Origin of the sequence: Dyadobacter pollutisoli, from assembly GCF_026625565.1 — a bacterium.
GTDB lineage: Bacteria > Bacteroidota > Bacteroidia > Cytophagales > Spirosomataceae > Dyadobacter > Dyadobacter pollutisoli.
This window is the reverse complement of sequence record NZ_CP112998.1, coordinates 6,227,844-6,285,514: the sequence shown is the minus strand read 5'-3', so window position 1 is coordinate 6,285,514 and position 57,671 is coordinate 6,227,844. Positions and strand designations below refer to the sequence as shown.

The following is a 57,671-nucleotide window of genomic DNA, read 5'->3' as shown; positions in this document are numbered from 1 at the left end:
ATAAGGACAAATTTAAAAAAGGAGAAAATATTGTAGTCACTGTTTTCGGTGGCGGCTACTCTTACGGAGCGATGCTGATCACAGTCTGACAATATTTTTTTGCTATACAAAAAGAAAGGCTTCCGGTTCTGCAATCGGAAGCCTTTCTTTTTGAAACTAAACTTGTCTTAATTTACTTCCGGCTCAGCAAACATCGCTGGCTTCCAGACATTGTTGTCAGGGTCGATATCCGGCAGGTTGTGCTCGGGATCAATCGTTACCGACCGGATTGGCTGCTGCGTAGCCGCTTTGAATGTCCAGCTGCCGCCTCTCTGCCAGATTTCTACGGGCAGTTCAACACGGGTCTTTTTACCGCTTATTTCTTCGATATCTATTTTCGCAGGCATCGCCCACTGATCCAGGTTCTCAATGGTAATGAAAGAACCTTTCTGCGGGTTTTGCTCTACGTAGCTAACCTCTTTTACACTTTGGTCCAATTTGTAATTTTCAAAAAACCATCCTTTCCAGAACCAGCCCAGGTCTTCTCCTGCAGCATCTTCCATTGTCCTGAAAAAATCATAAGGTGTAGGGTGCTTGAAAGCCCAGCGTTGTACGTACAAGTGGAAGGCATAGTCGAACCGATCTTTGCCCAGAACCTGCTCACGGAGCATTTTAAGTCCTAGTGCCGGCTTATAGTAAGCTTCCCAGCCCAGGTTGACGGCCTGTACCACATCAGGGATCGTCAGGATCGGGTCAGCTTTGGGGCGGAAGATCATCGGCGCCAGACGGTGCATATCATTCATTTGGGTTGTTTTGTACTCCCCATTATTGAAATTATCCCCGGACAGGAAATTGATGAATGTATTGAACCCCTCGTCCATCCAGGCATATTTGCGCTCGTTATTTCCCACGATCATTGGAAACCAGTTGTGACCGAATTCGTGATCGGTAACTCCCCACAAATCCTCCTTGCGGCTTTTGCTGCTGCAAAAAACGATACCAGGGTACTCCATTCCACCTACTATACCTGCTACATTGGTCGCAACCGGGTACGTAAACTCATGTACATAATTGGAATAAAACTCAATGCAGCCCTTCACATATTCCGTCGAACGTCCCCAGCCATCAAGCCCACCATCCTCGGCCGGATAGGCAGATTGGGCAAGAGCTGTTTTTCCCTTAGGCAAATTCATACGTGCTGCGTCCCAAACAAACGCTTTGGAAGTAGCCCAGGCGATATCGCGCGCCTGAACACAACGGAAGCGCCAGGTTAATGTACCTGACTGCTTAGGTCTTGTCGCAGGGTTGGTCACTTCTTCGGCTGTACGGATCATGACAGTCTGGTCGCTTTTAGCAGCGTCTGCCAGCCTTTTTCTCTGTTCCGCAGTCAGTACCTCGTTCGGGTTCAACAATTCTCCTGACCCTACTACAATGTGGTCCCAGGGAACAGTTACATTATAATCAAAGTCTCCATATTCGAGGTAAAACTCTCCTGCGCCTAGGTAAGGAAGCAAATTCCATCCTTCTATATCATCAAAAACGGCAACTCGCGGATACCATTGCGCCATTTCGTAAACGATACCGTTCTTGGTTTCAAGCGTTCCCATCCGGTCCGAGCCGTATTCAGGGATTTTAAAAGTATACCCAATCTTGATCTTGATAATGTCGCCGTTGGCTTTCACGGGTGTGGCCAGGCGGATCTGCATGCGGGTATCCGTGATCTTATAACTTGCCTCTACAAACTTGTCTTTGCCTTGCTGAATGGTAACCGTTTTGATCGAGTCTCCACCATTGAATCCTGTATTTCCGAAGCGGCCGCCTGTAACCGGTGTCGTCCGGCCTCCTCTTGAATTGTCATTGAATGCATTCTGGTCCAATTGCAACCAGATAAATTCCAGTGTTTCCGGGCTGTTGTTTTTGTAGGTAATCTCCACGTCGCCGCTTACCGTCCCTTTCTCCTCTTCCAGCGCCACATTGATTTTGTAATCCGCACGATTCTGCCAGTACTTAGGACCCGGCGCCCCGCTTCCCGTCCTATATTCACCACCTGGCTGAAAATTAAACAAAGGGTGGAAAAGCACATGCGCGTCGTACTTCACCCTGTCAGCCTCCTGCGCAACAGTGTTGAAAAACCCCAGGCTACTCATAGCTAACAGGCCCAGGCGAAATATTGAAATTTTCATTCGAATGATTAAATATTGAAATATAGGATTGTAAACGAGCAATATACACCTTTTCGCCTTTTTTAGAATAAAAAGTTTCATTTTTACGGATCAGAAACGACATTCAAATCATGACTTTCAACCAGCCAAAAACGTGATGCGCCAACGACTTTCCGTTGCGGAATACACCCGGGGAATTCTCGCAGGAGACCGCACGCTGCTGGGCCGTGCTATAACCGTTATCGAGAGCAAATTGGCCGAAGACAAAGTCCTGGCGACAGAAATCCTACAAAGCATCCTGCCCATGACGGGCAAGGCATTGCGCATTGGGATTACAGGCGTTCCGGGGGTTGGAAAAAGCACTTTTATCGAAACATTCGGGCAATATCTTACATCATCAGGCAAGCGCGTGGCAGTGCTAGCCATAGACCCGAGCAGCAAAAAATCAGGCGGCAGCATTCTTGGCGATAAAACCCGAATGGAAAACCTCGCGCACAGTCCGCACGCATTTATCCGCCCGTCGGCCACAGGGCTGTCCCTCGGAGGCGTGGCGCGTAGTACCCGCGAGACCATCCTTTTGTGCGAAGCGGCCGGGTACGACATTATATTGGTCGAGACCGTGGGTGTGGGGCAATCGGAGACATTGGTGAAGGGAATGACTGATTTTTTTCTGCTACTGATGCTTGCCGGTGCGGGCGACGAACTACAGGGAATCAAAAGGGGTATCATGGAAATGGTGGACTCCATTGCCATTAACAAAGCCGACGGAACAAACCAGCAAGCGGCGGCACTCGCCGTGAATGAGTACCAGAATGCATTGCACCACTTGCCAGGGTCATCCTCCGGATTTGTTCCCAAAGTAATTGCCTGCTCCGCGCTGGAAGGCTCAGGTATTGATGCGATCTGGCAAATGATCCAAGAATATGAAGTACTGACCAGGGAGAACGGCTTTTTTGCAAAAAACAGGCAGTTTCAGAACCTCGACTGGCTGCATGACCACATCAGACAGAACCTGGAAGATCAGTTTTACGGTAATGCGAAGGTCAAGGCTAAGCTGTCAGCGAGTGAAGAAGAGGTGCGTGAAGGACAGGTACTTCCAGCCACGGCTGCGCAGCAATTGATCAATCTGTTTCTCGGAAAGCACTGAGTAACCGCTTTACATTAAATTTTACCTCTAAATCACAAATATTTTCTGTAAAAGCATTTTTCAGCTATGTTTGAACGTTAAAAAAGCAACGTATATAAACTGGTCAAACTATTACTCCCTGTTATGAAAATCACCTATGCCCTTAGCAAGCTCACATTTCTTGCATTCCTGTTGATGGCAGTAGCCATTGTGGCCTGTAAAGATGACAAAGATCCTGATCCGCAACCTGTGGATACCAATCCAATTGTAGGCACATGGCAGGTAACAGCCATCACACCTGAAACTCCCGGGACAACGATTCCAGCATTGCAGTTTATCACCACGTTGGCACCTTGCATTTATGAATTGAAACTTACATTTAATGCAAACAACAGCATTACAACTGCCGATTGCCCGGCCGCGGTCACCGCTATGGGTGCATATGTTCCGGTGGGAAGTGATGCGAAATGGAAAGTAGTTGGCGACAAGTTGACGCTAGCGACAGCTGCCACCAGCCAGGAATTCAAGATCACACAAACTGCCACTAACCTGACGGTTGTTGTGAATACCCAGACAGATGCTACCAAGCCAGCTGTAAACGCCCTTTTGCAATTCAAAAAAGTTTAAAGCTCCCCACGATAGGCAAAACAGCCGGCCCTGAAAAGAGCTGGCTGTTTTGCTTAACCACTGGTATGGTCACAAATAATGACCCATTTGCCTTTTATTTTCTTCCAGAGCAATGTATAATGTCCTTCCAGATCTCCTTTTTCAGGTCTCGTCAAATGGAATTTCCCGACCAAAAAAGCGACGCCCGGCCCAGGAAATGAGAAATTAATATAGGTAAATTTTAGCTTTCCCATGGTGGCAAGATCAGGGTAACGTTTGAGATAACCCTGGTAAGTCGCATCATAGCCGTAGGTAACCCCGGTTTTACCGACAAACATCAATGAGTCGGACTCCCAGTAACCATTCATGAAAGATTTAATGTTGCCTTGGTTCCAATCCGAGGCCTGCCGGTTCAATGTTGCCAGAATTTCCTTCTTGTCTTTATCCGTCTGCGCCTGGGCCATGCCGGTGATTGCTATCAGAAAGATCGCGAAAAGCCAGTTTCTCATATTTTTTATGGATTTTTGTAAAATGATTGCTGAGTCCCTAATATACGTTAAACAACGATCGGAACAGCCATTATTTCACATTTTAGAAACGTCAGAAAATAAGAGGCATGAGTAAGTTCAGTGATTTTTTCAATAAGCTTGACCGGCAGAAATACCCTTTTATTGATGGCCTTTACTATCTGTTCATTATTGTCTTCTTGCTCATTCTGTTTTTATTCTTTGCCTGACCAGTGAATCAACCCTACTTGTTTATATTAAATCCCAACTCGGGTACTTCGATCGGCAAAAGGACAGAGGTATTGCAAAACACGATCAATGCCTTTGCTAAAAAATACCAAAGCACCGCGAAGATCCTTTTTACAGAAGAAAGAGCCCATGCTACGGAATTGGTTAAAGAAAATCTACAAACCGAAGACTGGAAAGCGATCGTAGCGGTAGGTGGCGATGGTACTGTGAATGAAGTAGCACAGCCACTGGTGGGTTTACAAATGCCTATCGGGATCGTACCACTCGGATCGGGTAACGGGCTGGCACGTCACCTGGGCCTTCCCCTCACATTGGAAGCCGCATTGAAACGGTTGTTCGAGGGTAAAGCCATCACGATCGACAGTGCGCAGGTCAATGATATTCCATTTTTTTGCACTGCGGGTATGGGGTTTGATGCTTATGTGGGCCATTTGTTCAGCCAGCAGCAAGAACGGGGACTGTCAACTTATATCAATGTGTCATTTCGCTCATATTGGAGCTATAAGCCGCAGACGTTCCGCCTCAATGGTGTAGATACACATGCTTTTTCGCTTTCTTTTGCCAATGCAGGCCAGTTTGGCAACAATGCGTGGGTTGCGCCACAGGCCAACTTGCAAGACGGAATGCTGGATGTGTGCACGATAAAGCCATTTCCTAAATGGTATGGTACATCGCTGGCGTATCAGCTTTTCACCAAACAACTCAAACCGTCGCGTTTTATCGATTATCAAAATCTGCGGGAAGCCGTGGTTGAAACTGACGTTCCGCCTATGATCCATTACGATGGGGAGCCTTTTCAGATGAATACGACCCGGATCGAGGTCAAAATCAATCCTGCGAGTTTACGTGTGATCGTTTAACAAAACATAAAAGTCTTATGTCCAAAAAGAACCGCTCAGGGGTAATTTATTCCACCAACCCTGATTTTGAATATAATGATTCGGAAGACGAACCAGAAACTTTATCTCCGGCACAGCAAGACCTGCGGATATGGCTCGACCGCAAAGGCGGTGGGAAGGTCATTACTGTTATCAAAGGTTTTATAGGCAGCCAGGCTGACCTGGAAGCTTTGGGAAAACAGTTAAAAGCACTTTGCGGAAGTGGAGGAACAGTGAAAGATCAGGAAGTACAGATCCAGGGAGATCACCGCGATAAGGTGATCAACTGGCTTTCGTCAAAAAACTATAAAGCAAAAAAAGCCGGAGGATAATCCCCGGCTTATAAAATCTTGTTTGTATCCAGCTCCGTAGGATCCGGAAGCGGTTTGGCAGGCGTCTGAGGCAATGGCGACGTCAGGCGGCCACTGTCCAAAACCTCTACATTGGTCACAAAATATTTGGTATCCCCATTCCAGGGCAGTGTAAAAAATTTCTCTTCATAAGTCAGTGACACGCGGTGCCCGTTTTTAATGGCCTCTTCTAGCTTGGCGATTGCATCTTTGTTTTTTCCGCTTACCGAAAAGATCCATTCAGAAGAGCTCATCGTGCCGTCCCCTTCATAGAGACCGCCCATTCGAAGCTCACCCTCATAAGTTTTGAATATGTAACCTTTGTTGCTGAGCTTGGTGATGAAACCTCCTCTTTTACCTTCGCTGTAATAGCCAAAAGTGAGGTAGTACAAAATTCCGAATACGATGGCCAGAAATATGGCAAATATGACCCATTTACGCATAACAGTAATTTTCAGTGTTTATGATAGAAGCGAACTTCGTGAAAGCGTTTGATTTTTCCTAGTTATTATTTCGCACGGATCGCTATCACCGGATCCATTCGCGCAGCCAGCATTGCCGGGATAATTCCTGAGAGAACGCCAATGATACTGGAAACCCCCAGCCCCAGCAGTATGTTAGCCGGTGTCAGCAGAATTTCCAATGAACCCATTTTTACAAAAGACAACAAGTATACCAGGAAAATCCCGACGCCCCCGCCTACCAGGCTCAGCATGATCGCTTCAAACAGGAACTGGAACAATATTGAGTAATTTTTCGCGCCCAGGGATTTCTGAATACCGATCAGGTTAGTCCGTTCTTTGACCGAAACAAACATGATATTGGCGATTCCAAAGCCTCCGACCAGAATTGAAAAGCTGCCGATCACCCAGCCGGCAATGGTAAGCACGGCAAAAAGCCCTGAAATGGCATCCGCTGCGGCCTCGGGCCGGTTCAAAGAAAAGTTGGCGCCCTCCCGCGGCTTAATACCCCGTTTGGTCCGCATCAGACCTGTGATTTCCGCCTCAACTTCCTTCATTCCTTCGTCTTCCGGGAAGCCTTTTACCACAATATCCGCATTCCTTCGGCCTGACTGGAACATTTTGGAGAATGCGGAAAAAGGGATGATGCATTTCTTGTCGGGACTTCCACCAAAGTCGACAAGGCTCTCCCCTTTTTTCACCTGCACGCCAACAATCGTAAATTTATTTCCTGCGAGCTTGAATGTTTTTCCAACCGGTTCCTGGCCCGGAAACAATGCAGCTGCAATGTCGGCCCCGACTACGGCAACATTCCGGGCATTATTGGTTTCGAGTGGGATGAAGTACCGCCCGGTTTGGATTGGAATTTCTGATATGAGATTATATTCGTAAGAAACGCCCTGAATCAGCGCATTGATGCTGTTTGAGCCATTTTTGAGCACGGTACCTCCTTTAAAATCCATGATGGCCACCGCACTGGCGCTTTCGAGGTTTTCGTACAGGTATTTATATTCGGCGTAAGTAGGCTCAGGCCACTGGAAATATTTCCACCATTCATATTCGCCACCGAAGCCCCAGGGCCACTTTTGAACATAAATGACTTTGTCGCCAATAAAACTCAAACTCTCCCGGATACTGCGTTCGAGCGAATCGACAATGGTAAAAACCGCTACGATCGCGAAGATCCCCACCGTCACGCCGAGCAGCGAAAGAATGGTGCGGGTAATGTTGGATTTCAAAGCTTGCCAGGCAAACCTGAAACTTTCTAATACTTGACGTAAAAATTTCATAGCTACTTCTTCGACAAATTTTGTTTAATCCGTTCGATGCAAAAGTTACCGGTTAAGTCTCTGGCATTGAAATAAATTGGTATAAAAGGTAAGAAAAACGGTTGGATTTGATAAATTACAACACTAACATTAACACTCCTAAGATGAATTTACGCTCCGCACTGCTGTTTACAGTCAGCATTTTACCCGGGCTCGCACTGGCGCAAAACCCGGTAAAGGAATCCACCGGCTTCTACCAGTTTCTCTCCGACGACCCCAATCAGAAGCCATTTTATAGCGACAGGCCCGGTGTCATTGCCAAAAATGGCATTGTAGCATCTGCTCATCCGGAGGCATCGAAAGTAGGTATCGAGATTTTGAAAGCGGGAGGAAATGCTGTGGATGCGGCAGTGGCGGTACAGTTTGCATTGGCAGTGGTCCATCCTTCCGCAGGAAATATCGGTGGTGGCGGTTTCCTGGTTTTCCGGGACAAAGGAGGAAAAAGTTACAGCATTGATTTTCGTGAAAAAGCCCCCGCGAAAGGGCACGCGGATATGTATCTGGACAAAGACGGAAACATAATCCCTAAATCCAGTACGCTGGGCAGGCTGGCTTCGGGGGTACCGGGGTCAGTGGCTGGAATGGCTGAGGCGCATGCCAAATATGGCAAACTGCCTTGGAAACAAGTTTTACAACCTGCTGTCGATCTGGCAATGAAAGGAGTGATCCAGACGGAGCGGGAAGCGAGGGGATTGAATGCAGTTCAAAAGGATGTTCAGCAGCTTAATCCCGGTACCAAATATTTTCTGAATCCATCAGGAAAAGAATGGGCGGCCGGGGATTTGCTCGTGCAAACAGACCTGGGCAAGGTTTTGAAAAGAATCCAGAAAAAAGGGCGTGACGGTTTTTATACTGGTAAAACTGCGAAACGCCTTGTAAAAGACATTAATAAAAACAATGAGGGAATTATCAGCAGGAAGGACCTGGCCGACTACCATGCACAATGGCGGGAAACCATTTCCGAGCCCTATAAAGAATATAAAGTGATCACAATGGCGCCTCCTTCGAGCGGTGGCATCGCATTGATCCAGCTGATGCGACTTACCGAGCAACATCCTCTTCGCAAATGGGGCTGGCACAGCGACTCTACCATTCAGGTCATGATCGAGGCGGAACGACGTGTGTATGCGGACCGTGCGAAGTTCCTCGGCGACCCTGATTTTGTGAAAGTCCCCGCCCGGGAACTCATGAGCAAGGATTATCTCAAACAACGTTGGAGTGATTTTAATTGGAATAAAGCAACCGACAGCAAAAATGTCAGCGGCGGGACATTACCCGGTTATGAAAGTCTGGAAACAACACATTTCTCGATTGTGGACAAGGAAGGAAATGCCGTATCGGTAACCACTACATTAAATGGGAGCTACGGAAGCCGCGTTGTCATCAAAGGCGGAGGCTTTTTAATGAACAATGAAATGGACGATTTCAGTGTAAAAGCCGGTGCTCCCAATATGTATGGACTGATCGGAAATAAGGCGAACGCGATCGCGCCGGGCAAAAGAATGTTGTCGTCCATGACACCCACGATTATTGAAAAAGACGGAAAACTGCTGATGGTAGTGGGTACGCCCGGTGGCTCCACCATTATCACGTCGGTGTACCAGACAATCCTTAATGTGCTTGAACATGGCATGACGATGCAGCAATCGGTGAATGCATTGAAATTTCACCATCAATGGCTGCCCGACAAAACCACTTTCGAAGCCAATGCATTCTCAGAAGGCACGATCAAAAAGTTACAGGAGAAAGGGTACATCCTCGAACAACAGCGTAACACAATCGGCAGAATGGATTGCATATTGGTACTGCCTGATGGATCTCTTGAAGGAGGCTCCGACCCAAGGGGTGACGATACAAGTGCAGGTTATTAGATTTTTTGTCAAATTAGTTGTATTTTATTCTCAATACTGCTTAATTCGAGAGATAATGTAACCACTTGTACATTTTTTAATCGGCCATGAAAAAATTAATCTACCTGACGTTCTTCGTTTTGACGGGAATGCTGGCAAACTGTAAAAAGGATTCAGAAATCCTGGTTATAGCGCCAAAACCCGAGCCTGAAAAAGAGAATTTGATCAAAGCCGTTCAATTTCTGAAAGGTATCACTGTTACCGGTGCAGAGAAAATTGAATTTGACTCTGTGACAAATAGTTATCTAGTCAGTTTGCCGGACAGCTACGACGCGAGCAAGGCGGAGGTCAAGGTCTCGATGCAGAAAAATATCATGCTTTGGGACAGCGCACAAACAACCATTACTACCGACAGCATCATCAGATATAGTTACAAGAGCACAGGCCCATTGCATTTTAAAGTAAGCGATAATCCAGAGAAGAGTTGGTTTTATTTCACCGTCTATTTCAATTTCTCTGGTACACCCAAGATAGACCTGCTCAGTAAGGAGATTCCAGTCAATGCGAGCGGCAGCATATTACCGCTCCGTTATATGGCCAAAGTGGGCAGTATTCCTGCGGCCCCCGGGCAATACGGCCCTACCGTCAAGATTATCAATCGCAAAACTGGCTTCACAACTGAAAGCGCTCTGTATTCAGACAATATGTACGCTAACTTTCCTGACGCGCAGAATCTCATAACCAGTGATCCTCTGGCCATGGAGATCAGTTTGTTTAACCAAAACTCCGTTGTTTTTGAGGGAATCAGGTTCACCAGGGATATGCCTCATTTTTATGTGCTGCCCGATTACAAATTCGAATATTCTCGAAAGGACACCATTAAAGTAACGGGCGGATTCTTTCTTCCGGATAAAAAATATTCTGCAACATTCACCAGCGACTTTCTTTCTGCACCGGTGAGCAGGAATATCCGTTTCAACGATGCTTCACGGCTCACACTGGACGATATTCCTTCCGAGCTTCCCGTAGGTCCCTATTTGGTCTCGTTTTACGAGGACGGCAAACTATTGGGTAAAAGCTCTATATATAAGTCAAATCTTGAACCCAGTGAAGTAGCAACAATTTGGGACAGTAAAACAAATGCCATAGAAAACATTTGGAAGGGGGATATCAGCCAGACCTTGAATCGCAATACAAATGTGCTGTCTTTTCATAAGGGAGATGTCTTTTTCGTAAGATCTCTGCCTCTTGCTGCCGCTTACCCCGGTTTCAATTTTGATGTCGCAAAGCTGCCAAGTCTGCGTTTAAAAAGGAATGGAGCAACTGTCGAACTCAAACCAGCATTGGAAGTATTTAACTGGGGTATTGCAGGTGTAAGCTTTGCAATTGGCAAGTACACGATTCCCACCGACCTCGCCGCGGGTAGCTACGAAGTCACTTCGTTTCATGTAGCCGACAGCAAAGAATCGAAACCTTACTGGTCAAAAATGGAAATTCGTTAGCACTTATAGTCTGGTCAGTTCCTGGATAGTCGTTTCAAACTCCGGGAACTGGCTTTTTAATGTTACCCTATCTGCCATTTCAAAATCCTGAAAGTCAAAACCCGGGGCTACTGTGCAGCCTACCAGCGAATAGCCGCTTCCTTTTGCAGGTCGTGAACCAAACCATGTTCCGGCTGGTACTATTGCCTGAAACGTCTCCCCTTTCTCAGGATCATTACCGAGTTTAATCACTTCCAACGCTCTGGTTTCAGGATCGATCACGAAAATATCCAGCGCTGACCCCGCATAAAAATGCCACATTTCATCTGACTGAATCCGGTGGAACGCTGAAAAGTTGTGGGCTTCCAGCAAAAAATAAATGCCCGTAGAAAACGAGCGATCGCCTGTAAACCGCTCGGGCAATGCTTGCTGAGCTATTACCTCCTTTGAACGGTAAGTCTCTGCGTAGAATCCTCCTTCGGGATGAGGTAGTAATTGATACTTTTCAATCCAATAATTGGCTGGCTTCATAGTCTAAAAAGATGATGGCCAATTTACACCGGAAAGCCGGTTAATCATTTATCACGTTAATCTGTGAGCGCTAATGTTTGAAAATTTATACTTCATGCTTACGTTTGATCAAAAATAATCTTAAATGATCAAATTCAATCAATATGAATAGTCGGATTAGCATTATCAATGAGGAAGTCCTGTCTGATAACTGGTATACTTTACGCAAGTATACCTTTGACTTTCAACGTCATGACGGGAACTGGGAACGCCAGAGCCGAGAGGCCTATGACAGAGGCAACGGAGCCACCATTCTACTATACAACACTGATAAACAGACAGTTATTCTGACAAGGCAATTCCGGCTGCCGACTTATACCAATGGTAATCAGACGGGAATGCTGATCGAAGCGTGCGCCGGCCTGCTTGATAGGGACAATGCCGAAGATTGCATTAAAAGAGAAGCCGAAGAAGAGACGGGCTATAAACTTCGTTCGGTCAGAAAAATATTTGAGGCCTATATGTCTCCTGGTTCCGTTACGGAAATACTGTACTTTTTTGTCGCTGAGTACGCTGACAACATGAAGGTAAGTGATGGCGGCGGATGTGAAACGGAGCAAGAAAATATTGAAGTAATGGAGATTCCGTTCGCAAATGCTATTCAAATGGTGGCAAGCGGAGAAATCAGGGACGCGAAAACAATCATGCTGATCCAGTATGCTCAGTTGAATGGTTTACTGAATAGCATTTGAACATTGTCTTCCTGATCATGCAGGAAGACAATGTTCCGCAAATTATGATATTGGATCCGGATTTGGGGTTACCTCGGTACCTTCGGCGGCTGTGCCTTTCCCTCCCACGAATTTTTCATATAAGTCTTTAAAGAATGCCTCTGCATCCGGAAAATTGCTTTTCAACGTGTCGGCACCTTTTGCTTTAAGCTCTTCGAAATATTCCGGTACCTTATCAATAGTTCCCTCTGCTTCTGATTTCAGGTTATTGGCTTTCGTTTTCAGATCTTCCAAAAGCTTCTCGCCTTCTTCACTTTGAAGGTATTTATGTGCTGCCACTCCTGCGGCTGCACCAAGAATAAATGTGGCCAGGTGTTTTGCGTTTACGCTCATGATTTCCAGTTACTTAGTTTGAGATTTTATTTAAAGATACTGATGCTTTGCTACAAAAGAAAGTCATTGACCTACGAACCTTTCAACTGGAAAAAATTGTGCCCGGCACAAGTCGTGACTCGCTCAGGCCCGGCACTAGTATGGATTATTTTATCTCAAAAGCAGCCTGCATGCGGTAACTTATTTTGATTTTCTGATACTGAACATCGCTGTCAGCAGCCATATCAGCTGACTCTGCCTGAGCAAAGGCTCTCACATTTTTCGCAAAAACGGGCTGCGGAAATTGCAGGTTTTCGTCCAGTTCTTTTATTTCAAGCACCTTCCCAAGCTTCTCATCCAAAGAAGCCACCAGATAAGTCGCTTTCTCCTTTGCCGCTTTTAATGCATCTATTTTTACCTGCTTTTTAAGCTCCTCTCTTTTCGAATGGTCAACCCGTGACACATTGGCATACTGAATGCCACGGCTTTCAACTTTGGATAAAATTCCGTCCAGCTTCTCCGCACTGCTCACTTTCAGCTCGTACTGTTTGCTTTCAAGGAATGTGGCAGGTTTCTTCTTCTTGTCGGTATAATTCTGATAACCGCCCACCCCACTTACGGACAACGATTCTTTCGGCAACCCGGCATCCGCAATCGCTTTGATCAACTGCTTCTCGAGGGTACTGATAATGACTTTATCCTTCTGATTTTTCTCGTCTTCAAAATATTCGCGGAGTGAAATATTAAAATAGATCTCATCGGGAACAATCTCCATTTCGGCAAATCCTGCGACTTCAATGGTTGGTACCTGAATTTGCTGTTCGAAACGTACCTGAGAAAATGCAGGCGATAAAATAGAAGCAACAAGCAGGGAACTGAGCAAAACAAATTTTTTCATGGCTTAAAAATGGTATTAAATGAAAACTATAAACACTTAAAACTGACAACTGTCAGCATGTTCAACGTAACGTTTAGATGTAAAAATATATCGAAGGTTTAAGGGCGTATCGATAATTGTGCTTCTCACTCTACCTCATTTTCATGATTAAAGCCCAACAAAAAATGGAAGTATAACCCTAATCGGTTGTTATACTTCCATTTAAGCAAATGAATATTTTCCGAAATCTCAGGTGAAATTCTGGTAAATAGAGTCCATAATTCTTACGAAATGCTGATAGTCGGAATCGCTCAGGCTGCCCCACCCTTTCCTTCGAATGTCTGCCACAATCGGAAAAGCCTGATTATATGTCTGTTCTCCATTTTTAGTGAGAAACAAGTTGAATTTTCTGCGATCACCAGCCGCGGGCCCACGTTCAACTAACCCTTTCTTTTCCAACAGATCAATGATTCTCGTCACGGTTGGAGGATCTTTAAAAGTCATTTCCGCCAACTCATTCTGGCTAATACCCTGTTTGCGAAAAATATGATCGATGAGAACCCATTGGTCAACCGTCAGATCAAAACCTGCTTCCGTTAGTTGCTTTTGCAAAGCATTACGAATCTTCTTGATGGTCGTGTCTATTTTAAAAAAATAGGCACGCTGATCCGAGTGATGTGTCATGTGGAGAAATGTTGAAGTTTATCTATTGAGTTACCAGTATAAGCCTCTCCAACTATTCGTCTACTAATAATTGCATGGAAAATTGTCAAATGTTGAACCGGTTTGCCTCAAAGCTCCCGTTAGTCCTCAATTATTGGCCTACCAATCATTGCCTTCAAAATAATTTTGCCTATCCAAGAAATAATATAACATTTCAAAAGAATTAGTATAACCATCAACACGGCAAATCACTTGCTACTATGCAGAAATTACTTACCTCTTTTGACACGACAATCTTTGTTTTTACTCTTCTGCTCTCCATAAGTGCCACGCGCTCCCATGCGCAGACGGGCCAATTCATACAGATCGTGCCCTCAGGCAACGTTCCGGAAAGTACCGAAATGAATGCTTACAAACTCAGGCTCCGCAAAAACCCGAACCTTAGCCAATATCATTTCATCAAGCTCAATCCATTGGCGAGTTCGCAAAAAGACGGCATGCTTGCATTGGACATTCCCGGCAAACAAACCCCAATCATTGCAGAAGCCAGCCACGTTGAATACGAATCCGAAACCGACTACGAATGGATAGGCAAAACGGATGAGGACCGCGGAACGGTCATCGTCCTGTCGAAAGCAGGCAGGATTTGCGCCCACATCTCCACGCCCGAAGGTGTGTACGAAATCTTTCCCGCGCCGGGAGGTATATATTGCCTGCAGGAAATAGATATGGCGACTGCCGGCGATGTGGGTTGTGTGACTAGCGACGACATGAGGAGTGGAGGTAGATTAGGAGCCTCCGACTTACAGCCTGAGCCAAAGATTGACTCAAATGCAAAAATGCAGCCATGCCAGCCGCTGGTGTTTCCGCGGGTGCTGGTGCTTTACACGCCGAATGCGTTGGTCGTTGCGGGAAATGTGCAAGCCATCACAGACCGTGCGAATTTATCAATAGCTCAGTTTAACTCCTGTATTTATAATAGCAATATCACGAGTGCCGCCGTTATTCAGCTCGCCGGAATCTCTCCAATTAATTTCCCAGAATCATCCTCTGCTAATGTTGATGTAAAGAAACTCGTGGGAAATGCCTTTGCAAAAAGCCTCCGAGATCAATTCCAAGCAGATTTGGTAGTAATCTTCACTGGTCAGGGGTACAGTGATGGGGATACCCGAGGAGCATCCGCTTCAGTCTCGGTAACTGCCGATTCCATGTATTCTGTTGTTGAATATTGGTGCGCCACTTCGGTAAAAACATTTGCACATGAAGTTGGACATTTGTTTGGCAGTAGGCACGATAATATTCCTGGCAATCCTGCACATGCGCAGGGATATAATATAAAAACATTAGGTATTACGATTGATAGAACCATAATGGTTGGCAAAAGCATATCAGAAACTCAGGCAGCAAACCGGTTGCTTAACTTCTCCAATCCGAATATTCAAGTAGGAGGTAAAGCCACTGGCACAAACAATGAGAACAATGCCCTTCGGGTTGGTCAATCATGCTCGATTGTCGGTGCATTCAGGCCTGACCCCAGTCCTCCATTTGTTGCCTATCTGGACGGACCAACATACGTCACCACCCAGGGTGGGAAAAACTACGAATTAAATTATAGCTGTGGATCAGCTCCTTATAGCTTCTCCTGGCAATACAGCTATGACGGGGTGAATTATACATTATCCAATACAACCACTGATGTATTCACCTGGTATTTTTATCAAAATCAAAAAATTTACCTGAAGGGTACCGTTATCGCAAATGGCCAATCATCGACGGCTTATATCTCTGTAACCGCTCAGATGCCAAGCCCATATAAGGTGACATCCTCACAAAATGATCCCGTTCATGACCAAACAGCAGAAATGTTGGTCTCCCCTAACCCCGTTGAGGATCAAGTCAAGGTGTCTTTCTTTCTTCCGTCGGATGCGCCTGTCAAACTTGATGTTTTAAATTTCTCAGGACAGGTTATTTCAATTCTTGAAGACCGCCCGAACATACCCAAGGGAAGATATTCAATCACATGGAACAGCGGCGAAGTCTCACCAGGAACCTACCTGCTCAGATTGAATGTCAACGGAGATACCCAGATACGACGAGTAGTTGTAGCAAAATAGCCGGACAGATATGAGACATATACGCTACATATGTATGACGATGCTTCTCGTTATGTTGAAAAGTTGTCAAATAGTCGGCCCCCTACCCCATCAACAATCGTGGGGCTACCTAACTGCCAATGTGAAAGGAAAAAATTGGAAGGATAGCTACAAAAATGCTTATCAACTGACACATGTAATCAAAGGACAACCTGGTTCAGCGATACCTTGTCAAAGTGATTTTTTGTACCTGACCAGTCGACTTTATAATAACGAGGGTCTTTTAAAGCAAGAATTGACTTTCATTAAGGTGCCTCTCGTTCGCGGGAGATACAAGGTAGTGCCATTAAAACTGGGTTTTTGCCTAGATTCGGACCCCGTTTATGGGTACTTACAATATATGGATGATGACGTATTGGGCGCAAGCTACGATGTCTTTGAAAAAGAGGAGAATTACATTGAAATCGAGGAGTATAACCCGGATACAAAAGAACTGAAAGGGCGATTTGAGATGACGGTCGTTTTTGACAATCATGGGAGCACCGAATATCCGGGAGATACGCTGCGATTTACCGACGGAAAATTCCATACAAAGATCATCGACAAATGAATACCTACATCGCAAAATGCCATTTGCCAACCCGCATCGTGTTGTCAACCATTATTTTCTTCTTAACCGCTTGTGAACGTGGAAGCTTAATTCCCCTAAATTCCTGGGGATACATGAAAGCCAAGGTCAATGGAAGGGCTTGGCAAAAAACGTATAACAATGCATACCAAACCGTTCGCGGCTTCACCACTAAGCCCGATTCTGCAAACTGTTTCCGAAAAAGCATTTCTGTTTATTCGATGCTTTATGACTCTGAGGGGGTGTTGCAACAGTTATTATCGTTCGAAAAAATTCCGGTCAAACCAGGACGGTATCACGTTGCACCTGTAAGCGAAACATTTTGCAAGGATACGCTTTTTGTACAGGCTACGCTTGAAACCTTTATCGATGAAGATATATTCAGAGATCGATATGAGATTTTGTCCCTGGAAGAGAATTATCTGCATCTAAATGAATATCAGGAAAATGGAAGTATGGAAATTAAGGGCACTTTCAGCGTTTCCTTTGTCTTACGTTCTAAGAGATATTCCAATTCCTTTGAAGATACCCTTCGTTTTACTAATGGCCAATTCCACACCAAAATAGTAACCCCGGTGAAACGACATTTGTAAAAATCTGAGGTCTCCCGGTATCCTGATAATTAATTTGCAGTAAGATTGCCAGACCGGCTTCTTTATAATCAATGCAAACCCCCGTTATCTCTATCATTACCGCGACATACAATCGCAGTAACATTCTGACATACTCCATTCAGTCTGTTCTGGATCAAACGTTTGCCGATTGGGAGCTGATCGTGGTGGGAGACTGCTGCACTGATGATACCGAAACTGTTGTGGCGGGTTTTAATGATCCCAGGATAACTTTCGTCAATTTAAAGGAAAACTTCGGAGAACAGTCTGAACCCAATAATGCAGGTTTGAGGCTAGCCAAAGGGAATTACATTGCATTCCTGAACCATGACGATCTTTGGTTTCCTGATCATCTCGAATTTTCCCTCAACTTCTTAAAAGCCAACAATGCAGATCTTGTACTAGCCGCCGGGTTTATTGACCATCACAAAGAAAAACATCTCTTTATCCTCAGCGGGGTTATTTCTGAAAAATACGGCTATCACCCTTCACAGATCTTCGTACCGGCGTCGAATTGGTTGCTCCGTAGCGAATTAGTCCAAGAAATTGGCTTCTGGCGACCGGGTAAAGAACTCTATCTGGTTCCTTCACACGATTGGCTCAAACGGGTTTATGAAGCGGGCAAGCGCATTTTGCCTACGAAGCATTTCACCGTGATTGCCATTCCATCGAGCTCGCGCAAAAATGCGTACAGCGAGAGACATTTCGACGATAACAGCTATTATTTTGAGCAACTAAAAAACAACCCGTTTTTCCGGGAGCAACTGGCTACCAAGACGTTATATAAATGTTTTGAACAACTTTATTACGATGAGAACACTTACTACTGGCGGTTTTTTACAAAAAAAATCCAGGCATTGTTTATAAAATTTGGCTTCAACACCATTGAATTTAATATCAGAAGGAATTTTGGAAAAGGCGGCGTCCTACTCAACTATCGTAAAAGAAGAGGATTGAATTAACCTAAATTATTTACTCACCATGTTACAAACTTCAAAATGGGGTATTGATGGCGCAATCAAAGACCCCAAAAGTATCACGGCTCAATGGAACCCTTCCAGCCTTACGTTTATTGACGGTGTTTTTGTAAAGGAAGTCAAAAACGTTATCAAAAATAATGGCTATCTGACCGAAATTTATCGGCAGGACTGGGAGCTGGACGAATTAACGGTAGCCCAAATTTTCCAGGTTTCGCTCAATCCTCATGGCATTTCTGCCTGGCATGCCCACGAAATTACTACCGACCGGATTTTCGTAAATAACGGGTCCATTAAAATCGTCCTGTACGATGCGCGCGAAGAATCCCCTACTTATGGACAAATTAACGAATTTCGGTGTGGAGAACTGAGGCCAATGTTGGTTATAGTTCCTCCCAGAGTATGGCATGGCGTCCAGAACTACACAAGCGAGCCTGCCGCATTGCTCAATATAGTAGATAAAGCTTACCAGTACGACAATCCGGACCATTGGAGAATTCCGATGGATTCGCCGGAGATCCCGTACACATTCTCATAACTTCGATTTGAATCATTATCCAAATTGGTAAAGGACGGTTTAGATACATTTGAAAATTCCGTTTTTTCGAGCATCCGATGGAACCTGATCCTGTCCTTTGCGGGACAGCTCAGCAACATTGGTATTACATTAATTTTGAGCCGCCTGCTCGAACCTAATGATTTCGGGATCATGGCTGCAGCACTGGCGCTCGTGGGTTTGATTGAGTCATTCGGTTCCATTGGAAGTACCTCCGCATTGACACAGCGACAGACTTTGTCCGATCAATTTTATTCAGCTGTACTCATCATTGCGGGAGGCTCGGCCATTCTCATGATGCTGATCATCTGGGCGCTTTCACCATACCTGGCGTCTTTTTACGAAAACCCTGATCTCAAAAACGTCTTCCTATTGCTCAGTCTGTCGATACCATTTCAATTTTTAGAGACATTCCCTCTGGCGGAGCTGCAAAGACGATTATCATTTGACAAAATCGCCGCCACCTCATTTTTCAGCATCATTATTTCCGGAATTATTTCATTGTACATGGCCTATGCCGGCTATGGATGGGTGGCGCTGATCGTTAGATTATTCCTGTTGCAGAGTATCAGGACCATTTATTTTTGTTTTGTTGCGTGGCCGAAGTTTACATTCGCTCCCAGCCGCGGGGAAATCAAGGAACTACTTCGCTACGGAATCCCCCAATCACTCTCGCAATTCGTGCTGCTGTTCGGTCGGCGTATAGATGATATTTTGATTGGGAAATGGATGGGTACTGGTGTATTGGGAATTTACAGCCTCGCATATAGCCTCTATATGTGGCCGATTTCAAACATTAAGGGACGAATCTCACAAGTCGTTTTCGCGGCACTTTCCAAGATCCAGACGGAACCAGGATCCATGAGCAAGTACTATTTAAAAGTGGTTTCACTTTCAACATTGATCGGCTTTCCAATCATTATAGGCTTTGCATCTGTCTGCGACCTGGCGGTCCCTGTCATTATGGGTGCAAAATGGCTTCCGGCAGTTCCTGTGTTACGCATATTGGGCATTGCTTCTCTTTTCGAGATTTGTGTTTTCCCAGGGGCCATTTATCAGGCAGTGGGCAGAACCAGAACTTACCTAAAAACAACCACCATTACCCGGGTAGTCGCTGTGGCAGGGATTTTGGTCGGCCTTAATTTTGGGCTTGAAGGTGTCGCCGAAAGTGTCGTAGTGACGAGTTTGATCAGTTTCTTTATTTACAATCACTTTGTAGGACAGCTGATACCGGTCACAAACGCAACAATGCTCAGAATAATCATTAAAAATGGCTTCCCTAGTCTTGCAATGCTATTTTTGATTGTCTTGTTTCGTCTGGCGTTGGGTGATCAGCTTTTACCTGCTTACGAATTGGGCATCTCCATTATAATCGGCATCGCATCTTACGGACTGCTCATAAAGGTATTTCACCCTGAGCTACTGATGATCAAGCCAATCTAGCCGAATAAAAAAGCACCGGCCAATGAATAACCGGTGCTCCAAATATATTTTATCTGACTACTATGCCGAGTTTCGGGCAGCATTAATAATCCCAAACATTGCCCTCATAATCAACTGGTTGTAAGTCTCCACATCCACCGGCAGCTTTTTCGGATCGCCTGCCAGCATTTGTAACGCATACTGTTGAATGGTGATCAGCGGAAGAACGATACGCTCGCGTGTTTTGATGGATACCTTGGTCACATTGTTACTGTCAAGCAGCTCCTTTTGACCTGATACTTCAAGTAATTGCTCCCGCGTCAGTAAGAATTCGTCATACATTTTGTCCCAGAACTCTGTATACTCCTGCTCGTCGCGGAGATATTTTGTAGCAGGGAAAAACGCCTTCGACAGCGATTGCATGGAATTTTCGATCAGCGTCCGGAAGAATAATGACTTCTTGTAAAGCTGCTTGATATCTTCCGTTTTGTTGCTCTTCGCTAACTCCTGAATAGCCGATCCAAATCCATAGAAACCAGGCACATTCTGCTTCATCTGCGCCCAGGACCCTACGAACGGGATAGCACGCAAATCTTCAAATTTCAATCCCTCGTCGTCATTCCCACGTTTGGTAGGGCGGCTTCCTATGTTGGTCTGCCCGTAAAAACGCAGCGGCGTTTTCTTGTCCAGATATTTCACGAACATTGGATGATTTTTAAGATCAAGATAAGAGTCATAGGCAATCACGGCCATTTCTTCAATCAGAACCTTGTCCTCTTCGCTTAGTTCGTCTTCAACCCGGTTTCCTCTGAACAAATGGTTTTCCAAACCAGCCGTGAACAATCTTTCCAGGTTGTACATAGCCGTGGTTACCGTTCCATAATTCGAGCTGATAGTCTGCCCCTGAACGGTTAGCTGAATTTCCTTATCCTCAATATCAGCTCCCAGCGACGAATAAAAATTATGATTGTTACCACCACCACGTGCAGGAGGCCCTCCACGGCCATCAAAGAATGTGACTTTGATGCCAAACTCGCGGGAAACCTTGGTCAGTTCCTCCTTCGCCCGGTAAATAGACCAGTTGGCACGAAGGTAACCGCCATCCTTGGTACCATCCGAGAACCCTACCATAATCGTCTGGTGGTTCTCACGGTTTTCCAAATGTGTACGGTAGTAATCGTTTTCGTATAGCTTGCGCATAATGCCCGGCGCATTCGCAAGGTCATCCACCGTTTCAAAAAGAGGTACTACATCCAGGGCCAGCTTGCCGTCTTCACCAGCGATCAGGTTTTTGGCCAGCGACACTACCTGCATTACATTCAATGCTGAGGTATTATTGCTGATCACGTAACGGTGAGCACCTTTTTCTCCATTCTTAGCCTGGATGGTCTTGATAGCCCTGATAGAGCCTAGAATGTCTTTTGTAAGCGTATCCTCGTAGTCTTCGTCCCGCAACGGAATGTTGAGCGACAGGAGCAGATCGATTTTTTTGGCTTCATCCCAGCTTTCGTAATCACTGTATTTCAGCAAAGGGATCTTCTTTTCAAGCCTTTTCAAAATGTCTTCCCAAGCCTTGGCATGCTTGCGACTATCCTGCCGTACATCCAAACTGGCAAAGAAGAAGCCGAAAATATTCAGCTTCAATATAAAATTGTCAAGTAGTTCAACAAAAAGGCCCTGATGCTTGCTGACGAGTACTTCTCTCGCTTTCAGCAATTCGTCGATCAGTTCCTGTGCATTATCATATCCTTCTTCGAACGGCCCGAAAATAGTGCTGTTCATCTTTCTTTCGGCCAGCGAAATCGCGTCATCCACTCCTTTGAAGGTCAAACGACGTTTTAATTGACGCAAATCGCGGTAGTAGCCTCTTAGCAAAGTCTCCCTCAGTCTTGCAGCAACCTGTAATGTAGTCTCCGGATTTACAAACGGATTGCCATCGCGGTCGCCGCCTGGCCAGAACCCAAGTCTGAAAACATTCGGATAAGGCCAGTCATGCACACTCATTCCCAGACCATTGATCAGCTTTTCAAGAATGGCAGGAATGGCGTCGTAGTATACATTTTCCAAAAACCAGCAAAGGCTCACCGCTTCATCGAAAGGCGTTGGCTTTTCGTGATTAATAAATGCAGTTTTACCCAATTGCAACAACAGCTGATTTACTTCCGTAAAATCATTCACTTTGATCGCATCTTCCAGGTCATTGATAATTCCCAATACCTTTCCGGAGTAAAACTGGGTAGGATGCGCCGTAAGCACGATTCGCACGCTGAAATCTTCCAGCTTCGTCAGCAGTTTTCTCTTTAAATCGTCGCTATCCAGACGCTCTGTCAGGTAAGTTACGGAGCCTTTTCCGGTCAGGTCATGCGTCTGATCAAATGCGGCATCCTCTACTGAGTCGAAAAGAACAACCTGTCTTTCAATGTATTGGATAAAAGCAAAGAGCAAATCCGCCCGTTCCTTCGGCGTGGCCGTTTCCAGAAGCTCTGAAAAAAAATGTTCAATGATTTCCTTGGGGGACTTGCCCTCCTGAAATCCTATCTCACTTTGCTGGGTAAGTATGGGAAGTAACGAGCCTGTCTGAAAAATACCGCGATACGGCAAACTCAGAAAAAGGCTATTAAAAATATTGTACTTCGTTACAACTGCGTCCTGGAAACTGTTATTCATATGGGAGTGACGAAATTATATTTTGAAATCTGCAATGGAGGCAAATATACTTCTAAAAAACGGGTTTCAGGCCTTGGGATGGGCTTGTTGATGTGTTTTTTTGAGCTTTTCAATAGAGTTGTGCGTGTAGATCTGCGTTGCGGCCAGATTAGCATGCCCCAAAAGTTCCTTAATCGCATTCAGATCCGCGCCCCGGTTTAGCAAATGCGTGGCATAAGTGTGACGTAAAACATGAGGACTTTTTTGAGAAAGCGTGGTGACAGCTGATAAATATTTCTTTACTGTTCTCTGTATAAAAACCGGATAAGCCTCTTTTCCTGAATCGGTTATAATCAATGAATCCACGTTTTCCACCGGAGCTCTTTGTGCCAGATATTTCCGCAACAAAACGATCAATGATGTCGAAAGCGGTACGATACGTTCCTTCGCTCTTTTTCCAAAAACCCGAATAGTCCGCCCAGCCAGGTCCAGGTCTTTTTCTTCCAGACTAATGAGTTCTGCAAGACGGATGCCGCTTCCATAAAGCAGTTCCAGAATCACCCGATCACGGATCCCTCCGAAATCGTCCGTAAATGTATCTGCCTCAAAAAGCATTTCCATAGCCTTTTCTTCTACAAATGCCGGAAGCTTTTTGCGCGTTTTTAATGCCGATAGAATTTTTGTAGGATCCTTGTCAATGTGTTTCTTTCTTCTCAAAAAACCATAGTAAGCGCGGAGAGAGGCTATTTTTCGATTAATTGAGGAAGGATTAAGCCCTTCTTCCATTAAACTTACAACCCAGGAACGCAACATAGGAGACGTTGCAGATTCGGGTTGCTTGCATTCATATTGAAAACGCAGGTATTTCTGAAACTGGTCCAGATCGGTCTCATAAGACTTGACAGTGTGAACGCTGGATCGTTTTTCAAATTTCAAAAATTCCAGGAAAGCGGTTATCATAGGACTAACATACGAAAAAGAGCCGTCTAACACAAGACAGCTCTTTTTCATATGGAATGGATACAATAATCCTATCGAAATCTTTCAGAAAGCAATTCCGGAGAACTAGTCTTCTAAATGACCGTAAGTTTTTTCTTTGTAAACGGCACGCAAAACTTCGAAACGACGTCTAACAGATGGTTTTTCGAAAGCAGTACGAGCACGAAGCTGGCGCATTGTACCAGTTCTTTCAAATTTTTTCTTGTAACGCTTAAGAGCGCGGTCAATCGATTCGTTGTCTTTAATGTTTATAATAAGCATGCTTATAAAAAATAATGTTCTTTGAATTGGTTTCTGAAATCGGACTGCAAAGAAAAGCTATATCAAACAGAAAATCAAGAAATAAGTCATTAATATTAGGTTATTTTTGCAATCATTGCACTGATAGGAAACCCATTAACTGATAAAACAGCCCGATATGAGCTCGCGACTGGGAATTATTGACTTAGGAACAAATACTTTTCATCTGCTGATCGTCGACAAAAACGCGAAAAGCTTTACTAGTATTTTTCATGAAAGCAGGCCAGCGAGGATTGGTTTGGGCGGAATAAACAAGCGGATCATTACGCCGGAAGCAATCGGCAGGGCGATGGATGTTCTCTTGTATTTCCGGGAAAAGCTGGATTCGTTTGACGTTGAACCTGAAAATACATTCGCATTCGGGACAAGCGCCATTCGAAATGCTGATAACAGAACTGACTTTTGCGATCAGATTCTTGCCAAAACGGGCATCGACATTACCGTAATTGACGGAAACAGAGAAGCCGAATACATTTACTATGGTGTAAGGCACGGGGCTGACATTGGAGATTCTCCGTCGCTCATTATGGATATTGGCGGCGGAAGTGTCGAATTTATCATTGGCAATCAATCTCAAATCTTCTGGAAGCAAAGCTTCGAAATCGGCGGGCAGCGACTTTTGGAGAAATTCATGCGCAACGATCCGCTGTCCCAGGCCGACAGAAAAGGTCTCTACAATCATTTCGAAGAGAACCTGATCCCGCTCGCCAATGCGGTACATCAGTATGCTCCTGAGAAACTGGTCGGCTCGTCAGGCACATTCGATACTTTGGTCGACATTGATTTTCATTACCGCACCAATGACTGGCCACCCCGCGCTCAGACCGATTTTGAATTACCACTCGAAGAGTTCTATCGTGCTTACGCTCTTATATTGTCTGGAAATCATTCCCAAAGACTGAACATTCCTGGAATGATCGAGTTGCGGGTCGACATGATCGTCGTAGCCGTTTGCCTCGTCGATTATGTACTGAAAAGCTATGGAATCCGGAAATTACAGGTTTCCAGCTATGCTTTGAAAGAAGGCGTTCTGGCCGAATTAATGTCAAAATAATTAAGTTACCACCGATGTATTATTCGCTTGCACTGTAGTGCAAGTTCTTATTTTTGTGAATTCAGTATTTATCAAACCAACTCTATGAGATTAATACGCTACCTTCTTCTCACGGGACTCGTTTTCGTGTATGTGAATGACGCTCAGGCGCAAAGAAAGAAAAAGAAACAGGAAGATGTCAAGATTGACAAGGCCGTCGATGCAGTTGCATCCGCCGTCAAAGACAAGCTCAAAGACGACAAGAAGAAAGGTCCCAAAGCTTTCAAAGATCTGATCGACACCAGTGCAGTAAGCCAGAAAGGAATGATCTCTGTTCACAAAATGGATGAAAAGTGGTATTTCGAGATCCCTGATTCATTGCTTGACCACGACATTATGGCTGTAACCCGTTATTCGAAAACTGCTGCGGGCGGAGGTATTTTTGGTGGAGAGGAAGTAAACAGGCAAATGATCCGCTGGGAAAAAGGAATGGACAACAATCTGCTGCTTCGCTCGGTAACCATTGTTGTGGCCAGCCCGGACAGTACCAAACCGATTTTTCAGGCTGTAAAAAATTCCAATTCTGACCCAATCATCGGGGTTTTTGACATCAAGGCCATTAAAAAAGATCCGGGTGCAAAATCATCGGTTATTGATGTAACTGATTTCTTCAATGCTGACAACCAGGTGTTTTCTCTGAGCTCAATCAGCAAGCAATTATTAAAACTGACCGCATTCAAAAAGGAGGCTTCCTACATTGAAAAAATCAGTTCATACCCGATTAATACCGAGATCAGGACTGTCAAGACATTCTCAGTTGCACCTCAGTTGCTTACGACAACGCCTGTGCCTTCCATTGGTCAATATTTGCCTTCCGGTCTGGATGCCGGTGTCGTAACTTTTGAAATGAATACATCATTGATCCTGCTTCCGGAAAAACCAATGCGCAAAAGGATCTTTGACAGCCGTGTGGGTTATTTCGCAAATCAGCACGCTGTTTTCGGAGAAGAATCTCAACGGTCTGATACCGAAGTTTTTGCGGTGAGATGGAGACTGGAGCCTAAAAACGCAGAGGATGCAAAGCGTCAAAAGAATGGTGAACTGATTGAGCCTAAGAAGCCAATCATTTACTATATCGACCCTGCAACTCCTGAAAAATGGCGCAAATATCTGAAAGCAGGTGTGGACGACTGGCAGGCTGCATTTGAGAAAGCCGGATGGAAAAATGCCATTCGCGGCGAGTACTGGCCTGAAAAAGATACGACAATGAGCCTGGAAGATGCCCGCTATTCCGTGATCCGCTACTTCGCGGCTGACATACAGAATGCCTATGGGCCTAACGTACATGATCCGAGAAGCGGTGAGATCCTGGAAAGCCACATTGGTTGGTACCACAACGTCATGCGGCTACTGCGTAACTGGTACATTATTCAGGCTGCGGCGGTGGATCCGAATGCGCGGAAAAAGAAATTCGACGATGAGCTGATGGGCCAGCTGGTACGTTTTGTATCCTCACACGAAATTGGTCACACACTTGGGTTGCGTCATAATATGGGCGCCAGCTCCGCTACTCCGGTTGAAAAGCTGCGTGACAAGGCTTGGGTAGAGCAGCATGGACATACTTCGTCTATCATGGACTATGCCCGTTTCAATTACGTGGCACAACCGGAAGATGGTGTTACCAATCTTTTTCCAAGAATCGGTGACTACGACAAATGGGCCATTCAATGGGGTTATTCCAATTTCACGGATGCCAAAGATGTGGCAGCTGAAAAAGCATTGCTTAACAATCTGACTAAGGAAGCGTATAAAGATGCCCGTCTTCATTTCGGTACAGAAATCAGCCCGTACGACCCGCGTTACCAGACGGAGGATTTGAGTGATAATGCTATGAAAGCTTCTGAATATGGTATTAAAAACCTCAAAAGGATTATCCCAAACCTCATCGAATGGAGCAAGGAGGACGGTGAAAGTTATAAGGAGCTGGACGAAATTTATGGTAATGTGGTAACGCAGTACCGCCGCTACCTGGGTCACGTGATCAAAAATGTCGGTGGTATTTACGACACTCCAACTACATACGACATGGACGGCTCGACGTTCACGACTGTTCCAAAAGCTACTCAGAAGGACGCCATTGAATTTTTGAACAATCAATTATTCAAAACACCGGTATGGCTGCTGGACCAGAACATCCTGAACAAAATCAAGCCTGAATCTGGGGTTGAAGCAATAAAAGCTTTGCAGGAATATACATTAACGTCTCTTTTTGCCGGCGACAGGGCTGTCAGATTAATGGAAACAGGGCTTTCTGCTAAAAATTACACGCTTGACGACCTTTTTACAGATCTGGAAAGCGGCATCTGGTCAGAGGCAAAAACGGGCAAAAGCATTGACCTGTACCGCAGGAACCTGCAAAAAGTCTACGCTGAAAAGCTAATCGATTTATTGAAACCGGGCAAGGCCAATGTGTTGTCGGTACCAGTAGGAATTACTTATGGCTACTCAACAAGAGTGGTGGAACTGGAAAAAACCGATCTGCCGTCCGTAGCGAGAGCGCATTTGGAAAGTCTGAAAACAACTTTGCAAGGTGCAATCGCGAGGAGTACCGATAAAAATACAAAGTACCATTTGCAGGATGTGCAACAGCGCATCAAACAAGCGCTTGATCCGAAATAACATAAGGACTAAAACTTGCCAAGTCTTGAAGACTTGGCAAGTTTGCTTTTAACCAAGCTATGAACAATCTCGAAAAAGTACTTCCGGAACATGCTGAATTCGCAGCGGTAATCCGCAATGCGAAGCCTTACCGAAGGCTGGATTTTTCTGCCGGTAATCTGGATTTATTGGAAAGAGACTTTTCGGAGACCGCGGTCTTTTCAAATTATATTTTTGAAGAAATGCTTTCTGAAAATACATTCATCGGTATTGGTGGCTACGATGAAAATCGGGTCATTTACCGTCATCGGAAGCATTTTACTGCGGAGGAAGAAAAACCGAGGAGCATTCACCTCGGTACTGATATCTGGGCTGAGGCTGGTGAAGCAATCTATGCGCCTCTCGATGGTATCGTCCATAGTTTTGCATTCAATGACCACTATGGGGACTATGGCCCGACCATTATTTTAAGCCATGAATTACAAGGCCTGAAATTCTTTACGCTCTACGGACATTTATCCTTGGTGTCGCTGGATGGACTTTATGAAGGGAAAAGCATATCCGCTGGCGAAAAATTTGCCTCAATTGGTTCCTACCCTGAAAATGGCGACTGGCCGCCGCATCTTCATTTTCAGATCATTGGTGATATAGGCGCATACTCGGGCGACTTCCCCGGCGTAAGCAGCATCCAGGATCGTGAGCATTACCTATCCATTTGTCCCGATCCCAATTTGATTTTGAGGATTAATGAAAACGGGGTGATTTGATTTTGAAAAAGCTTCTCGGAGTTATGGGCATGTTTAAAGTTATGCGCATATTTAGTGCATGAAATCTCGTCTCAACCTGACTATTGAAAGCACTGTACTGTTGCTGGTAAAAGAATACGCGGCTGCCCACCATGTCAGCGTTTCTCAAATCGTAGAAGACTATCTTAAAAGCATTGTTAAACCTCCGCTTGAAAAAAGCAACATCTTTGACATGGTTCATCAATTGCATGCTTCTATGGAAATAAGCCACAGCGAGGATCTAAAAAAGGATTTTTACGAAGATCAATCTCAGAAATATGACTTTTGAAGTTTTCTAACCCGAGATAAAAATTTTCAAAAAGCAGGCTTACCCTCACTGCCTGTATATAGTATCGAAGATTTCTTAAAATTAACTGCCTGATAATCAAACCTTTTTCTTCTCCAAATTAGGCAAAAACCCTGTCAGCAAGCCAATTAGTGGCAAAAAAGAACAAATACGGAATACGTATTCGATGCTGGTTTGGTCGGCCAGGCTTCCTAGTATCGCTGATCCTATTCCCGCTATGCCAAAGGCGAAACCGAAAAATAAGCCTGCAATCATCCCAACCTTGCCTGGAATCAGTTCCTGGGCATACACCAGTATCGCTGAAAAGGCCGACGAAAGTATTAGCCCAATAATGCAACTCAGCACACCAGTCCAAAACAAATTGACATAAGGAAGCAATAATGCAAACGGAGCCGCACCTAGAATGGAGATCCAGATCACATACTTACGCCCGATACGGTCACCGACAGGGCCGCCAATGAAGGTACCAGCCGCCACCGCAAACAGGAATGCGAAAAGATATATCTGTGAACTTTGAATGGACACTCCGAACTTATCGATCAGGTAAAAAGTGAAGTAACTTGAAATACTGCTCATATAGATGTATTTCGAGAAGATCAGCAACAGCAAAATGGTAATCGCAAATACAACTTTACCCTTTGAAAGGTGAGTGTCCTGCCTCACAGCACTACCTGCCTTTTTGACGACATTTCGAGCCAGATTCTGCTTGTACCAGCCTCCTACCCACGATAGAATAATGATCGCCAGAAGTGCTACCAGTGAGAACCAGATGATTTGAAATCTTCCGTAAGGCAACAGAATCAATGCAGCCAATAAAGGGCCCAGCGAGCTACCGGCATTTCCACCTACCTGAAAAAGTGACTGAGCCATCCCATGCCGCCCGCCCGACGCCATGCGCGCAACCCTGGACGCTTCCGGATGAAAAACAGCCGATCCGATCCCGATCAGTCCGACGGATAGCAAAACAATGTTAAAACTGCTTGCCATTGACAATGAAACCAGCCCCAGCAGCGTAAAACACATCCCGATAGCAAGTGCGTAAGGCTGCGGTCTTTTATCGGTATAAGAGCCTACTAATGGTTGAAACACCGACGCGCTTACCTGGAAAGTAAAGGTAATGAGCCCGATCTGTGAAAAACTTAAATGAAAAGAATCCTTAACCATTGGATAAATGGAAGGGATCAGGGATTGCATGGTATCGTTAAGCAGGTGCGAGAAACTCAATGCTAACAATATGGGAAACACGGTTTGTGAGGCAGTAAGCGTCGCCGCGGTATCGGCAGCAGCGCCTTCATTGAAAGTTTTCATAAGCAATAGAAACCCGGAAAATTCTATTTCCGGTGAATAGTAGTTGCAGCTGACTGAGCGCCGGCAAGAATGGTAATGTCTGCGATGGTCACCCGATCAGGCGCATTGATTGCATAAAAAATAGCGTCTGCAATGTCCCCTGCCTGTAATGGATCAAAACCTTGATATACTTTTTCCGCACGACTTTCGTCTCCTTTAAACCTTACCAGGGAAAACTCAGTTTCAACTGCGCCGGGTGCGACATTGGTAACCTTTATCCCGTGCTGCGTCAATTCCAGTCGCATTCCTTCACTCAGTACTTCCACAGCTGCTTTTGATGCGCAATAAACGGCGCCATTTGCATAAGTTTGTTTGCCTGCGATAGAACTGATGTTGACGATATGACCTTTGCCACGCTCTAATAACAATGGAATGACCGCTTTGGATACATAAAGCAGCCCTTTGACATTCCCGTCGATCATCGCGTCCCAATCATCGGTATCGCCTTCGTCCAGCGATCCCAGGCCATGCGCATTACCCGCATTATTGATCAGAATATCAATGTTTTTCCATTCGTCCGACAGCGAGCCTATCATGGCCAGCACTGCGCCTTTGTCGCGGACATCAAAAATAAGAGTGGTTACTTTTACCTTGGAAGCGAGTATCTCAGCCACTTCATCCAGCCTGTCTTTACGACGGCCACAAAGGATAAGGTCAATACCGGCGTCGGCAAAAATTTCTGCGGTTGCCTTTCCTATTCCGGAAGTAGCTCCGGTAATCAATGCAATTCGGGACATTACTAATTATTAATGCGTTACTATATTAATGAGCAGCTTAATCCTTGTTTTTAGGAATGTTCATGCTGCTGAACTTGCCTTTTTCAAGCTGAGCTGCCTGGCTAAATAACTGCACAGCTTGCTGATAAACATTATCCGTAGGGTTAAGTACCTGGAAAACTTCATTATTCAGCCCGTTCTTTTGCTTCCTTCCCCATACGTACCGCCCTATGATCGCCTTTGTCTGAGAAGTAATCAGTGATTTTGAATGACGAAGCTCTTTCTCATTAGGCTTAATACCGGCTTTGGATGCATCCTTAACCATTTCCGCAAGCATAGCGTCCGAGATCTGGAACGAAGTCAGGAAGTCATTGAATGATTGTTTTTCCAGTTTTTTCTTATTCTCATTGGCATAGCGCAATGCGTATTCTCTGATGATATTTTTGGAGTATAATTCAAATAAGTACTTGCTGTTCAGCAATGTATCTTTTGGCACAAAAATATCGGGTGTAATACCGCCGCCACCATAAACAATGCGGCCACCATCGGTTTTATAAATTTTGGTTTTATCAAATTTGATACTATCCGCATTAAACAGCTCACCACTTTCATAACGGTGCGACAGATCTAAGCTATAATCCTCTCCTTTTCCTAGCTCGTAAGGTTTCTGAATGCTGCGGCCGCTTGGAGTATAATATCTTGAAATCGTCAATCGCAGTTCCGAACCGTCGGCTAATTTGATCGGCATCTGTACCAATCCCTTTCCATAGGATCTCCTTCCTACTACCAATGCACGGTCATGATCCTGCAAAGCACCCGCCAAAATTTCAGACGCCGACGCGCTGCCTTCGTCTACGAGTACAATCAATGGGCCTTGCTCAAAAAGCCCATCCACGTGCGACCGTGTTTTTCTGTCGAACCGGCTGTCTTTTCCTTCTGTATATACCAAAAGCTTGTCGCCAGCGATAAATTCGTCGGCCATGCTCGTTGCCCGTTCCATGTAGCCGCCAGGGTTACCGCGGAGGTCGAGGATCAGGTTTTTGAGTCCTTCCGCTTTCAATGTTTTCAATGCTGACTTGAACTCATCAAATGTAGTTTCGGAAAAACGGCTCACTTTGATGTAGCCAATTTCCTGATCCACCATGTAAGACGCGTCAACCGAATAAGTTGGAATACGATCGCGTACGACAGAGAAATTCATTTTTTCATTTAACCCTACCCTTTCAATGGCCAGGTCAACTTTGGTACCTCTTTTCCCTCTCAACAATTTGTAAACCTGCGCATTAGTAACGCCCGGCCCTGATAGATTCTCTTTATTAACAGAAATGATCCTGTCACCGCTCTGAATCCCGGCCGTCTCAGAAGGCCCTCCGCTCAAAGGAGTTACTACGTAAACGGTATCGTTATAAATATTGAACTCCACGCCAATTCCGTCAAACCCTGATTCGAGCTGGGAACGTGCAGCGGTAGCTTCTTCGGTATTAAAATAAGCGGTATGGGGATCCAGCTTTTCGAGCATTTTGGCAATGGAAAAATCCACCAGCTCGTCTGTATTTACGGAATCGACATAATTGTTCTCCACCAGCATCAGCACTTCCCGGTACTTGGCGTACCCTTTTGCGACGTCAGACAATTTCTTGCCGCCACTGAAAAACGTACTGCCTAAAAGTACCCCTGCTGCCAGGGTAATGCCTATTATGATCGGCAAACGTACCACTGACTTGGAATTATGAATCGGTGTCTGAGATTTTTCTGGATTCATGCTGGTTGAGATTTTTGAAAGGGGTATAAAATCTGCCCTCACGGAGCACATTTTTCTAACGTGAAGTAAACAATTTTGGTTGCTTAATGCAAATGAAAATCAGCGTTAAACAAAAGCCTTCAGGGACTCTGGATTTCGCATCGTATCCATATTGATAACTTTGGCAGGATCCTGACCCATTAAAATTCTTTTCATTGGAGCCTCCATTTTCTTGCCGTTGATCGTATAGGGAATATCGTTCACCTGCTCAATAGTATCGGGTACGTGGCGGGGGCTGTATTGAGTGCGCAATGCATTCTTAATCTGCGATTTTAAATCCTCTGTCAAGATTTTGTCATTTGTCAATACCACAAATAATGAGATCGTGCCCTCACCACTCTCCTTTTCAAGGTACACGGCCAGACTGTCTTTCACGTCCGGAATGCTCTCTACTGCACGATAAATCTCCGCCGTACCGATCCTCACGCCGCCACGGTTCAGCGTAGCATCCGACCGGCCGTAAATGATCACAGACTTTCTGGAAGTAATCTTAATCCAGTCGCCATGCCTCCATACATTCGGGTACATTTCAAAGTAGCTGCTCAGGTATCGTTCGTCGTCGTGGTCATTCCAAAAATAAATGGGCATAGACGGCATGGGTTGTGTGATCACCATTTCTCCCAATTCGTCGAGCACCGGCTTGCCGTTATCGTCAAAAGCTTCGATTTTGCAACCGAGCATTCTACATTGAATCTCTCCTGCGTAGACAGGCAGAATCGGGCAGCCACCCACAAATGCGCTGCATACATCAGTGCCTCCGCTCAACGAGATCAGCCACACATCCTTCTTGACATGCTTATATATCCACTCGTACACTTCGGGCGGTAGTGGTGATCCGGTAGATCCGATTGTTTCCAGATTGTTGAGCCTTTCAGAAGTAATGCTTACCCCGCTTTTCATAGACGCAATAAAATACGCCGCTCCGCTTCCGAAGTGTGTAATCTTTGCTTTTTCGGCCAAAGTCCAAAGTACTTGCGATGACGGATACGTGGGCGCGCCGTCGTACATCACGAGCGTGGCCCCGCACAGCATTGACCCTAGTGCATAATTCCACATCATCCAGCCGGTGGTGGAGTACCAGAAATACCGGTCGCCTGGTTTCACATTCTGATGTAATGTCAATGCTTTCAAATGCTCGATCAGGCAGCCGCCAACGCTGTGCGTGATGGCTTTGGGCTGCGCTGTGGTACCGGAAGAATAGAGGATCCAGATCGGATGGTCAAATGGAACAGGTTCAAAATCAATGCCGAAATGTTGCAAATGCAGGATATCTTCCCAGGCTGTAAAACGGTCCGGCCTGGTTTCGGAATGAATGTTAGTCACCAGCACGGTATCCTTTACGCTGGGCAGCGAAAACGATAAATCCTGCGCAAACGAAGTGATATCGTATGTTTTTCCATTGTAGGCGTACCCGTCCGCAATGAACAGTACTTTGGGCTCAATCTGCGAAAAACGCTCGGTAATGGCTGCTTTTCCAAAATCAGGAGAGCAGGACGACCAGACGGCGCCTACCGCATTAGTAGCCAGAAAAGCGACGACGGCCTGCGGAATGTTAGGTAGCACGCCTGCCACGCGGTCGCCAGGCTTCACGCCTCTTTGTTTCAGCCAGGTTGCTACCGCGGCTACTTCCGCTTCCAGCGTGTCCCAGGAAATTTCTCTTAATTCGGATTGTTCGGATTGAAAAATGATCGCAGGCCGATCTTTGGTTTTATTCCTGAAAATATGTTCAGCATAATTAAGCTTCGAGCGGGTAAACCATTTGGTACCAATCATTCCACTCAATGTCTTTTGCAGAACTTCCAGATACAGGTCGTGTGATTTGATATTGTAGTACTGCCACAGGCTTTCCCAGAAGTCTTCCAGGTCCGTTACCGACCATTCCCACAAGTCATGATAAGAACGAAAATAGAGTCCCTTTTTCACAAATAGCCAATCCATGTATTTTTTGAGATTGGATTGTTCCAGCAAAGCTTTTCCGGGTTTCCATAAAGGTTGGGCCTGAACGTCGGTCGACATATTCAATACTTTAAAATGAAGGTCTAGATAGGTGAAAACAGGTTTTAAGGCCCTTTTCTACGATAGTACTTATAAACGTTCCGTTATCATTTTTGGCATAAATAGAAACAAAAATATTTACTCAAAAAATTACCGTATCTTTGTTGCCTAAAATTTTAAAATTACTAGTACTCTGATCATCAGATACGTTAGTTAACTGATTTTAGTGGCAACTTATAAAGTTGATTACCAATAAAATCACCATCAGTTACACGGTAAATTTGCTAAGAGGAAAAAATTCCAGTAGTGATACTGCATTCCTAATGAGAAAAAGAACAACCAATTCGAAGGAAGCCGGCGCTTCGCGTCCTTCGAACGGTGGGACAGGTTCCTTCCGCAAAAGCAATGACGGTGCAGCCCGTCCGTTTAAGAAAGCACGGCCAGAAGCAGAGAGCCGTTTCAGCAAGCCCAGCATTAAAAAATCAAGTTTAAGGAGGGCCGATTCCAGCACAGAAAATACAGGACCTAGAACCAGGCCGAATTTTGACCATGAAAAACCGCGTACTGAAAGGCCGCGTTTCGACAAGCCGGAATTCCGCAAATATGGTGAGGGCAAACCTGCTTCCGACAGACCACGTACATTCAACCGCGATGGTGAGAATCGTGGCGGTGAGAGAAAAGAGTTTGGAAAAACCAGTTCTGACAGAGATTCTCGCCCGTTTAAGCCAAGAGAAGAATACAAGCCAAGGGGCGAGTTCAGACCAAGGGAAAATGACAGGCCGCGGGATGATAATAAGCCAAAAGGCGTAAGACGCGCATTTGGCGACAAACCTGAACGTCCACGTTTCGATCGCGAAAATGATTCAAGGGAATTCAAGCCAAGAACTGATTCGGATCGTAGTGAACGTCCATTTAATAGCGACAGAGCTGAAAGGCCCCGTTTTGCCGGAAATAGCAGCTCACGTGAATTCAAACCAAGAACTGAATCGGATCGTGGAGAGCGTTCTTTTCCGCCCCGAGACAGACAGGATCGTCCTGCTTTTAAAAAAAAAGACGATTCTGACGCATCCGCTCCCCGGAATTTCAGAGAGCGCGAACCGAAAGAGGATCATTCAGCGCCAACCGAAGACCGCAGTGGAGTAGACCGCCGGGTAGGACGTTTTGAAAGTGCCCCACGATATAATTTGTCGGAGTACGAAAAAAAGAATGCTCCAAAAAAGAAGAAGGAAGAAAATGAAGAAATTCGTCTGAACCGGTACATTGCCAATGCTGGTATTTGTTCAAGACGTGAAGCTGACGATCTGATCTCTTCGGGCCAGATTTCGGTAAATGGTAAGACAGTTACCGAAATGGGCTATAAAGTTCATCGTACCGATGTTGTAAAATACGGTAAGAAGGCATTGAACCCTGAAAAAATGGTTTATATCCTGATCAACAAGCCGAAAGATTACATCACAACAACCGACGATCCGGAAGAACGTAAAACGGTTCTGGACCTGATTCAGGGTGCTTGTTCTGAACGTGTGTATCCGGTAGGAAGGCTGGACAGAAATACAACTGGCCTGCTGCTCTTGACCAACGATGGAGAATTAGCTGAAAAGCTGACGCACCCTTCGGGGGGTATCAAGAAAATATACCAGGCCGAGCTGGACAAGCCCATTACTACCGAAGATTTCGAATTGTTGCAGCATGGACTTGAACTCGAAGACGGATTTATCCGACCTGATGAAGTTGGAATTGTAACACCGGATGCAATGGTGGTAGGTTTGGAAATCCACAGCGGACGCAACCGTATCGTTCGTCGCATGTTCGAACACATGGGATACGAAGTTCAGAAGCTGGACCGTACCGTTTTTGCAGGATTGAACAAAAAAGATCTGCCTCGCGGTAAGTGGCGGTTTTTGAGTGAAAAGGAAGTTGTAAAGCTGAAATTTTTGCTCTAACCGACCGAATTACATAACAAAAAAGGTGCGATGTTAACAATCGCACCTTTTTTGCATTTGAACCAATATATGTTACATCCTGAATCCGAATGAGTAAACATCATATGGAGCGTCAGGATAAAGTCCTTCAAACTGCACCATTGATTCTTCTTTTCCGGCAATCGCGGATTCGAATTCTTTCACAGACCGAACAGTCTTTCCATTCACTTTGGTAATGATGAAGCCTTCTTCCACTTGCGAGCGGGCAAATTTGCCACCGTCAATGGAGAGTACTTTCACTCCGCCATCTATTTTGTAACGGGTAAGACGTTGTTTTTCAGTATCACTCAGATTACCAAACTGGGCTCCGAGGGTGTTCATAACCGCTGCTGTTTCGTCACGTTTGATGATCTCAGAACCACCAGTACGGTTACGTAATGTAATCGGAAGGTCTTTCTCTTTACCGTCACGGTTCACAGTCAGATTAACTTTATCGCCAGGCTTATGCAAACCAATGGATTGTTGCAGTTCAGGAATTGAGTGAATGTCCATTCCGTCTACTTTCACGATCACATCACCTTTGCTTACTCCGCCTGCCTTCGCTGCGCTATTTTCGGTGAATTCACGAACATATACACCGTCATTCACTTTCACGCCATATTCTTCTGCTTTTCTGCTGTCCAGATCATCCAGGGCAATTCCGAGGTAACCGCGTTGAACATTTCCGAATTTGATCAGATCGCTCGATACCTTCTTAACAATGCTCGAAGGAACTGCGAACGCATAACCAGCAAAGCTTCCGGTAGGGCTGGCAATCGCTGTGTTGATACCGATCAGCTCTCCTTTGAGGTTAACCAACGCACCACCACTGTTACCAGGGTTTACAACTGCATCGGTCTGAATGAATGATTCCAATGGTGAATCACCTGCGGCCGTCGATGCTGGCGTCACACCATTGCGGCGGCTTGACTGACCAATGATTCCCAAACCACGACCTTTTGCACTTACGATACCAGCTGTTACAGTTGATTCGAGGTTAAATGGATTTCCTACCGCTACAACCCATTCGCCAACTTTCACAGCGTCAGAATTTCCTAAGGTTACCGCTGGCAGATCCTTGGCCTCGATTTTAATCACTGCGATATCCGTAGAAGGGTCAGCACCAATCACTTTCGCCCTGAATTTACCTTTGTTATGTAGGGTCACTTCCAGTTCCTGGGCACCTTCCACCACGTGGTTGTTGGTTACAATGTATCCGTCGGGGGAAATGATGACGCCTGAGCCGGAAGCTTCCTGGGACTGAGGCCCCCGTTGGCCTCCTCCAAAATCGTCACCAAAAAAATCTCTGAATATATCTGGGATCTGTTGCTGACTTCTGGAAGCCTGGCGTGTCATGGTGGACTTAATATGCACTACCGTCGGTGTGGTCGCCTCAGCGGCGTATACGAAATCACCAGGAGCACCAACTGGCGCACCGGTCGATGTAAAGCGGTTAATAGACTCGGATGGAGCTTCTTTAAAAATTACATCTCTATCACTATCATTACCAAGTAGTTTAAAGCCAGCAAGAGTTGATGCACTAGAAATCAACCCAACCAACACTAAACCTTTCCAATTTGTTTTCATAGACATATGTTGGGGTTATATTTTTGTGAATGAATAACGCAAAGCAAATAACAATTTATTCCCGTGTCCAGCTCATTTAACATATTTTAACAAAGATATCGTATTTGATAATTACTAAAATATCCTGCCAGACGAATATGAGAATTTTGTATCCTGCCCTGCTCATAAAAAAGGCGTTATTTTCGCAAATAACGCCTTTTCCTAATTCCCAAAGGATCAGGCAACTTCAATCGCACGGGCAGGTTTTTCCTTAGCTTCCTCGCGTTTTGGCAATGCCACGCTCAAAATGCCTTCGGAATAACTAGCTTCGATTTTATCGCCGTCCACTGAATTAGGCAATGTGAATGTACGTTGGAACGAAGAGTACTTGAACTCTTTGCGGGTGTACTTCTCATTGGTATCCTCTTCTTTTTGTTCTTTTTGGGCGGAAATGGTCAACTGGTTTTTTTCAAGATTCAATTTGAAATCTGATTTTTGTAAACCAGGGGCGGCCACTTCAATGCGGAACCCTTCTTTACTTTCAATAACATTTACAGCTGGTACACTTCCCGAGAAAGCAGGCGTGTTGAATTCATTTAATAGATCCTTACCAAAAAATCCGTTCAAATAAGATGGACCTGCAAAATGTGTTTTGACTAATGTGCTCATTGTTATAAGGTTTTTGTTGTTTTTAAATTTCAGTTTTAACCGTCGCGGTTTATGCACTGTTATTATCAACTTCTATACCTTTTGATAAAACACTAAAAATACCGGACAAAATGTCGCTATTTTGTTCAAAATTGAAAATATAATGACATAATGACCGATTTTATCAAAACATAACGGCACAAAATGTCCGGATCGCCAAACATTGACTAGCAATTGACTAGCAATAGAATTCTAAAAGAAGTAAGGCTTATTTTAAATCAAGTAAAGCGCAGGCTTGCTCGGAAGCTGATTGTTCCGCTTTTTTCTTCGTAAAGCCATTGCCAGTAGCAAATGGCTCGTCATTAACGAGGATCTGAGAAATGAATTCGCGGTGATGACGTGTGCCCCTTTCTTCCAAAATTTCGAAACGGATCTCTTTGCCTTCGCGTTGCGCCCATTCAATGATGAGGCTTTTGAAGTTCGCATTGTTCTGGATAATGTTGTCCAGGTCGTAATGTGTGATAAGTTTGCTGATGATAAAAGTCCGGGTAAACCGAAAACCTTTATCCAGGTAAATAGCTCCAACAAATGCTTCCAGTGCGTCGCCGTACATAGAAGATCTCGGTGACATTCCACGCCGGTTGCCATCATATTCGATCAGCCGATCGAGACCAAGCTTTCTTGAAATTTGATTGAGAGACTCGCGGTTTACAATCCTGGAACGGATCTCGGTCAGAAAACCTTCGTCTTTGTAGGGATATTTGGTAAAAAGAAATTCGGCTACGACCATACCCAAAACAGCATCTCCGAGATATTCCAGTCTTTCATTGGACTCACGAAAACCCTTGATGGCTGTTTCTCTGGAAGCGGAAGTATGGCGAAATGCGAGCTGGTACACGCCAAGATTGGAAGGCCGGTCGCCAATTACATGAGCAATCGATTCCTTAAATTTTTTATCCTCAGCACTTCCGGTTCTGAAAAGAGAGAGTATCGGTATAAGAATTCGCTTTGCCAATTGTAAAAAGTTAATCAGTCTTCATACTTTTTGAAAATGACTGACGCATTGTGCCCTCCAAAACCAAATGTATTGCTGAGTGCAATATTAACATTTCTTTTCTGAGCCTTGTTGAAGGTAAGGTTCAATCTTGGATTAATTTCCGGATCGTCGGTAAAATGATTGATAGTGGGTGGGATAATCTGATCCTTGATCGCCATGATACAGGCCGCAGCTTCTATCGCTCCCGCCCCGCCCAATAAGTGGCCGGTCATGGATTTGGTAGAGCTAATGTTCAATTCATAGGCGTGGTCACCGAAAAATTTCTCGATGGCTTTGATCTCCTGTGGATCACCAATCGGGGTAGAAGTCCCGTGGGTATTGATGTAGTCGATATCCTCCGGTTTGATGCCGGCGTTCTCAACCGCATTTTTCATTACAATGTGGGCACCCAAACCTTCTGGGTGCGGAGCGGTAATATGGTAGGCATCGGATGACATTCCGGCACCGATCATTTCAGCATATATTTTGGCTCCTCTCGCTTTTGCATGTTCGAGTTCTTCCAGAATAAGAGCTGCACCACCTTCTCCAAGTACGAATCCGTCTCTTTCTTTGTCGTAAGGACGCGAGGCGGTTTCCGGAGAATCGTTTCTTTCTGATAATGCTTTCAATGCATTGAAACCTCCAACCCCTGCAATGGTAACAGCTGCTTCGGAACCTCCCGAGATGCAGACATTCATCATGCCAAGCTTGATATAATTAAAGGCATCGATTAATGCATTAGTAGCAGAAGCACAGGCGGAAACTGTGATGAAATTAGGCCCCCGGAATCCATAACGGATAGAAAGTACTCCTGAGGCGCTATCCACGATCATTTTTGGAATGAAGAATGGATTAAACCGCGGGGTTTTACCATTTTCGGCGTAGTTGATTACCTCGTCTTCGAAAGTTTTCAAACCGCCAATTCCGGTACCCCAAATAACACCGGCTTTGTCGAGATCAAGCGTATCTGCGTCAAAGCCGGCGTCCTTCATTGCTTCATCAGCAGCAATGACGGCGTACTGTGCAAAAGGGTCCATTTTACGGGCTTCCTGCCGAGGGATGTAATTGTTGATATCCAGACCTTTTATCTCGCAGGCAAAACGGGTCCGAAACTTTTCAGCATCGAAACGCGTGATAGGTGCTGCACCGCTTACACCTGCAACCAAATTTGTCCAAAAGGTAGAAACATCATTCCCGATGGGTGTCAATGCACCCATTCCTGTAATTACAACTCGCTTAAAACTCATAAAATTGGGACAGAAATAGAAGATGATACAGCAAAGAAACCGAATTACTTCACGTTTTCTTCCAGATATGCAACAGCCTGGCCAACTGTACCAATGTTCTCTGCCTGATCATCAGGGATAGATAGATTGAATTCTTTTTCAAACTCCATAATCAATTCAACGGTATCTAGAGAGTCCGCTCCCAAGTCGTTCTGGAAGTTTGCTTCCGGTGTAACCTCCGACTCTTCTACGCCGAGTTTCTCGACGATAATTTGCTTAACTCTTTCTGCAATTGCTGACATTTTATAATCACTTTTTGGTTAAAATCGCAACAAAGAAAGATATTTCAGTTCACTTTTTCAAAATTTTTTTAGTCGGTTCATTTTATTGCATGCCGTGTGCTGAAAATAAAAAAAGCAGAAAATCAAATGCTTACCCGGGTTAAGTTTCAAGAAATCTATACATCATATAGAGAACATTACGGATAACTGTACATTCGCGAAACTTTTATTGTTCACAGATTAATGTCAGTATGATTTCAATACCTGATTTAAAAAACACGGATTCCCCTCAATTTTTCCTGATGGCGGGCCCCTGCGCGATCGAAGGCCGCGATATGGCACTCCGAATCGCTGAACATATCGTCAACATTACCGACCGCCTCAGCATTCCATATATTTTCAAAGGCTCGTACCGTAAGGCCAACAGGACCAAAATTGACTCATTTACGGGCATAGGCGATGAAAAAGCGCTGAAAATACTACAGGAAGTTCACCAGACTTTTGGCATACCTACCGTTACCGATATCCACGAGTCTCACGAAGCTGCACTGGCGGCTGAGTATGTAGATGTACTTCAAATTCCCGCGTTTTTATGTCGGCAAACGGAATTGCTGGCAGCGGCTGCGAGGACCGGAAAGGCTGTCAATGTAAAAAAAGGGCAGTTTCTTTCTGGTGGTTCCATGAAATTTGCTGTTGAAAAAATCAATGAAGTAAATCCCGACTGCCAGGTAATTTTAACGGACCGTGGAAATAGTTTTGGTTACGGAGACCTCATTGTCGATTACCGTAATCTACCTGAAATGGCTTCATTCGGTGTGCCCATTGTGATGGATTGTACGCATTCATTACAGCAGCCTAACCAAACTTCCGGTGTCACAGGCGGCAAACCGAAGCTGATCGAGACCATTGCCAAAGCTGCAATCGCTGTCGGTGCGGACGGGCTCTTTATAGAAACTCATTTTAATCCTGCCGAAGCAAAATCCGATGGTGCCAATATGTTGCCGCTGGATCAGCTGGAAGGGCTTTTGGAAAGACTGGTACGTGTGAGAGAAGCGATCCTATGATGCTAAAATTTGCCCGGATACATTTGTTATGTTTTCTTCTGTGCTGTAATTTTTTCAACCAGGAAGCTTTGGCGCAAAGAGATTCCACGCTCTGGGTCGTCAAAGCTGGCGATGTGATCCCGCCGGTTTCCCTGGGCATAGCGGGCCTGATCGTACAGGGTAAGATCAGCAGGCACTTGCAGGAGAATGTTGTTTCCAAATACTCGAACTTTCATTCGAACGTGGACGAGTACCTTCCATATGCCCCTGGCGTGATCAGTTTGAGCCTTGCGGCCTCCGGCGTAAAAGGAAAGCATTCACTGGGCGACCAGGTTATTCTCGCTTTGCTGTCCAATCTGGTAGCGCAGGGAGTCACCCAGAGTTTGAAGAGAATTGTGCGTTATCCGCGGCCTAATGGTGAGGATTATCATTCTTTTCCATCGGGTCATTCTACGACTGCTTTCACCAACGCTACGCTTTTGCACGAGGAATACGGGCAGCGGAGCGTGCTTTACAGCATTGGCGGATACGGTACTGCCACAGCGGTAGGTGCATTACGTGTTCTCAACAACAAGCATTGGCTGGCAGATGTGCTCATGGGAGCAGGGATAGGCATTGGGGCGACAAAAGTACTATATATCAGCTATCCCTGGCTGCAGCAAAAGGTTCGGCGGATGAAACATTAATTTAAGGCTTACGAAATCTGCTGACATAGGGTTGTCACTCGCCACCGCTTCATTTGTACCAAACAAATTAAACGACCGCAACATGCAGCTCAAAACCATTCAGCCAATTCATGTCCTGTATTTCGAAACACAGACTTCATTCAATGAAATTTCCGAACATATACGTCACGTTGCACACGCGCTGTACCGGGATGCTGTCAAGAACGATTTGGAGATCACCGGCCCTGTTTACTGGATATATAACGGAGCAGACGGCAACCCTGAAACTGTTTTTACATTGACAATAGCCCTGCCGGTTTCGCCGAAACCTGAACTGGCAAACTCTGAATTTCGTACAAAATACCTGGAAAAGTTCGAATGTGCGACCGATCAGCTTTACGGTGGATGGGATGGATTCCGAGAAGTTTATGGCCAACTCATTCCTGCAATTCTGTCCAACAATTTGACAATGTCTGGCGAAAACCGCGAAATTTACATTAATCTGGATTTCGAAAATCCCGACAGGAACACCACCGAAATTCAGATCGGAATTTTGAAATAACACATGGATCGTCATCTCATTCAAGCATAACACTTAGCATGTCATATTGCACTTACGTCAACAACAACATTTCAGAAGAAGCTGACTATCTGCTTCATAAGCATTACCACGACCATCAGTACGGTTTTCCAATCGACAATGATGACGAGTTGTTTGGACGATTGCTTTTGGAAATTAATCAGGCAGGTCTGAGCTGGCTATTAATGCTTCGCAAGCAGGAGAGTTTCCGTTCTGCTTATAGCAACTTTTCAATTGAAAAAGTCGCAGCATACGATGAAAATGATCGCGAGAGACTTTTACAAGATCCCGGAATTATCCGGAATCGTCTGAAAATCAATGCTGCGATCGTGAATGCGCAGAAAATACTGGAATTGAAAGAGGAATTCGGCTCCTTCAAAGGCTGGCTGGACGCCAATCACCCATTAACCAAGCTGGAATGGGTGAAGCTTTTCAAAAAGACATTCAAATTTACCGGCGGCGAAATCGTCAACGAATTTTTGATGAGTACCGGCTACCTCCCCGGCGCTCATGATGTTGACTGCCCGGTTTATTCAAGCATTCATGTAGCATCAAATTAATAAGCAATCTGATCGGGTGATAGTTGCTCGACCGCTACCTTTATGTGATTGAATGAAGCAGCATTCATTTCTTTCCTTGCAACAGCACTTTCCATCAGATCAAAATATTTACATAGGATGTGTCTTCTGCCTCGCTGGTGCCAAACTATCAGCCAGGAGGTCTCAGCTGCCTTTGCTCCAAAGACACTAATCTCAGGCCAGCCAAACTCCTGAACAATTTTATCTAGAATTATAAGGTTAGCTTCATCATTTACACTGATTTTTTTGGAATAGAATGCTTCATTATTCTTGTTTCCATTGTAAAGACTGTCACGGTACTGCTGGTCAGCGACAAGCATCTTCTCAAATAAATGCCGGATGTCTTTTTCAGTTATTCCTTTTACCTCAATAAAAGGATCTATGTCAGGTTCTATGTCCGTATACATGATATACGACCTAGCTTGGGGCTTCACTGATTTTACAGACGAATCCGTAGCTGATGTATTTGTGGATTTGGAAATGCAGCTAGTTACCATGAAAATAACGCCGATAAATGCAATTGCTATTTTCATGGTGAAAGGAGTGTACTGATTTATTCTCTAACTCAATTAGTATCAAGTGTTTTAATAAACGAAACCATATCAGCCGGTTTATCCGTCTGCAAGCCTTGCACACCTTTATTCAGTGCTTCTTTCCACGATGTGGGTCCTTCGGTGGGACTTTGCACATCCAGCCAGACAGCGACGTCATGACTATTTGCGGCCTTTACCATTTCGGGACTGGCGACATTATCCAGCACCTGCACGTGCAGTTTTTTCAGGAAATCGGCCAGCTGTTCGCTGGTTGTAACATCCTTCGGCAGGCTGGTCATTAAGGGAACCTCCGGAGCAACTTCTTTCCATTGATGGTACTGTGCCTCTTTGTTCAGGTACACCACCACATGTTTTTCCATTCCTGCCGCCTTGATCTGCCGCCAACTCTCCGCAACATCAGCCTCTTTGAAATCCAGATAGATGTTGATTTTACCTTTACAAATCGCCAGGAGTTCTTTAAATTGAGGAACCCTGTGCGTTTTTTTATTTCGGTTAAAAACCTGTAAATCTTCCACTTCTTCGAGCGTCATGTTCGCTACCATACCTGTTCCGTTGGTAGTCCTGTCCACTTTGGCATCGTGCAAAACAACCAAATGCCCGTCCTTCGTCGTCCTCAGATCCACTTCCACATAATCCGCGCCGCATGCTATGGCTTCTTTCGTGGATGCTAATGTATTTTCGGGAGCCTCCACATGGTTACCGCGGTGCGAAATGACGACGATTTTATTCTTTACATGAGGCAATGTCGGATGATGCTGCGCATTGGCCGACAGAGTCGCAGCGAAGAGAACCAGGGTAGCGCTGATATTTCGGATGAACATATTCATTGCATTTAAATCTTTTTCTATGGGCTATTAATGAGGGTTTGAGGCAAAAAAATGAGTCCACAAGCAAAAGAATACCTTTCTCTCAACTCATAGACTCATCAACTTTAAACTCATTTATTGTATCTCAAAACTGGAAAGGTTCACAAAATCCTGAACCCTTGCATTGATTTCCTCCTGAGTCAGGTTAACCAAACGTTCTGTTCCGAATTTCTCAACGCAGAAAGAAGCCATTGCAGAACCATAAATGATCGCGCGTTTCATATTTTCGAAAGAAATATCATCTGTACTCGCCAGATAACCGATAAATCCTCCCGCAAATGTATCGCCAGCTCCGGTTGGGTCGAAAACTTCTTCCAGCGGCAAAGCTGGTGCGAAGAAAATCCTGTCTTCCTGGAACAACAATGCGCCGTGCTCTCCTTTTTTAATGATCAATGTTTTCGGCCCCATTGCCATGATCTTGGCAGCTGCCTTGCGTAGAGAAAATTCTCCCGATAGCTGGCGAGCCTCTTCATCATTAATAGTGATCAAGTCAACCAGTTTCAGAACCGATTTCAGGTCATCCAATGCGATATTCATCCACAGGTTCATGGTATCAAGCATGATCAGCTTCGGGCGTTTCGCCATCCGTTCGATCACCAGTTTCTGAGTGGCAGGTACCGTGTTACCCAGCATCAAAAATTCAGTTCCCTGGTAAGATTCAGGAATGATCGGATCGAAATGTTCCATTACATTCAACTCTGTGATCAGGGTATCACGGGTGTTCATATCTTCGTGGTACTTACCTGACCAGAAGAACGTTTTACCATCCTGAACGATTTCAAGCCCCTCAGTACTTACACCGTGATCTTCCAGCAGGTCAATCATTTCTTTTGGAAAATCACCTCCAACTACTGCTACCAGGTTATTTTCTTTGGTAAAATAAGATGCTGCTAGTGTGATATAAGTGGCTGCACCGCCAATAATTTTGTCTGTTTTTCCAAATGGGGTTTCGAGCGCATCGAATGCAACAGATCCTACGGTTAGTAAACTCATAAATAAGTACTGTATTGATTTTAAGTTAGTTTCAAACTGGGCCTTTGTTATAAAAACGCTGCGAAGATAATCAAAACGACCGAATAGCGACTTTGCCCATTAGCTTTCTGCTAAACAGTTACTAATCAATCATAGGTTATTTGCTATTTTTGTAAACTATCGAATTTTATCCTTCACTATCGACACATACTAATGGAAGCAACCTCAGAAGCAAGAAGGCGCATTGACAATGCAAAAGGATTTCTCAGCAACAACGCAAAAAAGGAAGACGGGATTTATTATGACAAAAAATATGTCAAGATCGCTGGACACACTGCATATACAGGTATTCTGTTGGCGCTAAATGAGCTTTTGGGAGAAAAGAATAAAAAAACATCAAGAAGCGTCGAGTGGTATCAGCAAGAACTGAGAAGCATCGACAAAAGCCTGTTATCAAGATTTGCAACAGCTTACCAAATACTGCACATTGACATGGGTTACCAGGGAGCCAAAAGTGCCCAACTAGCTTCACTAGGACTGCAGCAAGCCGAAAAAATAATAGATTGGGTCGAAACGCGCCTAACAAAAACTCAATTGAAGAACCAGTAATTCAGAAAGTAAAAATATAAATGACCGCACAAACTTTCCAGCCACTTAAAATATTCAATACACTTACCCGTAAAAAGGATGTATTTGTACCAATTGCGCCTCCCTATGTCGGAATGTATGTGTGTGGTCCTACGGTTTACAACAATGTCCATTTAGGAAATATCCGTACATTTTTATCCTTCGACATTCTTTACAGATACCTCACGCATATTGGGTATAAGGTACGTTATGTGAGAAATATCACTGACGTAGGCCATTTGGTGGGCGACGGCGAGGAAGGTGAGGACAAGATCGGCAAGATGGCAAAGCTTCAAAAACTTGAACCTATGGAGATCGTGCAACGGTATACCAACGATTTTCATGATGTATCGGCCATTTTTAACCTGGTACCTCCGAGTATCGAGCCTACTGCGACGGGTCACCTCATCGAACAAATCGAAGCGGTGCAAAAACTGATCGAGAAAGGTTCGGCTTATGAGTCCAATGGCTCCGTATATTTTGATATCAATAAATACCAGGCTGGCGGCAACGAATATGGAAAACTTTCCGGACGCGTCATCGAAGACCTTTTGAACGAAACCCGCGAACTGGACGGTCAGGCTGAAAAACGCAATCCACTGGATTTTGCACTTTGGAAAAAGGCTAGCCCCGAACACATCATGCAGTGGGATTCGCCCTGGGGAATGGGCTTTCCGGGGTGGCACCTCGAATGTACCTGCATGAGCGCCAAGTACTTAGGCAAACAATTCGACATTCACGGTGGCGGAATGGATTTGAAATTCCCCCATCATGAATGCGAGATCGCACAAGGAAAATCGCTTACCGGTGAAGAACCGGTGCGTTACTGGATGCATACCAACATGCTGACGGTGAACGGACAGAAAATGTCTAAATCACTGGGAAATTCGTTTCTTCCGGCTGAGCTGTTCTCAGGAAATCACGACTTGCTGGATCAGGCGTACAGCCCCATGACTGTTCGTTTTTTCATGTTGCAAAGTCAGTACCGAAGCACGCTGGATTTTTCCAATGAAGCATTAAAAGCAGCTAATAAAGGTTACAAAAAGCTGGCTAATGGTTTAAGAAATGCCAAATTGATGACCTATGTGCATGAAGATGGCGTGTCCGCAGATGAAGCCAAAAAAGCAGATGTCGAGAAATCCATTGATGGTTTTTACAACGCGATGAATGATGACCTCAATACTGCCGTGGCTTTTGCTAACCTTTTTAATTTGCTCAAATACATTAATATGATCAATATGGGCCAGCTGAAAACGGCCCAGCTGGGAGAGGATGTTTTCAACTCGCTGAAAGAAAATTTCGTCATTTTCTTCGAGGATGTGCTCGGCCTGAAAGAGGAATTGACGGAAGGTTACGGCATTCTGGACGGTATGCTGAAATTGTACAGCGAATTTAAATTGTCCCGGAACTACGAAAAAGTAGATGAAATCCGTTCTTACTTCAAAAATCAGGGGTTGGTGATCCGCGATACGAAAGTAAGGATCGACTGGGCCTATGAAGAATGATAAAAAGCGCCGCAGCTTGGTCGAAAGCGGGTTTAACGAATTAATATAAAATCATAAGATGCTATTTCTTACAAGGGATTTGTTTTCGAAGAAATTAACGATCCTATTTTTAATAATACTTGGTACTTACGGCTGCAAAACTAAGACTAGCTCGGAGCAAACGGCAGAGCAGGCACCGGCACTGGTTAAAAGCCCTGAATTTAATGCGGATAGCGCCTACCAGTTTGTTCAGAAACAAGTTGATTTCGGCCCTCGCGTTCCCAATACCGCGCCGCACAAAGCCTGTGGTAATTATTTGGTTTCTACATTAAAGAAGTATGGCTTTTCAGTAGTAGAGCAAACTTTCAAGGATACTACCTTCGATGGAACAATTATCAATGGACGTAACATTATAGGCAGCTTTAACACTGCGAATGCAAAACGTATCCTGCTCACTTCCCACTGGGATTCCCGCCCGTTTTCCGACCAGGATTCTCTGGTTAAAAATAAACCCGTTATGGGTGCTAACGATGGCGCAAGCGGTGTGGGAATTTTGCTGGAAATTGCCCGCGTGCTCTCATTACAGGCTACCAAGCCTGATATTGGCGTGGACATTATCTTTTTCGATGTTGAAGACTGGGGTGCTACGGAACAGGATACCAGTATGTTGCACAGTGGATTTTGCCTGGGCTCTCAATATTGGGCGGCCAACAAGCATATTCCTAACTATACTGCCTATTTCGGCGTTCTGCTGGATATGGTGGGAGCAAAAGGCGCTACTTTCCTAAAAGAAGGTTATTCCATGCAAATGGCTGAAGACGTCGTCAGGGAAGTTTGGACTACCGCTAGTCGTATTGGTTACAATAACTATTTCATTGACGAAAGAGGCGGTTCTATCACCGACGACCATGTACCGGTTAACACCGTAGCACATATACCGATGATCGACATCATTCATACCAAAAACAGTGTGGTACGTACATTTTTCGATCAATGGCACACGGCCGATGACACCATGGAACACATTGATCCTAAGACATTAAAAGCTGTGGGACAGACTCTTGTCCAGGTACTTTATCAGGAGTCAGCGAATCTGGCACTTTGACTTGGTAGTCATTGGTAGTCATGTGTTGTCAGGTATTGTCATTTATAGTCATATGTTGTTTAAACCAAACAATAAGTGACAATACATGACTATAAATGACAAAATTTGACACTTTTCCTACATCCGCTTCACCACAATCCATATATCTGAATTCCGTCCTTTATCGTCGCTGCATGATATTTTGACCCTGCCCAGCGGCGGGTTGATGAAAACCCCTTCATGCGGCGGCGCCTTTTTGGTAAGCTTGTCATTGATATACCAAAAAACCTCCTCCACATCATTGGCAGTCTGGCAGGCAAGCTGAATTTGCTGCGGCTCATCTTTACGAATGTAGTACTCGCTCCCCATATTCGGACTGACAATCAACGGTGCTCCTTCATGGAAAACACGCTCGCAGTCCGGGTTATGCTGCGGAATTTTTTGATACGGAATTTTTTGGAGTTCATTAAATGCAATCAGCTCAGGTGCCAGATTGGGAAAGGCACGTTTTTCATAACCACTTTCGGGAAGACAATAGGTACAATAAGATATTTTGCCAGCGGGATCCGTGAAAACCCAGCGCAAATGCTGACACTTTCTATATGCTGAAATCCCCACAATGTACTGATCGGGAATCTGATGTTCACAAAATTCTGACGGAATATCGCCACTCGCCGGGCACACATTACGGACAGCAATATTGGCCGGGGATTTGTACCAGCCTTTTGGCGAGTTGTAGTCTAATGAGTTAAAAATCGAGAATAACAATGGTGTAGCGGTATTGGCACCACTGAGTTCCGGCACGCCTTCGCCTGAAAAGTTACCTACCCACACGCCTATCGTATATCTGCGGTTATAACCAATGCTCCATGCATCCCGCTTGCCATAGGAAGTACCTGTTTTCCAGGCAATTTTGGGCAAATGGTATGTATTGGCAAAATTGGTAGGAAGATCGGGCCGGGTAATCTGTGTGAGAATGTTCGTGACCAGATAAGCCGCTTCGCCGGAAACAATGGCCGCTCCTTTTTTATCGACAGGATTGAAAGAGCTGTATCGCAAACTTCTCAATTTTCCTTCATTTGAAAATCCTGCAAAAAGTCGTGTCAGTTCCTCCAATGTTACCCCGCAGCCGCCCAGGATCATGGACAGTCCCAGGCCTTTTGCCTGCTTATCAATGGTTTTAAAGCCCGCTTTTCTCAATTTATCAACTAGTACCGGGGTACTAATATCCTTCAACACCTTCACTGCCGGGATATTCAGCGAATTGGCCAATGCGAACTCCGTCGTCACCGCACCATTGAAATGCTTGTCAAAGTTTTCCGGTTCATAGCCAGCGAAGTTGCCGGGAACATCATTCAAAACGGTTTTTGGGGTAATAATACCTTTGTCAAAAGCAGTAGCGTATAATAATGGTTTCAATGCACTTCCGGGAGATCGCACCGCCCGGACACCGTCTACCTGCCCCCCATCGAATGGATTATTAAAATCCGCAGAGCCAACGTATGCCTCCACTTCCATAGTTTCATTATTAACCACCAGAACCGATGCATTGTGAATGTTCATCGTTTTCAGCCTGTTAATGTAGTTTTTAACCTGCTCTTCAATCTGGTTCTGAACCTGGATTTTTAGTGTGGTCCGGATAACCGGTTCGTCGGGGTACTGCTGCATGAGTCGCTGCGACAAATGGGGTGCCTGCCGGGGAGCCCGTAAGCGTCGCACTAGCAAGGGTTCATTCAGAGCATCCTGAATAACGTTTTTTTCAAATAACCCTTCTTTTTCAAACCGTAACAACCATTCATTTCTTGCTATTTTCAAAGCCTCGTTCCTTGTTCCCGGTCTTAGGCTCGACGGACGGTTTGGTACAATGGTCAATGCCGTGATCTCCGAAAGGCTCAGCAGTTGTGGCGGTTTGCCGAAATAGAGTAGCGATGCAGCTTTAATGCCTTCAATGTTACCTCCATAAGGCACAAGATTGAGGTACAACTGCAATACCTCGTCTTTGGAATAATGTAATTCCAGCTGAAAAGCCCTGGCGATTTCTACAAATTTATTGAAATAAGTTCTGCGCCGCGGTTCGATCAACCTCACTACCTGCATCGTGATCGTAGAAGCACCTGATGTTCTTTTTCCCGAAAAAATATTGCGTGTCGCAGCCCGTACAATGGCCATCGGATTGACCCCCGGATGATAATAAAAGTACTGGTCCTCCTTGTAAATGAGCGTTTTTCGGAGCAATGGCGTAATTTCGGAAACAGTCGAATATAGCCTCCATTTATCCTCTTTGTTCAAAAAAGCATGGATCACATTCCCTTTCTGATCGGTAACCTGGGTCGCGTACCGGATCCTGGGTTGAAAAGGAAAAATAAAATCGAGGACTAAAAAAAGGAGCAGAAGGCCGGCAAGTACCGCGATGATTCTTTTGACCTTTTTTATTTTCATGATCGGGAGGTGTGCAAATCGTAATTGAATGGCTATAAATATAGTTGAATGATGGTTTTCTCCTCCTAAAAATATTTTCGAAGAATAAATCAAGACCTCGTTTGTCCCGGACGGTTAATTTTCCCTACTTACTGCCTTTATTCCAAATAAAAGCCAATCATAGTACCATATGTCCAAATACGTAGCCGCCATTGATCAGGGAACGACCAGTACCCGTTGCATACTTTTTGACCACGAGGGAAATATCGTTTCGGTAGGGCAAAAGGAACACGAACAAATTTATCCGCATCCAGGCTGGGTAGAGCACAATCCGACGGAAATATGGAAAAATACGCTGGAAGTAATCGCCATTGCAAGGATCAATGTGTCTGCGACCGCTGCGGACATTGCTGCGATTGGTATTACAAATCAAAGAGAAACAACGGTTGTCTGGAACAAAAGGACCGGCAAACCTTACTATAATGCATTAGTATGGCAGGATACCAGGACTACCGAGCTTGTCGCGAAATATGAAAAGGAAGGCGGTTTGAACCAGTTCAGGGACATTACCGGCCTGCCTGTTTCCACTTATTTCAGCGGTCTCAAATTAAAATGGCTGCTCGAAAATGTAGAAGGGATCCGCGCCGATGCGGAAAGGGGAGAAGCACTCTTTGGCAACATTGACACCTTCCTGATCTGGCACCTCACAGGGGGAATCCATGGCGGCATCCATGTAACCGACGTCACCAATGCAAGTCGCACGCAACTCATGAACCTGCGGACCTTACGCTGGGACAAAAGTATGCTGACCGCCTACAATATTCCGGAAATCATGCTACCGACCATTAAAAGCAGCAGCGAAATTTATGGACACGTAACCAATGAAATATTACCCGGAGTTCCGGTAGCAGGCGATCTGGGCGATCAGCACGCTGCCCTCGTCGGCCAAACCTGTTTCGAGCCGGGTATGGCCAAAAACACGTACGGTACCGGCTGTTTCCTGGTGATGAATACCGGTAATGAGCTGAAAACCTCTGAAAACGGGTTGCTTACCACCATTGCGTATCAGTTTGGCAAACAACCCGTTCAATATGCCCTGGAAGGTAGCGTAGCAGTTACCGGCGCATTGGTACAATGGGTTCGCGACAATCTCGGGCTGATTCAAAAAAGCAGTGATATTGAAGAACTTGCGAGAACGGTGGAAGATAATGGCGGTGCCTATTTCGTGCCTGCATTCTCCGGACTTTACGCGCCGTACTGGCGGAACGATGCGAGAGGTGTTATCGCCGGACTCACCAGATATGTGAATAAAGGTCATATCGCGCGGGCAGTTTTGGAAGCATCGGCATATCAGACGTTGGATGTTGTCCGCGCCATGGAGCAGGATTCCGGAATTGAGCTTTCATCACTTCGGGTTGATGGCGGTATGGTAGCTAATCAGTTGCTTATGCAATTTCAATCCGACATTCTCAATACGCAGGTAGTATCGCCGGCAGTGGCCGAAACAACCGCATTGGGAGCTGCCTATGCCGCCGGACTGGCTGTTGGTTATTGGAAAAATACAGATGAATTGACCAAGAACTGGGCGATCGCCCATACCTGGAATCCGAATATGGAAGAGGAAAAACGGGCAGGGTTTTACAAGGGCTGGAAAAAGGCAGTTACTAAATCTTATGATTGGATTGACTAGGGATTATGTCCCCGATAAGATTTACTCGCTCGCGGCTATATTAAGAACCCGTTAGAACTTAGCACCGATTTTAGGTTTTCTTTTACGTCTTAATGGGCTCCTTTTGTTAACTCACAGATGACCGCATGTTTTAAAGTTTGGTAGTCACCTATCGGAACCATAATCAGGTTTTTTGAAGGCGAAAGGCCACTGGCGGTAGTAGTTATGACCGGAATATCTCTTGCCAAAGCCTCTAACAGGGGCTTTGGGTTATGCATTATATAGGCCGGATAAATAACCAGCTTAACATTGTCAAACGGGTTCTTACCTGCGAACTCCGTTTCAATACCATTGAAAAAATTCTCGTCTTCCAATGCCTTACCCACCAACACAATAGAAAAGTTAAGTTCTTTTGCGAGACGTCTTATTTCATATGCCCCTTTTCTTGCTAATGCAGAAGCAGGGAAGAGTATTTTGGACCCTTTTACATCACTATTCGTTGCTTTCTTCGGCAGATTCCATTGCAGCTTGACTGATTTATTAATAAAGATCTTAGCTATTTCTTCGTGAGGAGTAATTATGCTACGAGCACTTGTTAACGCCTCATTTTCAAAATCAACCAATGCTTGTGAGGCCCTAAAATCATTCAAAGTCTTACTTTCAGGAAAGTTCTTATACGCTTGGTCCAATCTCAAGTGCAGATTTTCCAACGGCTGACGTATCATTAGCACGTCAAATGTCCGCCCTCCGAAAACGCCTTGTTCCCACAGAAAGGGCAATAAATTTTGCGACACAATCAGGTGCGTGACAGTTAGGGGAATTTTCTTGGCCACCGAGCGAGCGATCCTCTTATCAAATTTAAGCATCAATGAAAAGATATTTCTCGACCCATTAAAACTGAACCGGGTCCATAATGCTCTTTGTAATGTAAGGATCCAAAAAGATTTTACTGTTTTTGGATTTTCAATAGTCCAGGAGAAACGACTTGTCCGAATGTAACTCTTCGGATGTGGAAGGATAAAGAGGTCTTCCTCCCTGGAAATCGTGTTTACATAATCATTGAATTCGCTCCATTTCTCATCCAGTATAAAAGCCGCATTTGATTTTTGAAATTTTAACTGTGGTAGGCCCGTATACTTGATACACTCCGAATTACCACATGAGTAGCAGTCATTCAGTTTTGATGCAGGGAACGTGTTTTTCGAATTGCTTTCTGTAATCAGTGTGTGCTTTCTTTCACCTCTGAATTTTACAATCAACTTGTCTCTTGTCAGTTCGACTTCAATTCTGAACGGGTAGTCGGACTTGAAACGCAAATCAATATAATTCCACTTAACCGTTGCATCTCTGTCACGTTCTGCCAATGATCCCTTGATGACTTTTGTGTGCCGATGCCGTTCGACGATTTCAAAATTTGCTTTTAACGCAGCATCATAAAGGGCGTTTGAGAGTTGGCAAATTCCGCCAGCGACTGTTGGAACTATACAACCTTCTCGAATCTCCCTCCCCAAAACATAGCCTCTTCTGGCGCTAGGGTATCCGAGATGCTTCCAAAAGCTAAAAATCCTGCGTGCCTGTACTTCCACACCATTAAGCCTTTTTACAGCCTGACGCAGGTTCTCAATTTTACCGGCAGTTAAAATCCATTCAGTTTCATTATCGTCAATGTTCCAAAGTTCCGTTTCCGAAACAGAAAGAACAGGCTGCGATTTTAGTTGTTGCGTGTCTGAAAAGGTCCTGATATCTGCAAGGCTATTCTGAATGCAACGTCTCAATATCAATAGGATTGATTTGAATTGGAAGACAACAGCGTGTTGGAGGTTATGTCCATTCTTGTATGTGCTTGACATAAGGTTAAATTATACTTACAGTTTAAGCTCAATCGGACATTCGATATTCAGAATCAGAGATTTTGATTTTACACAAATTCCAATAGTCTTTTCTTGTTCCTATTTGCTTCATGAGTTTACTAGGGTAACCTGGGAAATATTTCGATTTTGTTCAAGAACTCATTTTCCAACGGCTGGAATGGTTTATTCTTTGGGTGTAGATGGATTGCATCTGATAGCACTACCGATTCGAGAGCTTCTGTTAATTTATTAGAGTGTAGGGCCGTCTAAGACAATTTCGTTCTTCTTTTAACCTTTTTATAATCTGTATAAACTACCCGCTTTCTTGCGCTATCTTACGTTTCAACGTAACTTCGCGGCGCTTAAATCAAATTAAGAGTAGCCTTATGCATACCCTCCGTCTAAAAAAGCCCATCGCTTTTTTTGATCTTGAAACCACCGGAGTCAATATCGTCCGCGACCGCATTGTAGAAATATCGGTCGTGAAGGCCTTAATCAACGGGGAGACGGAAATACGGACCAGGAAGATCAATCCCGAAATGCCGATCCCGCTCGAAAGCAGTCTGATCCACGGTATTTATGATGAAGATGTAAAGGATGCGCCTACTTTTAAAGGTATCGCCAAAAATCTTGCATCGTTTCTCGAAGGCTGTGACCTGGCCGGGTTCAATAGTAACCGGTTCGACATCCCCATGCTGGTGGAAGAGTTTCTCCGCGCCGGTGTTGATTTTGATGTCAAAAACCGTAAAACCGTTGATGCACAGCGCATTTATCACATGATGGAGCCGCGCAACCTTTCTGCTGCATACAAATTTTACTGCGGAAAAACCCTTACCAATGCCCACAGCGCCGAGGCGGACACCATTGCTACATTCGAAGTACTTCAAGGTCAGATTGCACGCTACGAAGGTGTGAAGGTAACCGACGCACATGGTGTGGAAACTGAGCCGATCAAGAATGATATGGCGGCCTTGCACGAGCTCACTGCTTCTAAAATGATTGATTTTGCAGGTCGTATGGCCTATAATGATAAAGGAGAAGAGGTTTTCAATTTTGGAAAACACAATGGTAAACGTGTGGCCGATATCCTGAAAAACGAGCCTTCATTCTTCGACTGGATGATGAAAGGCGAGTTTCCGCTGGACACCAAACGGAAACTGACGGAGATAAAATTGAGAGCATTAACCCAGCGTTGACATAATCCTTCTCAACAGGTTTGAGTAAGTAGTATTTATGTCTATTTTTGCCAGAAATCTATTTTTGACTATTTTAACCGAATATCCAACCAGGTAAACCTGCTATGATTCCAAACCCCAATGTTCCAGAGGTTAATATACCAGCGGTTATTCAGAATATTCCTCTTCAAAGTTACCTAATTCTCAGCACCTTGCTTTTTGTGATCGGTATTATCGGAGTGCTTACACGCCGGAATGCTATCATTATTTTCATGTCTGTTGAACTCATGCTTAATGCTGCCAACCTGCTTCTGATCGCCTTTTCTTCATACAGGTCAGATCCTTCCGGGCAGGTTTTTGTATTTTTTATCATGGCAGTTGCAGC

The 57,671-nt window shown here is 44.8% G+C and carries 54 protein-coding genes (2 of these 54 cut by a window edge); 29 read left to right on the top strand and 25 right to left on the bottom strand.

All coding sequences use genetic code 11. From position 1 onward, the window contains the following. Positions 1 to 89, top strand: the end of a protein-coding gene (locus tag ON006_RS25915) for a 3-oxoacyl-ACP synthase III family protein (RefSeq protein ID WP_244824144.1). 856 nt of this gene lie to the left of the window's left edge; the window shows 89 of its 945 coding nt (coding positions 857–945); the start codon falls outside the window, past its left edge; its stop codon occupies positions 87 to 89. A 78-nt stretch (positions 90 to 167) separates the two neighbouring features. Here the strand turns inward: ON006_RS25915 and ON006_RS25910 are convergent, their stop codons facing one another. Further along, positions 168 to 2,162: a M1 family metallopeptidase gene (locus tag ON006_RS25910; RefSeq protein WP_244824143.1), complete on the bottom strand. Its 1,995-nt coding sequence runs from the start codon at positions 2,160 to 2,162 to the stop codon at positions 168 to 170. 136 nt (positions 2,163 to 2,298) lie between these two features. Between ON006_RS25910 and meaB the strand changes: the two genes are divergently transcribed. Both meaB and ON006_RS25900 read left to right on the top strand, forming a co-directional pair. Continuing rightward, positions 2,299 to 3,288, top strand: a complete 990-nt coding sequence (gene meaB / locus ON006_RS25905; protein ID WP_244824142.1) for a methylmalonyl Co-A mutase-associated GTPase MeaB — start codon at positions 2,299 to 2,301, stop codon at positions 3,286 to 3,288. A gap of 123 nt (positions 3,289 to 3,411) precedes the next feature. Next, positions 3,412 to 3,894, top strand: a complete 483-nt coding sequence (locus ON006_RS25900) for a lipocalin-like domain-containing protein (RefSeq protein ID WP_244824141.1) — start codon at positions 3,412 to 3,414, stop codon at positions 3,892 to 3,894. Positions 3,895 to 3,947: 53 nt separating this feature from the next. Here the strand turns inward: ON006_RS25900 and ON006_RS25895 are convergent, their stop codons facing one another. Then, entirely contained in the window at positions 3,948 to 4,382 is a 435-nt protein-coding gene (locus ON006_RS25895; protein WP_244824140.1) for a YybH family protein, read from the bottom strand. Between the two features lie 230 nt (positions 4,383 to 4,612). Here ON006_RS25895 and ON006_RS25890 point away from each other — a divergent pair, with 230 nt between their 5' ends. After that, positions 4,613 to 5,488 (top strand): diacylglycerol/lipid kinase family protein, encoded by an 876-nt coding sequence (locus ON006_RS25890; RefSeq protein WP_244824139.1) that lies wholly within the window; start codon positions 4,613 to 4,615, stop codon positions 5,486 to 5,488. Between the two features lie 17 nt (positions 5,489 to 5,505). Beyond that, positions 5,506 to 5,838, top strand: coding sequence for a translation initiation factor (locus ON006_RS25885; RefSeq protein ID WP_244824138.1), 333 nt, complete (start codon positions 5,506 to 5,508; stop codon positions 5,836 to 5,838). 8 nt (positions 5,839 to 5,846) lie between these two features. On the opposite strand, the gene ON006_RS25880 is transcribed toward ON006_RS25885, so the two are convergent. Beyond that, complete coding sequence (locus ON006_RS25880) at positions 5,847 to 6,299, bottom strand: DUF8785 domain-containing protein (RefSeq protein ID WP_244824137.1); 453 nt, start codon at positions 6,297 to 6,299, stop codon at positions 5,847 to 5,849. 65 nt (positions 6,300 to 6,364) lie between these two features. Beyond that, positions 6,365 to 7,606: an ABC transporter permease gene (locus ON006_RS25875; protein ID WP_244824136.1), complete on the bottom strand. Its 1,242-nt coding sequence runs from the start codon at positions 7,604 to 7,606 to the stop codon at positions 6,365 to 6,367. Between the two features lie 143 nt (positions 7,607 to 7,749). On the opposite strand from ON006_RS25875, the gene ggt reads away from it, so the two are divergent. Beyond that, positions 7,750 to 9,516 carry a gamma-glutamyltransferase gene (gene ggt, locus ON006_RS25870; protein ID WP_244824135.1) on the top strand — a complete coding sequence of 589 codons (1,767 nt, stop codon included), beginning with the start codon at positions 7,750 to 7,752 and terminating at the stop codon, positions 9,514 to 9,516. 86 nt (positions 9,517 to 9,602) lie between these two features. Beyond that, on the top strand, positions 9,603 to 10,997 hold the full coding sequence (locus tag ON006_RS25865) for a hypothetical protein (protein WP_244824134.1): 1,395 nt from the start codon (positions 9,603 to 9,605) through the stop codon (positions 10,995 to 10,997). A 3-nt stretch (positions 10,998 to 11,000) separates the two neighbouring features. On the opposite strand, the gene ON006_RS25860 is transcribed toward ON006_RS25865, so the two are convergent. Then, positions 11,001 to 11,507: a cupin domain-containing protein gene (locus ON006_RS25860; protein WP_244824133.1), complete on the bottom strand. Its 507-nt coding sequence runs from the start codon at positions 11,505 to 11,507 to the stop codon at positions 11,001 to 11,003. 143 nt (positions 11,508 to 11,650) lie between these two features. Between ON006_RS25860 and nudK the strand changes: the two genes are divergently transcribed. Continuing rightward, positions 11,651 to 12,238 carry a GDP-mannose pyrophosphatase NudK gene (gene nudK, locus ON006_RS25855; RefSeq protein WP_244824132.1) on the top strand — a complete coding sequence of 196 codons (588 nt, stop codon included), beginning with the start codon at positions 11,651 to 11,653 and terminating at the stop codon, positions 12,236 to 12,238. 42 nt (positions 12,239 to 12,280) lie between these two features. Here nudK and ON006_RS25850 read toward each other — a convergent pair whose 3' ends face one another. The 3 genes from ON006_RS25850 to ON006_RS25840 all read right to left on the bottom strand — a co-directional run bounded on the left by ON006_RS25850 (position 12,281) and on the right by ON006_RS25840 (position 14,150). After that, on the bottom strand, positions 12,281 to 12,610 hold the full coding sequence (locus ON006_RS25850; RefSeq protein ID WP_244824131.1) for a YtxH domain-containing protein: 330 nt from the start codon (positions 12,608 to 12,610) through the stop codon (positions 12,281 to 12,283). Between the two features lie 145 nt (positions 12,611 to 12,755). Then, positions 12,756 to 13,487 carry an SIMPL domain-containing protein gene (locus ON006_RS25845; RefSeq protein WP_244824130.1) on the bottom strand — a complete coding sequence of 244 codons (732 nt, stop codon included), beginning with the start codon at positions 13,485 to 13,487 and terminating at the stop codon, positions 12,756 to 12,758. A gap of 228 nt (positions 13,488 to 13,715) precedes the next feature. Beyond that, a complete protein-coding gene (locus ON006_RS25840) occupies positions 13,716 to 14,150 on the bottom strand; it encodes a MarR family winged helix-turn-helix transcriptional regulator (protein WP_244824129.1) in 435 nt (144 codons plus the stop codon). A 239-nt stretch (positions 14,151 to 14,389) separates the two neighbouring features. Here ON006_RS25840 and ON006_RS25835 point away from each other — a divergent pair, with 239 nt between their 5' ends. From ON006_RS25835 to ON006_RS25810, 6 genes are all read left to right on the top strand, one after another. Next, positions 14,390 to 16,243, top strand: coding sequence for a M12 family metallo-peptidase (locus ON006_RS25835; RefSeq protein WP_267609916.1), 1,854 nt, complete (start codon positions 14,390 to 14,392; stop codon positions 16,241 to 16,243). Positions 16,244 to 16,364: 121 nt separating this feature from the next. Continuing rightward, positions 16,365 to 16,832, top strand: coding sequence for a hypothetical protein (locus ON006_RS25830; protein WP_244824127.1), 468 nt, complete (start codon positions 16,365 to 16,367; stop codon positions 16,830 to 16,832). Between the two features lie 113 nt (positions 16,833 to 16,945). Continuing rightward, positions 16,946 to 17,443: a hypothetical protein gene (locus ON006_RS25825; RefSeq protein WP_244824126.1), complete on the top strand. Its 498-nt coding sequence runs from the start codon at positions 16,946 to 16,948 to the stop codon at positions 17,441 to 17,443. A gap of 71 nt (positions 17,444 to 17,514) precedes the next feature. Further along, entirely contained in the window at positions 17,515 to 18,423 is a 909-nt protein-coding gene (locus ON006_RS25820) for a glycosyltransferase family 2 protein (RefSeq protein WP_244824125.1), read from the top strand. A gap of 19 nt (positions 18,424 to 18,442) precedes the next feature. Next, positions 18,443 to 18,976: a cupin domain-containing protein gene (locus tag ON006_RS25815; protein ID WP_244824124.1), complete on the top strand. Its 534-nt coding sequence runs from the start codon at positions 18,443 to 18,445 to the stop codon at positions 18,974 to 18,976. A 24-nt stretch (positions 18,977 to 19,000) separates the two neighbouring features. Then, positions 19,001 to 20,437 carry a lipopolysaccharide biosynthesis protein gene (locus ON006_RS25810; RefSeq protein WP_244824123.1) on the top strand — a complete coding sequence of 479 codons (1,437 nt, stop codon included), beginning with the start codon at positions 19,001 to 19,003 and terminating at the stop codon, positions 20,435 to 20,437. Between the two features lie 60 nt (positions 20,438 to 20,497). On the opposite strand, the gene ON006_RS25805 is transcribed toward ON006_RS25810, so the two are convergent. The 3 genes from ON006_RS25805 to rpsU all read right to left on the bottom strand — a co-directional run bounded on the left by ON006_RS25805 (position 20,498) and on the right by rpsU (position 24,322). After that, positions 20,498 to 23,083, bottom strand: coding sequence for a phosphoenolpyruvate carboxylase (locus ON006_RS25805; RefSeq protein WP_244824122.1), 2,586 nt, complete (start codon positions 23,081 to 23,083; stop codon positions 20,498 to 20,500). A 66-nt stretch (positions 23,084 to 23,149) separates the two neighbouring features. Next, complete coding sequence (locus tag ON006_RS25800; protein ID WP_244824121.1) at positions 23,150 to 24,022, bottom strand: tyrosine-type recombinase/integrase; 873 nt, start codon at positions 24,020 to 24,022, stop codon at positions 23,150 to 23,152. A gap of 105 nt (positions 24,023 to 24,127) precedes the next feature. Further along, on the bottom strand, positions 24,128 to 24,322 hold the full coding sequence (gene rpsU / locus ON006_RS25795) for a 30S ribosomal protein S21 (protein ID WP_026629542.1): 195 nt from the start codon (positions 24,320 to 24,322) through the stop codon (positions 24,128 to 24,130). A 157-nt stretch (positions 24,323 to 24,479) separates the two neighbouring features. Between rpsU and ON006_RS25790 the strand changes: the two genes are divergently transcribed. The 4 genes from ON006_RS25790 to ON006_RS25775 all read left to right on the top strand — a co-directional run bounded on the left by ON006_RS25790 (position 24,480) and on the right by ON006_RS25775 (position 29,126). Beyond that, on the top strand, positions 24,480 to 25,415 hold the full coding sequence (locus ON006_RS25790) for a Ppx/GppA phosphatase family protein (protein WP_244824120.1): 936 nt from the start codon (positions 24,480 to 24,482) through the stop codon (positions 25,413 to 25,415). A gap of 84 nt (positions 25,416 to 25,499) precedes the next feature. Beyond that, positions 25,500 to 28,073 carry a zinc-dependent metalloprotease gene (locus tag ON006_RS25785; RefSeq protein WP_244824119.1) on the top strand — a complete coding sequence of 858 codons (2,574 nt, stop codon included), beginning with the start codon at positions 25,500 to 25,502 and terminating at the stop codon, positions 28,071 to 28,073. 59 nt (positions 28,074 to 28,132) lie between these two features. Continuing rightward, positions 28,133 to 28,819: a peptidoglycan DD-metalloendopeptidase family protein gene (locus ON006_RS25780; protein WP_244824118.1), complete on the top strand. Its 687-nt coding sequence runs from the start codon at positions 28,133 to 28,135 to the stop codon at positions 28,817 to 28,819. Positions 28,820 to 28,877: 58 nt separating this feature from the next. Further along, on the top strand, positions 28,878 to 29,126 hold the full coding sequence (locus tag ON006_RS25775) for a DUF6364 family protein (protein WP_244824117.1): 249 nt from the start codon (positions 28,878 to 28,880) through the stop codon (positions 29,124 to 29,126). A 96-nt stretch (positions 29,127 to 29,222) separates the two neighbouring features. Here the strand turns inward: ON006_RS25775 and ON006_RS25770 are convergent, their stop codons facing one another. The 4 genes from ON006_RS25770 to ON006_RS25755 all read right to left on the bottom strand — a co-directional run bounded on the left by ON006_RS25770 (position 29,223) and on the right by ON006_RS25755 (position 35,024). After that, complete coding sequence (locus tag ON006_RS25770; RefSeq protein WP_244824116.1) at positions 29,223 to 30,452, bottom strand: MFS transporter; 1,230 nt, start codon at positions 30,450 to 30,452, stop codon at positions 29,223 to 29,225. 23 nt (positions 30,453 to 30,475) lie between these two features. Beyond that, positions 30,476 to 31,228 (bottom strand): SDR family NAD(P)-dependent oxidoreductase, encoded by a 753-nt coding sequence (locus tag ON006_RS25765; RefSeq protein ID WP_244824115.1) that lies wholly within the window; start codon positions 31,226 to 31,228, stop codon positions 30,476 to 30,478. A gap of 37 nt (positions 31,229 to 31,265) precedes the next feature. After that, positions 31,266 to 32,969 (bottom strand): S41 family peptidase, encoded by a 1,704-nt coding sequence (locus tag ON006_RS25760; RefSeq protein WP_244824114.1) that lies wholly within the window; start codon positions 32,967 to 32,969, stop codon positions 31,266 to 31,268. Positions 32,970 to 33,074: 105 nt separating this feature from the next. After that, entirely contained in the window at positions 33,075 to 35,024 is a 1,950-nt protein-coding gene (locus tag ON006_RS25755; RefSeq protein ID WP_244824113.1) for an acetoacetate--CoA ligase, read from the bottom strand. Between the two features lie 302 nt (positions 35,025 to 35,326). Between ON006_RS25755 and ON006_RS25750 the strand changes: the two genes are divergently transcribed. Further along, positions 35,327 to 36,946 (top strand): pseudouridine synthase, encoded by a 1,620-nt coding sequence (locus tag ON006_RS25750; protein ID WP_244824112.1) that lies wholly within the window; start codon positions 35,327 to 35,329, stop codon positions 36,944 to 36,946. A 72-nt stretch (positions 36,947 to 37,018) separates the two neighbouring features. Here the strand turns inward: ON006_RS25750 and ON006_RS25745 are convergent, their stop codons facing one another. The 5 genes from ON006_RS25745 to ON006_RS25725 all read right to left on the bottom strand — a co-directional run bounded on the left by ON006_RS25745 (position 37,019) and on the right by ON006_RS25725 (position 41,742). Beyond that, the gene (locus ON006_RS25745; RefSeq protein WP_244824111.1) at positions 37,019 to 38,551 is read right to left on the bottom strand and encodes a Do family serine endopeptidase; all 1,533 of its coding nucleotides are present in this window, start codon (positions 38,549 to 38,551) and stop codon (positions 37,019 to 37,021) included. A 216-nt stretch (positions 38,552 to 38,767) separates the two neighbouring features. Next, positions 38,768 to 39,199, bottom strand: a complete 432-nt coding sequence (locus ON006_RS25740; RefSeq protein WP_244824110.1) for an Hsp20/alpha crystallin family protein — start codon at positions 39,197 to 39,199, stop codon at positions 38,768 to 38,770. 247 nt (positions 39,200 to 39,446) lie between these two features. After that, the gene (gene rnc / locus ON006_RS25735; protein ID WP_244824109.1) at positions 39,447 to 40,193 is read right to left on the bottom strand and encodes a ribonuclease III; all 747 of its coding nucleotides are present in this window, start codon (positions 40,191 to 40,193) and stop codon (positions 39,447 to 39,449) included. Between the two features lie 14 nt (positions 40,194 to 40,207). Next, entirely contained in the window at positions 40,208 to 41,461 is a 1,254-nt protein-coding gene (gene fabF, locus ON006_RS25730; RefSeq protein ID WP_244824108.1) for a beta-ketoacyl-ACP synthase II, read from the bottom strand. A 44-nt stretch (positions 41,462 to 41,505) separates the two neighbouring features. Beyond that, positions 41,506 to 41,742: an acyl carrier protein gene (locus ON006_RS25725; RefSeq protein ID WP_015813362.1), complete on the bottom strand. Its 237-nt coding sequence runs from the start codon at positions 41,740 to 41,742 to the stop codon at positions 41,506 to 41,508. Between the two features lie 230 nt (positions 41,743 to 41,972). Between ON006_RS25725 and kdsA the strand changes: the two genes are divergently transcribed. The 4 genes from kdsA to ON006_RS25705 all read left to right on the top strand — a co-directional run bounded on the left by kdsA (position 41,973) and on the right by ON006_RS25705 (position 44,569). After that, positions 41,973 to 42,785 (top strand): 3-deoxy-8-phosphooctulonate synthase, encoded by an 813-nt coding sequence (kdsA, locus tag ON006_RS25720; RefSeq protein ID WP_244824107.1) that lies wholly within the window; start codon positions 41,973 to 41,975, stop codon positions 42,783 to 42,785. 68 nt (positions 42,786 to 42,853) lie between these two features. Further along, the gene (locus tag ON006_RS25715; protein ID WP_244824106.1) at positions 42,854 to 43,450 is read left to right on the top strand and encodes a phosphatase PAP2 family protein; all 597 of its coding nucleotides are present in this window, start codon (positions 42,854 to 42,856) and stop codon (positions 43,448 to 43,450) included. Between the two features lie 82 nt (positions 43,451 to 43,532). Continuing rightward, positions 43,533 to 43,991: a GyrI-like domain-containing protein gene (locus tag ON006_RS25710; protein ID WP_244824105.1), complete on the top strand. Its 459-nt coding sequence runs from the start codon at positions 43,533 to 43,535 to the stop codon at positions 43,989 to 43,991. Between the two features lie 38 nt (positions 43,992 to 44,029). Next, positions 44,030 to 44,569, top strand: coding sequence for a DNA-3-methyladenine glycosylase I (locus ON006_RS25705; protein ID WP_244824104.1), 540 nt, complete (start codon positions 44,030 to 44,032; stop codon positions 44,567 to 44,569). Here ON006_RS25705 and ON006_RS25700 read toward each other — a convergent pair. The 3 genes from ON006_RS25700 to ON006_RS25690 all read right to left on the bottom strand — a co-directional run bounded on the left by ON006_RS25700 (position 44,566) and on the right by ON006_RS25690 (position 47,000). Beyond that, positions 44,566 to 45,120, bottom strand: coding sequence for a hypothetical protein (locus ON006_RS25700; protein WP_244824103.1), 555 nt, complete (start codon positions 45,118 to 45,120; stop codon positions 44,566 to 44,568). The genes ON006_RS25705 and ON006_RS25700 overlap by 4 nt on opposite strands. Before the next feature lie 32 nt (positions 45,121 to 45,152). Beyond that, positions 45,153 to 45,962, bottom strand: a complete 810-nt coding sequence (locus ON006_RS25695; protein ID WP_244824102.1) for a glycerophosphodiester phosphodiesterase family protein — start codon at positions 45,960 to 45,962, stop codon at positions 45,153 to 45,155. Positions 45,963 to 46,082: 120 nt separating this feature from the next. Then, entirely contained in the window at positions 46,083 to 47,000 is a 918-nt protein-coding gene (locus ON006_RS25690; RefSeq protein WP_244824101.1) for a PfkB family carbohydrate kinase, read from the bottom strand. Between the two features lie 192 nt (positions 47,001 to 47,192). Here ON006_RS25690 and ON006_RS25685 point away from each other — a divergent pair, with 192 nt between their 5' ends. From ON006_RS25685 to ON006_RS25675, 3 genes are read left to right on the top strand one after another with little or no spacing between them, the layout of a single operon-like run. Next, a complete protein-coding gene (locus tag ON006_RS25685; protein ID WP_244824100.1) occupies positions 47,193 to 47,588 on the top strand; it encodes a DUF5618 family protein in 396 nt (131 codons plus the stop codon). A 20-nt stretch (positions 47,589 to 47,608) separates the two neighbouring features. Continuing rightward, a complete protein-coding gene (cysS, locus tag ON006_RS25680) occupies positions 47,609 to 49,111 on the top strand; it encodes a cysteine--tRNA ligase (RefSeq protein WP_244824099.1) in 1,503 nt (500 codons plus the stop codon). A gap of 58 nt (positions 49,112 to 49,169) precedes the next feature. After that, the gene (locus tag ON006_RS25675; protein WP_244824098.1) at positions 49,170 to 50,195 is read left to right on the top strand and encodes a M28 family peptidase; all 1,026 of its coding nucleotides are present in this window, start codon (positions 49,170 to 49,172) and stop codon (positions 50,193 to 50,195) included. Between the two features lie 117 nt (positions 50,196 to 50,312). Here ON006_RS25675 and pbpC read toward each other — a convergent pair whose 3' ends face one another. Beyond that, complete coding sequence (pbpC, locus tag ON006_RS25670; protein WP_244824097.1) at positions 50,313 to 52,613, bottom strand: penicillin-binding protein 1C; 2,301 nt, start codon at positions 52,611 to 52,613, stop codon at positions 50,313 to 50,315. Positions 52,614 to 52,782: 169 nt separating this feature from the next. Here pbpC and glpK point away from each other — a divergent pair, with 169 nt between their 5' ends. After that, on the top strand, positions 52,783 to 54,282 hold the full coding sequence (glpK, locus tag ON006_RS25665) for a glycerol kinase GlpK (protein ID WP_244824096.1): 1,500 nt from the start codon (positions 52,783 to 52,785) through the stop codon (positions 54,280 to 54,282). 89 nt (positions 54,283 to 54,371) lie between these two features. On the opposite strand, the gene ON006_RS25660 is transcribed toward glpK, so the two are convergent. After that, entirely contained in the window at positions 54,372 to 56,036 is a 1,665-nt protein-coding gene (locus ON006_RS25660) for a VanW family protein (RefSeq protein WP_244824095.1), read from the bottom strand. 461 nt (positions 56,037 to 56,497) lie between these two features. Here ON006_RS25660 and ON006_RS25655 point away from each other — a divergent pair, with 461 nt between their 5' ends. Next, positions 56,498 to 57,307 (top strand): 3'-5' exonuclease, encoded by an 810-nt coding sequence (locus ON006_RS25655; protein WP_244824094.1) that lies wholly within the window; start codon positions 56,498 to 56,500, stop codon positions 57,305 to 57,307. 104 nt (positions 57,308 to 57,411) lie between these two features. Further along, positions 57,412 to 57,671: the 5' portion of an NADH-quinone oxidoreductase subunit NuoK gene (nuoK, locus tag ON006_RS25650; protein ID WP_244824093.1), read on the top strand. The gene runs 94 nt beyond the window's last position; 260 of the gene's 354 nt are visible here — the first part of the coding sequence; its start codon is at positions 57,412 to 57,414; its stop codon lies off the right edge, out of view.

Coding starts and splice junctions, on each gene's coding strand:
- ON006_RS25910 (WP_244824143.1), bottom strand. CDS start 2,162: ATGAAAATTTCAATATTTCGCCTGGGCCTGTTAGCTATGAGTAGCCTG.
- meaB (WP_244824142.1), top strand. CDS start 2,299: ATGCGCCAACGACTTTCCGTTGCGGAATACACCCGGGGAATTCTCGCA.
- ON006_RS25900 (WP_244824141.1), top strand. CDS start 3,412: ATGAAAATCACCTATGCCCTTAGCAAGCTCACATTTCTTGCATTCCTG.
- ON006_RS25895 (WP_244824140.1), bottom strand. CDS start 4,382: ATGAGAAACTGGCTTTTCGCGATCTTTCTGATAGCAATCACCGGCATG.
- ON006_RS25885 (WP_244824138.1), top strand. CDS start 5,506: ATGTCCAAAAAGAACCGCTCAGGGGTAATTTATTCCACCAACCCTGAT.
- ON006_RS25880 (WP_244824137.1), bottom strand. CDS start 6,299: ATGCGTAAATGGGTCATATTTGCCATATTTCTGGCCATCGTATTCGGA.
- ON006_RS25875 (WP_244824136.1), bottom strand. CDS start 7,606: ATGAAATTTTTACGTCAAGTATTAGAAAGTTTCAGGTTTGCCTGGCAA.
- ggt (WP_244824135.1), top strand. CDS start 7,750: ATGAATTTACGCTCCGCACTGCTGTTTACAGTCAGCATTTTACCCGGG.
- ON006_RS25865 (WP_244824134.1), top strand. CDS start 9,603: ATGAAAAAATTAATCTACCTGACGTTCTTCGTTTTGACGGGAATGCTG.
- ON006_RS25860 (WP_244824133.1), bottom strand. CDS start 11,507: ATGAAGCCAGCCAATTATTGGATTGAAAAGTATCAATTACTACCTCAT.
- nudK (WP_244824132.1), top strand. CDS start 11,651: ATGAATAGTCGGATTAGCATTATCAATGAGGAAGTCCTGTCTGATAAC.
- ON006_RS25850 (WP_244824131.1), bottom strand. CDS start 12,610: ATGAGCGTAAACGCAAAACACCTGGCCACATTTATTCTTGGTGCAGCC.
- ON006_RS25845 (WP_244824130.1), bottom strand. CDS start 13,487: ATGAAAAAATTTGTTTTGCTCAGTTCCCTGCTTGTTGCTTCTATTTTA.
- ON006_RS25840 (WP_244824129.1), bottom strand. CDS start 14,150: ATGACACATCACTCGGATCAGCGTGCCTATTTTTTTAAAATAGACACG.
- ON006_RS25835 (WP_267609916.1), top strand. CDS start 14,390: ATGCAGAAATTACTTACCTCTTTTGACACGACAATCTTTGTTTTTACT.
- ON006_RS25825 (WP_244824126.1), top strand. CDS start 16,946: ATGAAAGCCAAGGTCAATGGAAGGGCTTGGCAAAAAACGTATAACAAT.
- ON006_RS25820 (WP_244824125.1), top strand. CDS start 17,515: ATGCAAACCCCCGTTATCTCTATCATTACCGCGACATACAATCGCAGT.
- ON006_RS25815 (WP_244824124.1), top strand. CDS start 18,443: ATGTTACAAACTTCAAAATGGGGTATTGATGGCGCAATCAAAGACCCC.
- ON006_RS25805 (WP_244824122.1), bottom strand. CDS start 23,083: ATGAATAACAGTTTCCAGGACGCAGTTGTAACGAAGTACAATATTTTT.
- ON006_RS25800 (WP_244824121.1), bottom strand. CDS start 24,022: ATGATAACCGCTTTCCTGGAATTTTTGAAATTTGAAAAACGATCCAGC.
- rpsU (WP_026629542.1), bottom strand. CDS start 24,322: ATGCTTATTATAAACATTAAAGACAACGAATCGATTGACCGCGCTCTT.
- ON006_RS25790 (WP_244824120.1), top strand. CDS start 24,480: ATGAGCTCGCGACTGGGAATTATTGACTTAGGAACAAATACTTTTCAT.
- ON006_RS25785 (WP_244824119.1), top strand. CDS start 25,500: ATGAGATTAATACGCTACCTTCTTCTCACGGGACTCGTTTTCGTGTAT.
- ON006_RS25780 (WP_244824118.1), top strand. CDS start 28,133: ATGAACAATCTCGAAAAAGTACTTCCGGAACATGCTGAATTCGCAGCG.
- ON006_RS25775 (WP_244824117.1), top strand. CDS start 28,878: ATGAAATCTCGTCTCAACCTGACTATTGAAAGCACTGTACTGTTGCTG.
- ON006_RS25770 (WP_244824116.1), bottom strand. CDS start 30,452: ATGAAAACTTTCAATGAAGGCGCTGCTGCCGATACCGCGGCGACGCTT.
- ON006_RS25765 (WP_244824115.1), bottom strand. CDS start 31,228: ATGTCCCGAATTGCATTGATTACCGGAGCTACTTCCGGAATAGGAAAG.
- ON006_RS25760 (WP_244824114.1), bottom strand. CDS start 32,969: ATGAATCCAGAAAAATCTCAGACACCGATTCATAATTCCAAGTCAGTG.
- ON006_RS25755 (WP_244824113.1), bottom strand. CDS start 35,024: ATGTCGACCGACGTTCAGGCCCAACCTTTATGGAAACCCGGAAAAGCT.
- ON006_RS25750 (WP_244824112.1), top strand. CDS start 35,327: ATGAGAAAAAGAACAACCAATTCGAAGGAAGCCGGCGCTTCGCGTCCT.
- ON006_RS25745 (WP_244824111.1), bottom strand. CDS start 38,551: ATGAAAACAAATTGGAAAGGTTTAGTGTTGGTTGGGTTGATTTCTAGT.
- ON006_RS25740 (WP_244824110.1), bottom strand. CDS start 39,199: ATGAGCACATTAGTCAAAACACATTTTGCAGGTCCATCTTATTTGAAC.
- fabF (WP_244824108.1), bottom strand. CDS start 41,461: ATGAGTTTTAAGCGAGTTGTAATTACAGGAATGGGTGCATTGACACCC.
- ON006_RS25725 (WP_015813362.1), bottom strand. CDS start 41,742: ATGTCAGCAATTGCAGAAAGAGTTAAGCAAATTATCGTCGAGAAACTC.
- kdsA (WP_244824107.1), top strand. CDS start 41,973: ATGATTTCAATACCTGATTTAAAAAACACGGATTCCCCTCAATTTTTC.
- ON006_RS25710 (WP_244824105.1), top strand. CDS start 43,533: ATGCAGCTCAAAACCATTCAGCCAATTCATGTCCTGTATTTCGAAACA.
- ON006_RS25705 (WP_244824104.1), top strand. CDS start 44,030: ATGTCATATTGCACTTACGTCAACAACAACATTTCAGAAGAAGCTGAC.
- ON006_RS25700 (WP_244824103.1), bottom strand. CDS start 45,120: ATGAAAATAGCAATTGCATTTATCGGCGTTATTTTCATGGTAACTAGC.
- ON006_RS25695 (WP_244824102.1), bottom strand. CDS start 45,962: ATGTTCATCCGAAATATCAGCGCTACCCTGGTTCTCTTCGCTGCGACT.
- ON006_RS25690 (WP_244824101.1), bottom strand. CDS start 47,000: ATGAGTTTACTAACCGTAGGATCTGTTGCATTCGATGCGCTCGAAACC.
- ON006_RS25685 (WP_244824100.1), top strand. CDS start 47,193: ATGGAAGCAACCTCAGAAGCAAGAAGGCGCATTGACAATGCAAAAGGA.
- cysS (WP_244824099.1), top strand. CDS start 47,609: ATGACCGCACAAACTTTCCAGCCACTTAAAATATTCAATACACTTACC.
- ON006_RS25675 (WP_244824098.1), top strand. CDS start 49,170: ATGCTATTTCTTACAAGGGATTTGTTTTCGAAGAAATTAACGATCCTA.
- pbpC (WP_244824097.1), bottom strand. CDS start 52,613: ATGAAAATAAAAAAGGTCAAAAGAATCATCGCGGTACTTGCCGGCCTT.
- glpK (WP_244824096.1), top strand. CDS start 52,783: ATGTCCAAATACGTAGCCGCCATTGATCAGGGAACGACCAGTACCCGT.
- ON006_RS25655 (WP_244824094.1), top strand. CDS start 56,498: ATGCATACCCTCCGTCTAAAAAAGCCCATCGCTTTTTTTGATCTTGAA.